Source organism: Streptomyces radicis (assembly GCF_003626575.1).
Classification (GTDB): domain Bacteria; phylum Actinomycetota; class Actinomycetes; order Streptomycetales; family Streptomycetaceae; genus Streptomyces; species Streptomyces radicis.
The window spans coordinates 55568-111013 of sequence record NZ_RBDY01000012.1 but is presented as its reverse complement, the minus strand read 5'-3'; the positions used below and the strand labels follow the sequence as shown (position 1 = coordinate 111013).

Sequence of the window (55446 nt, the reverse complement as noted above, 5' to 3'; positions counted from 1 at the left end):
GAGCTGTCCAAACAACTCGGCGTCAACCGAACGGTCGTCTACCGGCTGCTCGCCACGCTCGAGCAGCACTCGCTGGTCCGCAGGGACGCGGGGGGCAGGGCCAGGGTCGGCGTCGGGGTGCTCGGCCTCGGCCGCCAGGTCCACCCGCTGGTGCGGGAGGCGGCGCTGCCCGCGCTGCGCTCGCTCGCCGAGGACGTGGGCGCCACGGCCCATCTCACCGTGGTGGACGGCAACGACGCCCTGGCGGTCGCGGTCGTCGAGCCGAGCTGGACCGACTACCACGTTGCCTATCGCACGGGTTTCCGGCACCCGCTCGACCGGGGCGCCGCGGGCCGGGCCATCCTCACCGGGCGCTGCAAGGACATCACCGACGAGGACGGATACGTGCTGACGCACGGGGAGTTGGAGGCGGGCGCGAGCGGCGCCGCGGCCCCGCTGCCCGCCGAGTGCGGCATCGAGGGCAGCGTGGGCGTGGTCATGCTCAGCGAGGCCGTGCCCGACGAGGTCGGCCCCCGCGTCGTACGGGCCGCCCAGGAGATCGCGGTCGTGCTGCGTTAGATTCCCTCCATGTCCGCAGCCCCGACCGCGCCCCAGGCCAAGGGCGGGCCGACCCCGCCGTCCGGCGGCCGCCGGACCCTGCTGCTCACCGTCTGCTCGCTGCTCGTGGGCGCGTTGCTCGCGGTGGCCGCGCTGGCGCCGCTGCCGTTCTCGGTGACCCACCCCGGGCTCACCGCCGATGTGCTGGGCGAGCACGAGGGGCGGCCCGTCATCACCGTCACCGGCGCGCCGGTCCGCGCGCCCGAGGGCGAGCTGCGGATGACGACGATCACCGCGACCTCGCCCGACGCCACCGTGCGCCTCGCCGACGTGGTGAGCGGCTACTTCGCGAGCGACCGCGCCGTCATGCCGCGCGAGTCGGTCTACCCGGTGGGCGAGAGCACCGAGGAGATCCGCGAGCACAACGCCGACCAGATGGTCGAGTCCCAGGACGCCGCCGTCACCGCCGCGTTGGGCTTCCTCGGCCTCGACGCCTCGGATGTCTCGGTCGAGTTGCACCTCGCGGACATCGGGGGGCCGAGCGCCGGGCTGCTGTTCTCGCTCGGCATCGTCGACCTGCTCGACGGCGACGGCGAGGGCGGCGACCTCACCGGCGGGGAGGTCGTCGCGGGGACCGGCACGATCGACGCGGCGGGGCGGGTCGGCGCGGTCGGCGGCGTTCCCCTCAAGACCCAGGCCGCGCGGCGGGACGGCGCCACCGTCTTCCTGGTGCCGCGCGACGAGTGCGGCGACGCGACGGCCGACACCCCCGAAGGGCTGCGGCTGCTCCCGGTCACCACGCTCGAGGGCGCGGTGAACGACCTGCGCGCGCTGGCCGCGGGCGAGTCCGTGCCGTCCTGCTGATCCCCCGGGGCGCACAGAGGACCGCCCCCGCGAGTGCAGGTCGCGGGGGCGGCTGTGGGGGGTGGTGCTCTTAGAGATTCCCCCGTCGGGCCTGTTCACGCTCGATTGCCTCGAAGAGTGCCTTGAAGTTCCCTTTTCCGAATCCCTGCGAGCCATGCCGTTCGATCAACTCGAAGAAGACCGTGGGCCGGTCCTGCACGGGCTTGGTGAAGATCTGGAGCAGGTAGCCGTCCTCGTCGCGGTCGGCGAGGATCTTCAGCTCCCGCAGCGTGTCCACGGGGACGCGGGTCTCGCCGACCCACTCGCCCAACGTGTCGTAGTACGAGCCCGGCACGTCGAGGAACGAGACACCCGCGTCCCGCATCGCGCGCACCGTGCGGATGATGTCGTCGGTGGCCAGGGCGATGTGCTGGACGCCAGGGCCCCCGTAGAACTCCAGGTACTCGTCGATCTGCGACTTCTTCTTGCCGGGGGCGGGCTCGTTGATCGGGAACTTCACCTTGCGCGTGCCGTCCGCCACGACCTTGGACATCAGCGCGGAGTACTCGGTGGCGATGTCGTCGCCGACGAACTCCTTCATGTTGGTGAAGCCCATGACGCGCTGGTAGAACGCCACCCACTCGTCCATCCGGCCGAGCTCCACGTTGCCCACGCAGTGGTCGACCGACTGGAACGTCCGCTCGACCCGCGGCTCGGTCAGCGGCTCGGCGGCGACGTAGCCGGGCAGGTGGACGCCCTTGTAGTCGCCGCGTTCGACCAGGGTGTGCCGGGTCTCCCCATAGGTGGCCACGGCGGCGAGCACCACCGTGCCGTCCTCGTCGGAGACCTCGGCGGGCTCGGACAGGCCGCGCGCGCCCTGCGCCACGGCGTGCGCGTACGCGGCGCGCGCGTCGGGCACCTCGATGGCCAGGTCGACCACGCCGTCGCCGTGCTCGGCGACATGGCGGGCCAACGCGTGGCCCTCGGGCGTGACCGGCCGGATGACCGAGGTGAGGACGAAGCGGGCGCTCCCCGACTCGAGGACGTAGGAGGCGCTCTCGCGATGGCCGTTCTCGGGGCCCCGGTAGGCGACGAGGGTCATCCCGAACGCCGTGGAGTAGTAGTGCGCGGCCTGTCTGGCGTTGCCTACGGCGAAGACGACCGCGTCCATGCCCCGGACGGGGAACGGGTCGTCCGATGTGATCTCAGTCATGGAGACCAGCGTGCGGTGGTTCGGCAGAGTGCGCAATAGTTTGCGTTTGTGCTGGTCAATCTGTAGAGAGTGACGCGCGTAGCCGTCTAGGGTCTGTACAGGATGCCCAGGAGGTGCGCGGTGACCATCGACGCGTTGGACGCACGTTTGATCGAGCTGCTCGCGCGCGAGCCGAGGATCGGGGTGCTCGAGGCGTCCCGGCGGCTCGGCGTCGCGCGCGGCACCGCCCAGGCGCGGCTCGAGAAGCTGCGCGTGGGCGGGGTGATCCGCGGCTTCGGGCCCGAGGTGGACCCGGCGGCCCTCGGCTTCCCCGTGACCGCCTTCGCCACCCTGGAGATCAAGCAGGGCCAGGGCGACGAGGTCCGCCGTCACCTCGCCGGGGTGCCCGAGGTGCTCGAGTTGCACACCATCACCGGCGAGGGCGACATGCTGTGCCGCCTGGTGGCGCGTTCCAACGCCGACCTCCAGCGGGTCATCGACCGGGTGGTCGGCCTCGACGGGATCGTCAGGTCGTCCACCGCGATCGTCATGGAGAACCCCGTGCCGCTGCGCACCCTCCCGCTGGTGCGGCACGCGGCCGCCCCTTAGGGCCAGGCCCTAGCTAGGCCGCGGCCTCGTCCGAGCCGTCGGGGGCGCCGAGCAGCGCGCACAGGGTGTCGCCGACGATCAGCCGGACGCTCTCGGTGCCGAACGGGACGAGCCGCAGCGTGCGTTGGAGCCAGGCGGCCACCGTGGGGGCGGGGGCGTGCAGCAGCGCGTCGCCGTCGGGGGAGTGCAGCGCGAGGCACAGCACGGGGCCCTCGTCCTGGATCACGGGCCAGAGCCGTACGTCGCCCTGTCCCGATGGCCTGACCAGGCCCTCGACCAGCAGCTCGCGGGAGAAGGCCCAGTCCACCGGGGTGTCGGAGTTGATGTGGAAGCTCATGTGCACCGCGTAGGGGTCGGACGCGCGGTAGCGCAGCCGCGCGGGTACCGGGACGCTGCGGTCACCCGAGAGCACCAGCTTCAGGGCGAGTTCCCGCTCGATCGTGGTGTGCATGCGATGCGACCTCTCCTGTCGTGCCGTTCTGTCGTGCCGAAGGGGGAGAGGGGGAGGGGCGCCATTCCTTACACGACTTCGGCGACTTTTTCGAAGGGCAGCTCCGAGGGGCAGCTCCGAAGGCCGCTTTCCCGGTGGGGCGCCTTCTCGGAGGGCCGTTGTCAGTGGGGCCGCGTAGCGTCGGTGGCATGGACGGAGGAGCGGCGCGTGTGCGGCTCGTGCCCTGGCACGAGGGCGGTCTCGACCTGCTCCGGCGGGCGAACGCCCCGGAGATGATGATCCACCTCGGGGGCCCGGAGTCCGAGGAGAAGCTCCAGGACCGGCATCTGCGGTATCTGGGCCTCGGCGGCACGGGCCCGGGGCGGATGTTCATCGTGGAGGACGCCGAGGGCGGCGGCTCGGTGGGCACCATCGGGTTCTGGGAGCGGGAGTGGCGCGGCGGCGCCGCGTGGGAGACGGGGTGGAGCACGTTGCCCGAGTTCCAGGGGCGCGGCCTGGCGACGGCGGCGGCGCTCGCCGTGGCGGCCGTGGCCGCCGAGGAGGGGACCCACCGCTTCATACACGCGTTCCCGTCCGTGGAGAATCCCGCGTCCAACGCGATCTGCCGCAAGGCGGGCTTCACGCTGCTCGGCGTGTGCGACATGGAGTACCCCAGGGGTCGCCCGCTGCGCTGCCACGACTGGCGCCTGGATCTGACCCCCTGGGGAACCGGGAGGACGCCCCTGGAGTCTCACGACGGACCGGGAGTTGGCTAAGGTCCCTCACAGGGAACGCAGGACCGGCGCCGCCCGCGCGGCGACGTACCATGCTTACCCGGCAAGAGACTCGAAGGACTGCACGGACGAGGAGATTCGGCCCCCATGAGCTCCCCACCCGCAGGGCCCAACTGGTACCCGGACCCGTCCATTCCCGGCTACATCCGGTACTGGAACGGCACCTCCTGGGTGCCCGGCAGCAGCCGGCCCGAGCCGCGGGAGGGCGAGCCCGTGCCCTCGCCCCCGTCCGGAGGGGCGGCGCCCGCGCCACCCGCCGCGACGGGCAGGCCCGTTCCGGCGGCGCGCGAGGGCGAGACGCAGCCGTTCTTCTTCGACGAGGACCCGCCGTCGGCGCCCGCGTCGTCCTCGTCCTCGCCCTCGGGAGGGGCGTCGGGCCCTTCCCAGGCCGCGGACGATCCGCCGCCGTCGGCGGGCAGCGCGCTGCCCGAGCCGCGGCGGCGCGGCGAGGTCGAGCCATCGGGGCAGCGGCAGGGCGGCCCCTGGGGCGGTGACGCGGGCCCGCAGCAGGGCGGGCGCGGCGAGCAGCGGGTGACCTGGGGCTCCGACGAGGACGTCAGCACGTCGCCCGTGGTGGCCGCGGGCCGCGGCGTCGATCCCCGCGGGCAGTTCCGCAGGACCCCGTCCGAGGGCTCGGAGACCCCGGCGCGGCGGCCGGAGCCGCCCGCCGAGGACCCCAAGGAGCAGACGACCACGCTGCGCCGCGCGGACATCGCCGCGGGCGGGTCGTGGGAGCGTCAGGTGCGCGACCTCGCGCAGCAGTCCCCGCCCGGGGGCTCGCCGCAGGCGCCGCCCGCGGCGCAGGGCGGGCAGTCGGCGCCGCCCCAGCAGGCGCAGCCGCTGCCGCCCGCCATCGGTCAACCGCCCGTCCCGCCCCAGCAGTCGGCGCCCCCGCAGCAGGCGGCCGCGCCGCCGCAGGCCGCGCTCCCGCAGGCCGCGCCCCAACAGGCCGCGCCGCCGCAGCAGCCGCAGCCTCAGGCGGCCCAGCCGCAGCCCGCGCCCGGCTATGGATATCCGCCGCAGCAGGGCCCCGCGGCTGGTGGCTACGGCTACCCCCAGCAGCAGGGCGGCCAGCAGCCGGGGCCTTCGGGCGGCGGCTACGGCTATCCGCAGCAGGGCGGCCAGCCCGCCCCGCAGCAGTCGCCGTTCCTCCAGTCGCACCAGGGCGACGCCCTGACGATGGTGCGCCGCTTCGACACGCGGCAGGCGTATCCGGCGAAGCTCGGCAAGCGGCTCGTGGCCCGCGTCGTGGACTCGCTCCTGCCGGGCGCCGCCGCCGCGGTGATCGCCGCCCCGCTGGTGGGCGACGCCAGGGACCACATCCAGGACCAGGTGGACGCGGCCGAGCGGGCCGGGGTCACCGAGACGATCTGGCTGATCGACGGCACGACGGGCGGCTATCTCGCCCTGGTGCTCGGGGTGTTCCTCGGCGTGAGCCTCCTGCTCGAGGCGCTGCCGGTCGCGCTGTGGGGCACCACGCTCGGCAAGGCGATCGTCAAGCTCCGCGTGCTCGACGTCGGCAGCCAGGAGAAGCCGGGGTTCGGCGCTGCGCTGCTGCGCTGGCTGCTGTACAACGTCCTCGCGGTGTTCGTCGTCGGGATCGTCAGCCTCATCATGGGCGCGAGGGACAGGCCGTGGCGCCAGGCGTGGCACGACAAGGCCGCACAGACGTTCGTGGGTGAGTTCAGGGCCGAGGGCCAGCAGCCGCGGTCGAGCTGAGCGCCCCCGCCGACCCGGTCGGCGGTACGCGCCCCCCGATCGTCGCCGCCGGGATGCGGGGTGCGCCCCGGCGGGCTTGACTGGCGATCATGAGCAACGATCAGCCGCGGCCAGGGCCCGGCGACGAGCCGGGCCCCGCCCCTCCCGAGGAGCAGGGCCTGCCGAAGGCGCCCCGCGCGGGGAACACCGACCTGGGCGGCGCCTTCGGCGAGAGCCCCTTCGGCGGCCCCGCGGGCGCGAAGGATCCGCTGGCCGGGATGCCGTCGTTGGCCTCCCTCGGCCGCCGCCTGCTCGCCCGCATCATCGACGCGCTGATCGTCGGCATCCCGGTGACGTTCGCCCTCTGGCCCCTGATGGGCGCCTACAACGGCAACGACGACGGCGGCGCCGCCTACGGCCAGCAGGCCATCGTGCTGCTGGTCTACTTCCTCTACGAGGGCCTCATGCTGAGCGCCCGCGGCCAGACCGTGGGCAAGATGCTGATGCGCATCCGTGTCGCCATGCTGGACAACGGCGCGGTGCCGCACGGGAATCCGGCCTGGTACCGCGCGGCGGTCTACTCCCTGCCGCAGCTGCTGCCGTGCATCGGCTTCATCTTCTGGCTGGTCAACGTGCTCACCTGCACATGGGATCGCCCCTACCGGCAGTGCCTCCACGACAAGGCGGCGGGGACCGTGGTCGTCTCCGCCGCCTGACGCGTGCCCGGTCAGGCCCGCACGCTCGGGCGCGGGGCCGCCGCGGGGGCCGGCTCGGCCCGCGTGGCGCTCGCGGTGACCGCGACGGCGGGGCGCCGCGCCGCGGGCCTGCGCCACGGGGCGAGCGCGGTGAACGCCCCGATCAGCAGCGCCACCACGGCGATCGCCGCGGTCGCGGGGACCGAGGGCTCATCGACCACGAACAGCGAGACAAGGGTGATGGAGATGACCGTGGCCGAACCGTAGGCGATCTGCACGGGGGTCGGGTGCGGCATGTCGGTGTCCGTCCTCGGAAGGGGTGCTCTCGAACGGTTCTACGGGCCGTGAATGCCCGGGAGCGCGAGAGCGTAAGCCTGGCCTCGACCGGCGGACGGGAGCACAGGGGGCGCACGGAATCATCGCCCGGCAGAGCGGACAAGACGCTATCCGTACCGGGGTGTTGAGACAAGGTCTGTCTTTTTCTGTTCTACTCATGTCAAATGCGTCCCGTCACATCACTGCGTGCGCAGGGGAGGACAGGCAACACGTGAATACAGGTAAACGATCGAGGAGATCGGCCACCACCGCCGCCGCGACGGCAGTCGTCGCCCTGGGGGCGGCGGTGCTCATTCCGGTGGGCACGGCCTCGGCCCAGCCCCCGGCCGAGTCGGTCGAAGGGCCGCGCGACGCCAGGGCGTTCGCGGCCGGGCCGCACCTCGAGAACCCGCTGGCCGAGAAGCGTGAGGCGCAGAAGCAGCAGGCGCAGCAGGAGTTGCTCAGCGGCACGGCGAGCGCCCGCACGCGGGCCGACTCCGAGGTCGTGGAGCTGAGCGACGGCGAGTTCGTCGAGGTGGCCACCACGGGCACGGACCAGATCTTCACCGTGCTGGTCGAGTTCGGCGACGAGACCCACCCGGACTTCGGCGGCGACCCGGGCCCCCGGGTCAACGAGATCGCCGAGCCCGACCGTTCCGATGACAACACCACCATCTGGCAGGAGGACTTCGACCGGCAGTACTACGAGGACATCTACTACTCGGAGGACCCCGAGGTCCCCTCCGTCAAGCAGTACTTCGAGAGCCAGTCGTCGGGGCGTTACACCGTCGACGGCGAGGTCACCGACTGGGTGCTCGTGGACTACAACGAGGCCAGGTACGGCAACAACGCCTGTGGCTCCAACGTCTGCGAGTCCGTCTGGGAGATCGTCACCGACGGCGTCAACGCCTGGTACGAGCAGCAGCTCGCCGCCGGGGCCACGCCCGAGGAGCTGCGCGAGCGGCTGGCGCGGTACGACACGCAGGACCGTTACGACTACGACGGCGACGGCGACTTCAACGAGCCCGACGGCTACCTGGACCACTTCCAGATAGTCCACGCCGGCGAGGACGAGTCGGCCGGCGGCGGCGCGCAGGGCGAGGACGCGATCTGGGCGCACCGCTGGTACGCGTTCGCGGACCGGGTGGGCAGCACGGGCCCCGAGTTCAACCCGGCGGGCGGCACCCAGATCGCCGACACGGGCCTGTGGGTGGGCGACTACACGATCCAGCCGGAGAACGGCGGAGTCGGCGTGTTCGCCCACGAGTTCGCCCACGACCTCGGCCTGCCCGACCTGTACGACACGCAGGGCGGCGAGAACGGCACCGGCTTCTGGTCGGCGATGTCGTCCGGCTCGTGGCTCGGCCGCGGCGACGGCTCGATCGGCGGCCTGCCCAACGACATGGGCCCCTGGGAGAAGCTGCAACTGGGCTGGCTGGATTACGAGACCGCGCAGGCGGCCACGCGTTCCCAGCACGACCTCGGCCCCTCCGCCCTCACCTACCCCGAGGGCGAGGAACGCGACGAGGCCCAGGCGCTGATCGTCGAGCTGCCCGAGAAGACCGTCACCACCGACATCCACCCGCCCGCCGAGGGCGAGGCCCAGTGGTGGAGCGGCTCGGGCGACGACCTGAGCAACACCCTGGCCCGCACGGTCGACCTGACCGGCGCGTCGGAGGCGTCGCTCGACCTCACGGGCTGGTGGTCGATCGAGGAGGACTACGACTACCTCTACGTCGAGGCGTCGGCGGACGGCGGGGAGACCTGGACGGCCATCGACGGCACGGCGGACGGCGAGGCCCTGCCGCGCGACGGCGCCGACCGGCCCACGCTGACCGGTGAGTCGGGCGGCGACGTGGCCCTGTCGTTCCCGCTCGACGCGTACGCGGGCGCCCCCGTCGACCTGCGGTTCCGCTACCAGACGGACGGCTCGCTCGCGCTGACCGGCTTCACGGCCGACGCGATCACGGTCACCGCCGACGGCGAGCCGGTGTTCTCCGACGGCGCCGAGGAGGGCGAGGGCGACTGGACCACCGACGGCTTCTCCGTCGTGGGCGCCTCGGTGACGGACGACTACGCGCAGTACTACGTGGTGGAGAACCGGCAGTACGTCGGGTACGACGAGACGCTGGAGACCGGCCCGTACAACTTCGGCGACCTCACGGAGCGTCCCGACTGGGTCGAGCACTTCCCGTACCAGAACGGCCTCCTGGTGTGGCTGTGGGACACCTCACAGCTGAACAACAACACCAGCCAGCACCCGGGCGAGGGCCTGATCCTGCCGGTCGACGCCCACGCGTCGGCCGAGTACTGGGCGGACGGCACGGTCATGCGCAACCGCCTCCAGACGCGGGACGCGACCTTCAGCCGGGCGCGCACCCAGGAGCTGACCGTGCACCTGAACGGCGAGCCGACGACGCTGCCTTCGCAGCGCGGCGCGTCGTTCTTCGACGACCGCACGGGCACGTACTGGGACGAGGCGAACCCCGGGAACAGTGTTCAGGTCCCGGACACCAACACCAGGATCACGATCATCAGGCAGCCGGGCGACGCGTCCGAGCCCCTGCGGGTCCGGGTGGGCGCGAGCCAGCGGTGATCCCCGCCCCGCGTTAGGAAAGCGCAGGTCAACGCAGTGATCGGCCGCCGCCCCTCGACGGGCGGCGGCCGTTCGCGTAAGGATGGCCTGGTCAGCTTTCGCGCACGGAGCGAGCCGAGGAGAGGGTGACCCATGGCCGACGGAGGCTTTGTCCAGCTGCCGGACGGGAGCGTCGTCGTGGCGCTCGCGCTGCCCCGCCCCGGGGCGCCTTCGTCGGCCGTCCGGGTGCTGGTCCACGCCGCGACGCGGCAGCGCGCGCTGACCCGCCTGCGGAACCTCGGGCTGCGTCCGTTCTACCTCAGGGGCAACGGCGCCCCGCCCACGCCCGACGAGGTCTCGGCCGTGCTGCACCACCCCGAGGGCGTGGTGTGGCGCCCCACGCCCGCGATCCCGACCGAGAGCTGGCACCCGATGACCCATCTGCTGCGCGGCCGGGTCTCCTGAGGGCTCGCCGGGGGCCCGCCGGGGGCCCGCCGAGCCCCCGCGGGCGGGCGGGGCTCAGGCGACGGCCGGGGTGCCGGTCAGGGTGATGTCCGCCTGCCGCAGCTGCTCGAGCGCGGTGTCCACCGTCGGGCGGGCCACGCCCGCCGTCAGACTCAGCAGGACGCGCGTGTCGAAGCCCGCGCGGGCCGCGTCGAGGGCGGTGGCCTTCACACAGAAGTCCGTCGCGATCCCGACCACGTCCACCGCGGTCACCTCGCGGGCCCGCAGCCAGTCGCCCAGGGGCGTCCCCGACTCGTCGACGCCCTCGAAGCCGCTGTAGGCGGCCGCGTAGGCGCCCTTGTCGAAGCACGCGTCCACGGCGCCCGAGGTGACGGCCGGGGCGAAGCTCGGGTGGAAGCCGACGCCCTCCGTGCCCGCGACGCAGTGCGGCGGCCATGAGTGGAGGAAGTCGGGATGTGCCGAGAAGTGATCACCCGGTGCGATGTGGTGATCGCGCGTGGCCACCACATGTCGGTACACGGGCGTGGCCGCGCCGATCACATCCGTGATGGCGGCGGCGACATCCGCGCCCCCCGCGACGGCCAGGCTGCCTCCCTCGCAGAAGTCGTTCTGCACGTCGACGACGATCAGCGCACGGTGCATGAGGTCACCTTTCTCAACGGGCCACGGCCCTTTGCGATCGACAGTAGTCAGGCTGGGGCGTCCGTGTAGCGCGTCGGCAGGACCGGCTCGCCCTTCGACAGCTGGGACGCCGAGAGCGGCAGCGCCTCGCGCGCCGCCACGTGCCGGTCGCGCGCGGCCTCGAGCGGCTCCCTGGCCACGGCCTTGCCGCCGCGCATCAGCTCGACCTGGAGCAGCCGGTCGGCCAGCTCGTCGGGAACGGGCCCGGTGCCGACGACCTCCGCGTCCGCGACGCCGTGCGCGTCCACGGCGCGGGCGGCCCACTTGGCGCCGCCGATCGACAGCTTGCCGCCCGTGGACCTCTTGGCCACCGGGATCAGCGGCGCGTCGGGCTCGTCGCCCGCGGCGCGCGCCACCAGCTTGTAGACCATCGAGGCCGTCGGGTGCCCGCTGCCGGTGACCAGCTGGGTGCCCACGCCGTAGGCGTCCACCGGGGCGGCGGCGAGCGACGCGATGGCGTACTCGTCGAGGTCGCTGGTGACCACGATCCGCGCGTCGCGCGCGCCCAGGTCGTCCAGCTGCCCGCGCACCCGGTGGGCGGCGACCAGCAGGTCGCCCGAGTCGATGCGGACCGCGCCGAGCCCTGGCCCCGCGACCTCGACCGCGACGCGCACGGCCTCCTCGACGTCGTAGGTGTCGACCAGCAGGGTCGTTCCCGCGCCGAGCGACTCGACCTGCGCGGTGAACGCCTCACGCTCGGAGTCGTGCAGCAGCGTGAAGGCGTGCGCGCTCGTGCCCACGGTGGGGATGCCGTACCTGAACCCGGCCGCGAGCACCGACGTGGAGGAGAAGCCACCGACGAACGCCGCACGCGACGCGGCGACCGCGCCCAGCTCGTGGGTGCGGCGGGCGCCCATCTCCATGAGCGGGCGGCCCGCGGCGGCCACCGCCATGCGGGAGGCGGCCGCGGCGACCGCCGAGTCGTGGTTGAGGATCGACAGGACCACCGTCTCGAGCAGCACGCACTCGGCGAAGCTGCCCTCGACCGCGAGCACAGGGGAGCCGGGGAAGTAGACCTCGCCCTCGGGGTAGCCCCTGATGTCGCCGGTGAAGCGGTAGTCGGCGAGCCAGTCGAGCGTCGGGGCGTCCACGATCCCCCCCTCGCGCAGGAAGTCGAGGATCGCGGGCTCGAACCTGAAGTTCTCCACCGCGTCGAGTACCCGGCCCGTGCCCGCCACGACGCCGTATCTGCGGCCCTCGGGCAGCCGCCGGGTGAAGACCTCGAACACCGATCTGCGGTGTGCCGTCCCCGAGCGCAGCGCCGCCTGGAGCATGGTCAGCTCGTACTGGTCCGTGAAGAGCGCGGTCGAGGGCACCGTCATCCGCGGCCCGGTCCACGCCTCGCCGCCGATGCCCGCGTCGGCGTCCGCGCTCATGTCCGCCCTGGTGTCCACACGTTCGCTACCGTCCATGGATCCCAGCCTACCCTCAATCTCGTCAGATTGACGATATCCGGTCGGCGTGGCCCCGCTCACCCCCTCCCGCCGGGCCGTTTGGGCCAGGGGGTGGGGTAGGTGGCAGCATGGACCGGGTGAGTGCGATGCCCGTGGAGATCGAGCGCACGGAATCCGACGAGGCCCGGGCGGTGGACCCCGTCCCCGATGTCCCCTGGATCACGATCGTGCACAACGACCCGGTGAACCTCATGAGTTATGTGACATACGTCTTCCAGAGCTACTTCGGCTACTCCAAGGAGAAGGCCAAGAAGCTCATGCTCGACGTGCATCACAAGGGGCGGGCGGTCGTGTCGAGGGGGAGCCGAGAGGAGATGGAGCGGGACGTGCAGGCGATGCATGGGTACGGCCTGTGGGCGACGCTCCGGAAGGAGCGCTGATGGCCGGGTACTTCGAGCCGCTGAGCGGCGGCGACGGGGGCGCGGCGATCGCTCTTGACCATGTCGAGATCTCGATCCTTCGCAGCCTGGCCACCCAGCTGATCGAGCTGATCGGGATCGATCACGCCGCCGAGGGTGACCCGGGCGAGGTCGATCCGCTGAGCGCGCTGTTCGTCGAGGGGCCGACCGAGCCGCCGAGCGATCCCGCGCTGGCCCGGCTCTTCCCCGACGCCTACGGCGAGCCGGGGCGGCCCGAGGACGACGAGAGCACGCGCCTGTCGGCGGAGTTCCGCCGGTTCACCGAGAGCGACCTGCGCACGCGCAAGCGCGAGGACCTGCTCGCGCTCGTCCGCTCCCTCGACTCGATCGCCTCGGAGGCGAAGGCGGCGGGCGAGAGCGGCGCGGTGCTGACGCTCAAGGCCGAGGAGGCGCGGCAGTGGCTCGGCGCGCTCAACGATCTGCGCCTCGCCATCGGGACGCGCCTCGACGTCAGGGACGACGAGGGCTCCGAGCGGCTGTTCGAGCTGCCGGAGAGCGACCCGAAGAAGCCGCTGGTGATGGCGTTCTTCTGGCTGGGCGGGCTCCAGGAGTCCCTCGTCGAGACGCTGATGCCCTGAGCCGCGCTCGCCGTGCGCCCCGGCGCCGCGTTCCCCCCAAAGGGTGATAACTCAGCAGATCATGTGATCAATACCACGATCGGTGGTACCTCTCTTGGCATCCTGTCCCTGCGGCCAAGGGCGACGGTATGGCGAGCGAAGGGTCCTGGACCGATCGGATCGACGAAGCGGTCAACAACGTCTTCGAGCCGGTCAGCGACGTCCTCTCCGACGTCGTTTTCCATGAGGTCACGATCCTCGGCGGTGACATACCGCTCATCGTGGGCTGGCTCGTGGTGGCCGGGCTCGCCTTCACGCTCTACTTCGGCTTCGTCCAGCTCCGGCACTTCGGGCTCGCCCTGCGCCTGGTGCGCGGCAGGTACGAGCAGCCGGACGCGCCGGGGGAGGTCAGCCACTTCCAGGCGCTGACCTCGGCCGTCGCGGGAACGGTCGGGCTCGGGAACATCGCGGGCGTCGCCATCGCCGTCTCCCTCGGCGGCCCGGGCGCGACGTTCTGGATGATCGTGTGCGGCCTGCTCGGCATGGCGTCCAAGTTCGTCGAGTGCACCCTGGGCGTCCGCTACCGCGAGATCGACGAGCGGGGCCGGGTCTCCGGCGGCCCGATGCACTATCTGCGCCGCGGCCTCGCCGAGCGAGGGCTGCCACGCCTCGGCGCGGTCCTCTCGGTGCTCGCCTCGGTGATGATCCTCTTCTTCGCGTTCTTCGGCGGGAACTTCTTCCAGGTCAACCAGAGCCTCGAGCAGCTGGCCACCGCCACCCGCGACCACACCGACTTCTTCGCCGGCTCGGGCGGCGCGCTGCTGTTCGGCGCGATCGTCGCCGTGCTCGCCGCGGCCGTGCTGCTCGGCGGCATCCGCGCGATCGGCCGGGTCACCAGCCGCCTGGTGCCCGCGATGGCGGTGCTCTACGTGAGCGCGTGCCTGGTGGTGATCGCGTTCAACGTCCACGAGGTCCCCGACGCGCTGGTCACCATCGTCACCGAGGCGTTCCGCCCCGAGGGGGTCGCGGGCGGCGTGGTCGGCGCGCTGGTCATGGGCTTCCAGCGGGCGGCGTTCTCCAACGAGGCGGGCGTCGGCTCCGCGCCCATCGCGCACTCCGCGGTGCGCACCAAGCGGCCCGCGACGGAGGGCCTGGTGGCGCTGCTCGAGCCGTTCCTCGACACGGTCGTCATCTGCACCATGACCGCGCTCACGATCGTGGTGGCGGGCGGCCCGCTCTACCGCGAGGCGCGGGAGGCCGCGGCCTCGGGCGAGGGCGTGGACGGCGGAACGGTCGGCATCTCGATCACGTCGGACGCGTTCGAGACCGCGCTGCCGTGGTTCCCCGCGGTGCTGACGATCGCGGTCTTCCTCTTCGCCTTCGCCACGATCATCACGTGGGGCTACTACGGACAGAAGGCGTGGGCCCACCTCTTCGGCGGGGCCAAGGGGAGCGAGACCGCGTACAAGGTGCTGTTCTGCTTCATGATCATGGCGGGCGCGCTGCTGTCGCTCGGCACGCTGGTCGAGCTCGCCGACGCGTTCCTGTTCTCCGCCGCGGTCTGCAACATCGTCGGGCTCTATCTGCTCGCGCCGCTGGTCAAGCGGGAGTTGGGCCGCGTCATCGAGTATGTGCGGCGCCGCGACGCGGGGGAGTCCGACGCCGCGATCGAGGCGGACGAGCGGCTTGCCGCGGTCCCCCCGGTCGTGCTCGAGGCGCCGCGCGCGCCCCACGCCCCCGACGCCGTCCCCGACTTCGCCGACAGGGCCGACAGGGCCGACAGGGCCGACAGGGCCGACCTGTCCGACAGGGCCGACCGGTCCGACGAGGAGGACGGGCCCGCGGACGGCCTCCCCGTGGCCAACTGAGCGGCCCGGCTTACGCTGGGCCGCATGCTGACCCTTTCGAACGCCCTGCGCGACCAGATCGTCGCGCACGCCCGAGCCGACCACCCGGACGAGGCGTGCGGCGTGATCGCGGGCCCCGCGGGCAGCGACCGGCCCGAGCGGTTCATCCCCATGCTCAACGCGGCGCGCTCGCCGACGTTCTACGAGTTCGACTCGGGCGATCTGCTGCGGCTCTACAAGGAGATGGACGCGCGCGACGAGGAGCCGGTGGTCATCTACCACTCGCACACCGCCACCGAGGCCTACCCCTCGCGCACCGACGTCTCCTACGCGAACGAGCCGAACGCGCACTATGTCCTGGTCTCCACCGCCGAGTCGGGCAACGGCGAAGGGCCCGTGTCGTTCCGCTCCTTCCGCATCGTGGCGGGCGAGATCACCGAGGAGGAGGTCAGATTCGTGCCATGAGACGGCCGGGTCCGGATGATGGGCGGAACCCGGGGCCGTTCACCGGGAATCGTTACGATGACTTCCTGGTTCCCCACGGCGTGACCGCTCCGCGGTCGGCCACCCGGCACCCTCGGCACGCTTGGCAGACCCGCAGACCCGCAGACCCGCAGACAAGATCCCTGGAGCTTTGATGGCCATCGAGGTCCGCATCCCGACCATCCTCCGCAGCTACACCGGTGGCGAGAAGGCCGTGCAGGGCGGCGGCGAGACGATCGCCGAGCTGTTCGGGGACCTGGACGCCCGGTATCCGGGCATCAAGGACCGGCTGGTGGACGGCGAGGAGCTGCGGCGCTTCGTCAACGTCTACCTGAACGACGAGGACGTCCGCTTCCTCGAGGGCATCGCGACCAAGCTCGCCGACGGCGACAGCGTCACCATCCTGCCCGCGGTCGCCGGGGGCGCTGGCTGATGCGGTTCGACTCACCGCTCGCGGCGGTCGGCAACACGCCGCTGGTGCGGCTGCCCCGGCTGTCGCCCGCCGAGTCGGTGCGCGTCTGGGCCAAGCTGGAGGACCGGAATCCAACGGGTTCGGTCAAGGACCGTCCCGCGTTGTTCATGATCGAGCAGGCGGAGAAGGACGGCCGCCTCACGCCCGGCTGCACGATCCTCGAGCCCACGTCGGGGAACACCGGGATCTCCCTGGCGATGGCCGCCCGCCTCAAGGGCTACCGCATCGTGTGCGTCATGCCCGAGAACACCTCGTCCGAGCGGCGCGAGCTGCTGGCCATGTGGGGCGCGGAGATCATCTCCTCACCCGCGGCCGGGGGTTCCAACACGGCGGTCCGCGTCGCCAAGGAGCTGGCCGCCGAGCACCCCGACTGGGTGATGCTCTACCAGTACGGCAACCCCCACAACGCGGGCGCCCACTACGCCACCACGGGCCCCGAGATCCTGGCCGACCTGCCTTCGATCACCCACTTCGTCGCGGGCCTCGGCACCACCGGCACGCTCATGGGCGTGGGCCGTTACCTGCGCGAGCACCGCCCCGGCATCCAGGTCGTCGCCGCCGAGCCGCGCTACGACGACCTGGTCTACGGCCTGCGGAACCTGGACGAGGGCTTCGTCCCCGAGCTGTACGACGAGTCCGTGCTGACCTCGCGCTTCTCCGTCGGCTCGACCGACGCGGTCGTCCGCACCCGCGAACTCCTCGCTCAGGAGGGCATCTTCGCCGGGGTCTCCACGGGCGCCGCGCTGCACGCCGCGATCGGCGTGGGCCGCAAGGCGCTCAGGGCGGGCGAGGACGCGGACATCGTCTTCGTCGTCGCGGACGGCGGCTGGAAGTACCTGTCCACCGGCATCTACACCGCGGACAGCACCGAGGAGGCCGTGGCCCGGCTGCACGGCCAGCTCTGGGCGTGACGCCGGGGCACACCGCCGCCCGACTCACGGTGTGTGGCATGCCGGGCACGTAGAGTCCTCGGCGTGATCGTTCCCAGCTACTCCCGCGCCCGGCCTGCCGCCGAGCAGACCGTCTGGACCAGGATGACCGCCAGGGACTCCCTGGCGCGGCGTCTTGACTGGGCGCTGCTCGGGGCGGCGGTGAGCCTCTCCGTCCTCGGCACCCTGCTGGTGTACTCGGCGACCAAGGCGCGGACCGATCTCAACAACGGCGAGCCCGGCTTCTTCCTGGTCCGTCATGTCCTCAACATCTCGATCGGCCTCGGACTCGCCGCCCTCATGGTGTGGCTCGGCCACACCAGGCTGCGCACCGCGGTGCCCGTCCTGTACGCGGTCTCCGTCGTGCTCTCGCTCGCGGTGCTCACCCCGCTCGGCTCCTCGATCAACGGCTCGCGCAGCTGGATCCAGCTGCCGGGCGGCTTCGTGTTCCAGCCGTCCGAGCTGGTCAAGGTCGGGGTGATCCTGGGCCTCGCGACGCTGCTCTCCGCGCCCATGGAGAGCGAGGGCCGGGACACCCCCGACACCCGCTCGGTGCTCCAGTCGCTCCTGCTGGTCGCGATCCCCGCCGTGCTGATCATGCTCACGCCCGATGTGGGGCAGACGATGGTGATCGCCGCGATCGCGCTTGGCGCGCTGCTGGTCTCGGGCACCGGGCGGCGCTGGATCCTGGGCCTGCTCGGGCTCGGCGTGGTGGGGGCGTTGGCCGTGTGGCAGCTGGGGCTGCTCGACGAGTACCAGATCAACCGGTTCGCGGCGTTCGCCAATCCCGCGCTCGACCCCTCGGGGGTGGGCTACAACACCAACCAGGCGCGGATCGCGATCGGTTCGGGAGGGCTGACGGGTCAGGGGCTCTTCCACGGCAGCCAGACGGCGGGGCAGTTCGTGCCCGAGCAGCACACCGACTTCATCTACACCGTGGTGGGGGAGGAGCTGGGCTTCGCGGGCGCCGGGTCCGTGATCGTGCTGATCGGGATCGTGCTGTGGCGCGGCTGCCGGATCGCCGCGCACGCGCCCGATCTGTACGGGACGCTCGTGGCGGCGGGGATCGTGGCGTGGCTCGCGTTCCAGTCGTTCCAGAACATGGGGATGGCGCTGGGGATCATGCCGGTCACGGGGCTTCCGCTGCCGTTCCTGTCCTATGGCGGTTCCGCGATGTTTGCCACCTGGATCGCCGTTGGACTGCTGCTTGCGATTCGTGTTCGGTCACGCAGCCGAATGTGACCGACCATGATCGAACGCCATCGCGCGGGACCGAGCAGGGCAGGTGAGCGGCCCGTGGGCGACCGTCCCCCGCCCTGGTGATTCCGCCCACACCCCGGGCCGCACAAGGAGCATGGCGGGCCGTTGCGACTTAGAGTCGTTCGAACCCCACTACGGAGGTTCCCCGTTCCATGAAGCTCACCGTCGTCGGCTGCTCGGGGTCTTTCCCGTCCGCGGACTCGGCCTGTTCCAGCTACCTCATCGAGGCCGAGGGCTACCGACTGCTCCTGGACCTGGGCAATGGCGCCCTGGGCGAGCTACAGAAGTACTGCGGCCTGTACGACGTCGACGCGATCGCCATCAGCCACCTGCACGCGGACCACTGCATCGACATGTGCGGCTATTTCGTGGCCCGTTACTACCGCTTCGAGGGCGGGCGCTGTGAGCCGATCCCCGTCTACGGGCCATCGGGGACCGAGCAGCGGCTGATCACGGCCTACCACGACACCCCGTCCGACGACTCGATGCGCGAGGTCTTCGACTTCCGCACGCTGGCGTCGGGCGCGACGTACGAGGTGGGCCCGCTGCGGCTGACGGCGCTGCGGATGACGCACCCGGTCGAGACGTTCGGCTTCCGGGTGGAGCACGCGGGGCGCGTGCTGAGCTACTCGGGGGACACCGGCAGGTGCGACGCGTTGACCGTGCTGGCCAAGGACGCGGACCTCTTCCTGTGCGAGGCGTCGTTCACCCACGGCAAGGAGGACATCGCCGATGTGCACCTCAACGGGCGGCAGGCCGGGGAGTGCGCGCGCGACGCGTCGGCCGAGCGGCTCGTGCTGACGCACATCCCGCCGTGGACGGACGCCCAGGTCAACCTCTGCGACGCCAAGGCCGTCTTCGGCGGCCCCGTCGAACTCGCCCGCCCCGGCGCGGTGTACGACGTCTGACCGGTGTACGACGTCCGACCGGTGAACGCGGGAGGGCGGGCGGGCGCGTGGGGCGAACGGGTTAGGCTCGCCCCCATGTCACGCATCGACGGCCGCGCGGCCGACCAGCTCCGTCCCGTCACGATCGAACGCGGCTGGAGCAAGCACGCGGAGGGCTCGGTCCTGGTGTCCTTCGGCGACACCCGGGTGCTGTGCACGGCCAGCGTCACCGAGGGCGTGCCCCGCTGGCGGCGCGGCGGTGGCGAGGGCTGGGTGACCGGCGAGTACGCGATGCTGCCCCGGGCGACCAACACCCGCGGCGACCGCGAGTCGGTCCGCGGCAGGATCGGCGGCCGCACCCATGAGATCTCCCGGCTGATCGGCAGGTCGCTGCGCGCGGTGATCGACTTCAAGGCCCTTGGCGAGAACACCGTCGTGCTCGACTGCGACGTCCTCCAGGCCGACGGCGGCACCAGGACGGCGGCGATCACGGGGGCGTTCGTCGCGCTGGCCGACGCCGTCGCGTGGGGGCGGCGGCAGAAGCTGATCAAGGCCAAGGCCCAGCCGCTGACCGGCACGGTCTCCGCGGTGAGCGTCGGGATCGTGGCGGGCGTTCCGCTGCTCGACCTCGCCTACGAGGAGGACGTGCGCGCCGAGACCGACATGAACGTCGTGTGCACGGGGGACGGGCGCTTCGTCGAGGTGCAGGGTACGGCGGAGGGGCAGCCGTTCGACCGGGCGGAGCTCGACGCGCTGCTCGACCTCGGCGTCGCGGGCTGTGGGCGGCTGGCCGCGGCCCAGCGCGAGGCGCTCGGCGAAGGCTGAACCGGCGTCCGGTATCCCGGACGCGTCACACGATCTCGAACACACCCCTTGACTCCCGCGGAAGCGGCTCCTTAGCGTGTCCGCACTCCGGCTGACTGCGTAGTCAGCCGGCCGTGCTGGCAAGGGAGCTGGTAGTGACGGGTCGGGTCTCGATGGCGGACGTCGCCAGGAGCGCGGGGGTCTCGCAGAAGACCGTCTCCCGCGTCGTCAACGGCGAACCGCACGTCAGCCCCGCCGTCAGGCGGCGCGTGCTGCGCGAGATCGAACGGCTCGGCTTCCTCCCCAACGAGTCGGCGCGCGCCCTGGTCACCCGACGCTCGCGGCGCATCGGCATCGTCACCGCGCGCACGTCCTACTTCGGCCCCGCATCGGTGCTGCGCGACCTCGAGCACGCGGCGCGCGCCGCCGGGTACTTCGTCAGCGTCGTGCACGCCGACGAGCAGGACGGCGACGAGGCGGCGCGCGCCGTCGCGCACCTGGTCAGCCAGGGCGTGGACGCCATCGCGGTGTGCGCCCCCTGCGGGCCCGTCGACCCCGCGGCCCTTGTCCCGGCGTCGCTGCCCGTCCTCGTGCTGCGCTGCCCCGAGGACCAGGGCCCCGACGCGGCTCCGCAGAGCGTCGAACGGCGCCGGATCACCGTCGGCAACGACGACATCGGCGGCGCCGCCCAGGCCACCGAGTACCTGCTGAGCCTGGGCCACCGCACCGTTCACCACATCGCGGGCCCCCTCGCCTGGGCCTCGTCGGGCCACCGGCTGCGCGGCTGGCGCTCCGCCCTGCGCGCCGCGGGCGCGGACGAGCCGCCGCCCGCGCACGGCGACTGGAGCCCCGCGTCCGGCTACCACGCCGCCCGCGAACTCCTCGGCCGCACGGGCCCGTTCGCGTTCACCGCGCTCTTCGCGGCCAACGACCAGATGGCCGTGGGCGCCATCCACGCCATCGAGCGGTCGGGGCGGCGCGTGCCGGACGACATCAGCGTCGTCGGCTTCGACGACATCCCGGAGGCCGCCTATCTGTCCGTGCCCCTCTCCACCATCCGCCAGGACTTCGCCGAGACGGCACGGCGGGCCATCCGGCGGCTGATCCCCGCCATCACCGGCGAGGGAACACCCGCCCCCGACGCGCGGACCCCGACCGAGCTCGTCGCCCGCGCGAGCACCGCACCGCCGCCGAGCACCCCGCCCCGCTCCACCTGAAAGGCAAGCGAGGGACGACCATGACCCCACCACCCCCCTCCCTCCCCCCGATACCGGGCGCCGCCCTCTCCCGGCGCCGCCTGCTGCGCCTCGGCGGCGGCCTGGGCGCGGCCGCCGTGTTCGGCGGCGCGCTCAGCGGCTGCGCCGGGCGCGCCGACGCCGAGCCGGTCACCTCGGGCCGGGTCAGGCTGGCGTTCTGGACCCACGACCAGGCGTATGTCGACTTCTTCCAGGCCGCGGCCGACACCGCGGCGGCCACGGGCGGCGGCCCCTTCGCATGGGAGCTCGACGCCACCCGCACCGGCGCCGCCGACATCGTCACCAAGACCATCGCCCAGACCATCGCGGGCCGCGGCACCCCCGACGTGGTGGGCCTCGAGATCGGCGCGTTCCCGCGGCTGCTCCGCGGCGACCTGGCCGCCGAGATCCTGGAGCCGCTCGAGTCGTACGTGACCGACGCCGAGGACGACCTGCTCACCGTGCGCACCGCGCCGTTCAGCCAGGACGGCCACCTGTACGCGCTCGACTCCGACGCCCCGCTGGTCGTCTACTACTACCGCGAGACCGAGTTCGAACGGGTCGGGCTGCCCACCGACGCGGGCAGCTGGGAGGAGCTGGCCGAGGCCGCGCTGCGCGTGCGCCGCCGCCACGACGTGTGCGTCGGCGCGGCGTGCGTGGGCAGCGAGCTGGGCCAGGTCGTCCAGAGCTTCGACCAGCTGCTGATGCAGCGCGGCGGACGGCTTTTCCAGGAGGACGGCACCCCTCTCGATCGAGACGCCCGAGGCGGAGGAGGTGCTGGCGTTCCTGGTCAGGGGCGTCCAGGAGGGCTATCTGGCCACCATCCCCGACCCGTTCGGGCCCGGCACGGCCGCGGCGTTCACCTCGGGCCAGCTCATCGGCCAGTACGCCGCGACCTGGTACAAGGTCTACGGCCTGATGCCCAACGCGCCCGACCAGGCGGGCGAGTGGCGCATCCGGGCGCTGCCGGGCTTCGAGGGCGGCGGCTCACGCGCGTCGTTCACCGGCGGCACCGGCTTCGCCGCGCTGCGCGGCAAGGAGAACACCCTCGCCGGCGTCGAGCTGATCAGGACCGCCTACCTCACCCCTGACGAGCAGGTGCGCCGCTATCTGGACCTGGGCTACCTGCCCACCAGGCGCTCGCTGTACGAGAACGAGGAACTGCTCGCCGTCGAGGACGAGTTCTGCGGCGGCCAGCGCATGTTCGAGGTGTACCGCGACGTCATCGACGAGGCGCCCGCCGTCCACCTCAGCGCGGACAAGCCGATCCTCGACACCGTCCTCAGCGGCTATCTGCTGCGCGCCTACCGCGGCGACCTCAGCCCGCGTGAGGCGCTGAGCGGCGCCACCGAGGACTTCCACGGCCAGACCCGCGCGTCCCGTTCGTAAGGAGCCGTCACCGATGACCGCACTCCAGGCTCCACCCCACGGAAGGCCCGACGGCGGGCCAGGGAAAAGGCCCGACGGCCCCCGGGGCGCCGGAAGGAAGCAGCGGCAGCTCGCGCCGTACCTCTTCATCGCGCCGTTCTACGTCCTGTACGGCCTGTTCATGATCATTCCGATCGGGGCCGGGATCTATCTCTCGATGACCGAGTGGGTCGGCCTCGGCACCCCCGAGTTCATCGGATTCGACAACTTCGCCAACCTCGCCCGCGACACCAGCTTCCACAAGGCGCTGGGCAACTCCCTGATCTACGTGCTGATCAGCGTCCTCGTCGTGGTCCCCGCGGCGCTGCTGATCGCCCAGGCGCTCAACACCAAGGGGCTGCGCGCCCGCGACCTCTTCCGGGTCACGTTCTTCATCCCGATGGTGCTCTCGCCCATCGTCATCGCCCTCGTCTACAGCCTGCTGCTCGACCGCAACAACGGCCTGGTCAACGCCCTGCTGCGGGCGCTGTTCGGCGCCGGGAACACCGACTGGCTCGGCGACCCCACGCTGGCCAGGCTGTCCGTGGGGTTCGTGCTGCTGTGGCGCTGGGTCGGCTATCTCACGATCTTCTTCCTCGCCGCGCTCCAGGCCGTGCCCAAGGAGCGCTACGAGGCCGCCGAGCTGGACGGCGCGGGCGTCTTCCGCACCTTCACGGCCGTCACGCTGCCCGGCATCCGCCCGGTGACGGCGTTCGTCGTGGTCACGTCGTTCATCGGCGCGGCCCAGCTGTTCGACGAGCCCTTCCTGATCACCGGCGGCGGTCCCGGCGAGGAGACGCTGTCCGTGGCGATGTTCGTCTACCGCGCGGCGTTCGACCGCCAGCAGTTCGGGTACGCCGCCGCCGCGGGGCTCGTGCTGTTCGTCATCGTCTTCGGGGTCAGCCAGATCCTGAACCGGCTGCTCTCCATCGGGAGGACCTCTTGACCGCGGCGACCCCCACTCCCGCCCGGACCGTGCGGCGGACCCCGAAGAAGGCCGGGGCGGCCCCGCCGGGCGGCCCGCGGCGGAACGGCAGCGTGCCGGGGCGGATCGCGCTCTACGCGACGCTCACCGTGCTGCTGCTCGCGTTCGTCGCGCCGATGGTGTGGGCGCTCAGCGCCTCGTTCAAGCCGCGCGCCGACATCTTCGAATACCCGCCCAACCTCATTCCGAGCCCGGCCACCCTGGAGAACTTCCGCAATCTGCTGAACGGCGAGCCCTTCTGGAACTGGTTCGCCATCAGCGTGGTCACCGCGCTGCTCGCCACCGTCATCGCGGTGTTCGTGTGCGCGCTCGCCGGATTCGCGTTCGCCAAATACCGCTTCGCGGGAAAGCGAATCCTCTTCTCGGTGATGTTCAGCTCGCTCTCCGTGCCGTTCGCGGTCATTCTCGTGCCGCTCTTCGTGCTGGTCGTGAAGTCGGGCCTGTCCAATCCCTGGTTCGCCCTCATCGTGCCCTGGGTGGCGCCCGCCTTCGGCATCTTCATGATGCAGCAGTACATCGTCCAGTCGATTCCCGACGAGATCCTCGAGGCCGCGAGAATCGACGGAGCCACCGAATTCGGCATTTTCCTCCGCGTCGTTCTCCCGCTGCTGCGGCCGCCGCTCGGCGCGCTCGCCGTGTGGCAGTTCCTGCACAGCTACAACAGCTTCCTTTGGCCGCTCGTCCTCATCTCGGAAACCGACCGCTACACCATTCCGCTCGGCCTCAACATCCTCTTCAAGGCCGAGAACCGTTCGTTCGACCTGGTCCTCCCCGGCGCCGTCCTCGCCTCCGTGCCGACGATCCTGGTCTTCCTGCTGCTGCGCAAACAGCTGCTCGAAGGGCTCTCCACCGGCGCGGTCAAGGGCTGAGTTCTCCGCACCCTCCGCACCATCCGTCAACGCAAGGGAGAAGCATGCCCACGCTGCCCGGCCGGGTCCTGTTCGGCGCGGCCTACTACCACGAGTACCAGCCGAGCCCGAGGCTGGAGAAGGACCTCGACCTGATGCGGGAGGCGCGTTTCAGCGTCATCCGCGTCGGCGAGTCCGTGTGGTCCACCTGGGAGCCAGAGGACGGCGTCTTCGCGCTCGAGTGGCTGCGCCCGGTGCTCGACGGCGCCCACGAGCGCGGCATCTCCGTCATCCTGGGCACCCCCACCTACGCCGTCCCCCCGTGGCTGGCCCGCCTGCACCCCGAGATCAACGCCGAGCGCCGCACCGGCCAGCCCATGGGCTGGGGCATCAGGCAGGAGATGGACTTCACGCACCCGGCGTTCCTCTTCCACGCCGAGCGCGTCATCCGCCGGATCGTCGCCCACTACGCCGACCACCCGGCCGTCATCGGGTACCAGGTCGACAACGAGCCCGGCATCGAGATCTTCCACAACCGCGCCGTCTTCCAGCGCTTCGTCGACCAGCTGCGCCGCGTCTACGGCTCCGTCGACGAGATCAACGAGCGCTGGGGGCTGACCTACTGGTCGCACCGCCTGTCCACGTGGGCCGACCTGTGGACGCCCGACGCCAACGGGCAGCCGCAGTACGACCTCGCGTGGCGCCGCTTCCAGGCCGGGCTGACGAGCGACTTCATCGGCTGGCAGGCGGACGTGGTGCGCGAGTACGCGCGCGAGGACCAGTTCGTCACCACATGCATCGCCTACTCGCGCCCCACGGTGCGCGACGACCACCTCACCGCGCGCCTCGACGTGACCGCGGGCAACCCGTACTACCGCATGCAGGACGGCCTGGCGCTGCCCAGCACGGAGCCGACGAGCGACAGTTGGGCGTCCACCGGGACATGGGCGCTCTACGCGGCGGCCGACCGCATGTTCGCGTCGCGGCAGGAGCCCTTCCTGGTCACCGAGACCGACGCGCAGGCCATCGGGCCCGCGTGGATCAACGAGCCCGCGTACGACGGGCAGTGGCGGCAGGCCGCCTGGGCGCTGGTGTCGCGCGGCGCCCGCATGATCGAGTACTGGCACTGGCACACGCTGCACCACGGCACCGAGACCTACTGGGGCGGCATCCTGCCGCACAGCGGGGCCCCTGGCCGGGTCTACCGCGAACTGGCCGCGCTGGGCGCCGAGTTCGAGAAGGCGGGCGAGCTGGTCGCCGGTCTCGAGCCGGACGCGGACGTGACGATGCTGTACTCGGCCGACACCAAGTGGGCCCTGGAGCACGCGCCCATGCTGCACGGTCCCGACGGTGGCCCCGACCGGCGCGCGTACCACGCGGTGTTCGACGCGTTCTACCGCGGCGCGTTCGACGCGGGGCTCCAGACGCGGATCGTTCACCCGTCGCAGCTGTTCGGGCGCGACCCGGCTGAGGTCGCGGCCGAGCGGCCGCTGCTGGTCGCGGCGGGGCTCCTCGTCGCCGCGGAGGACGAGCTGCGCTGGCTCGAACGGTACGCGGCGGCGGGCGGCCACCTGCTGCTCGGCATCCGCACCGGCTACGGCGACGAGGAGGTGCGGGCGCGCCAGGAGACCAAGCCCGCGTTCCTGACCGAGGCGGCGGGCGTGTGGTACGACGAGTTCTCGACGCTGTCCGACCCGCTGCCCGTGCTCGCGCCCGACGCCTCGCCGCTGCGGCTGCCCGGGGGGGCGCGTGGCACGCGCTGGGTGGACGGCCTGACGGTGGCCGACGGCGAGGTCCTCGCGCTCTACGAGCACCCGCACTTCTGCCGCTGGCCCGCGGTGACCACGCGGGCGCACGGGGCGGGGCGGGTGACGTATGTGGGCACGGTCCCTGACCAGGCGCTGGCCGCGGCGGTCCTGGCGTGGTGCGCGCCGCCGCGCGAGGAGGAGGGCTGGCGCCCGGCGGCCGACTCCCAGACGGTCACGGCGGCCACGGCCCCGAACGGCGCGCGGGTGCGCTTCCTGCACAACTGGTCGTGGCTGCCGAGCACGTTCCGCCTCCCGACCCCGTGCCGCGACGCACTGACGGGGGCGCCGCTCCCGGCGGAGAGCGAGCTGGAACTCGGTCCGTGGGATGTGCGGGTGCTGAGGGATGCGCTCCGCGCGGGGGAGCGGCGGGGTGGTGCGGCTGTGACCTGAGCGGGGTGCGCTCCGCGCGGGGAGCGGCGGGGTGGTGCGGTCTGGCGGCAGCCGGGTTGCGGCCGCGGGAACTCCCCCGCCCACCCGCCCCGTTCGCCCTGCGGGCGGCGTGCCCTGCGGGCGGCGTGCCCTGCGGGCGGCGTGCCCTGCGGGCGGCGTGCCCTGCGGGCGGCGTGCCCTGCGGGCGGCGTGCCCTGCGGGCGGCGTGCCCTGCGGGCGGCGTGCCCTGCGGGCGGCGTTGCGGGGTGCGCTCCGCGCGGGGAGGCGGCGGGGTGGTGCGGCTGTGACCTGGGCGGTCGGCGGCGGTGGGTGCCGAACACGGGTGCGCTCCGCGCCGGTTGCCCTGCGGGGGCGTTCCGTGCGGGGAAGCGGCGGCGCTGTGTGGTCCGGCGGCAGTGCCCACCTGCCCGGGTTTGCCCTGCGGGGCGCGCTTCGCGCGCGGGGTGGTGCGGGCTTTGCCGCCGGGCGGCGAAGGTCGTGGTCGGCGCCCGCGGGTCTGCGGCGGTCGCGTTGCCCGGCGCGTGGGCGGCGTGCGCTCCGCGCCGGTTGCCCTGCGGGGGAGCGGCTGCGCTGCGTGGCCTCGCCGTTCGCGTGGCCGGGCTGTGGGCATGGGAACTTCCCCGCCCACCCGCCCGGTTCGCCCCGTGGGCGCGTGGCACCCCGCGCGGAGCGCACTTTGCCGCGGCGATGCTCACCACGTGGTGCGGTCGGGCCGTTTCCCCGCGTGGAGCGCACTTTGCCGCAGGGATGCTCACCACGTGGCGGGGTCGGGCTGTTTCCCCGCGTGGAGCGCACTTCGCCACGTGGCGGCTTCCGGCTGCTTGCCCGCGCGGAGCGCATCCCGCGCGGAGCGCACCCCATGCGGGGGCGGGTGCCATCACCCGCGGCCCGGCCGCGGCGATGCTCGCCACCTGGCGGGTCCGGCTGCTTGCCCGCGCGGAGCGCACCCCGTGGGGGGGATAATGGTGGGATGCGTCTCGTTCTCGCCACGCGCAACGCGCACAAGATCTCCGAGCTGCGGGTCATCCTCTCCGAGGCCGGGGTGGGGGCCGAGTTGGTGGGGGCGGGGGAGTTTCCCGAGGTCGGGGACGTCAAGGAGACCGGCGTCACCTTCGCGGAGAACGCGCTGCTCAAGGCGCACGCCCTCGCGCGCGCCACCGGGCTGCCCGCCGTCGCCGACGACTCGGGGCTGTGCGTCGACGTGCTCGGCGGGGCGCCGGGGATCTTCTCCGCGCGCTGGGCCGGGGCCCACGGCGACGACGCCGCCAACCTCGGGCTGCTCCTCGCCCAGCTCGCCGACGTCCCCGACGCGCACCGCGGCGCGCACTTCGCGTGCGCCGCCGCGCTCGCCCTGCCCGACGGGACCGAGCGCGTCACCGAGGGGCGGCTGCGCGGCACGCTGCGCCATGTGCCCGCGGGGAGCGGGGGGTTCGGGTACGACCCGATCCTCCAGCCCGAGGGCGACACCCGCACGTGCGCCGAGCTGACGCCCGAGGAGAAGAACGCCATCAGCCACCGCGGCCTCGCCTTCCGCGCCCTCGCGCCCCTCGTGGGCGCGCTGCTCACGCCCGCCCCGTGAGGTACGCGGAGACGACGACGTTCGCGGAGTAGCCGCTGCTCTCCGGGTCGAACGTCCCGCCGCATGTGATCAGCCGCAGCTCCGCGGCCCCGGTGCGGCGCGGGCCGTAGACCCGCTCCGCGTCGAACGCCGCGCGTTCCACCAACTCCACGGCGCCCACCGTGAATTCCGCCACGCTCCCGTCCGCGCGCGCCACCAGGACCTCCGCGCCCGGCTCGACGCTCTCGAGCGCGTGGAAGACGGCGGGCTCGCGTTCGGTGTCGACGTGCCCCACCAGCACCGCCGCGCCCTCGGCGCCCGGCGTCGGGCCGCCCTCCCACCAGCCGACCAGCTCGGGCGACGAGAACGGCGGCGCCGCCACGCCCCCCTCGTCGTCGAGCCCGCGCGGCACGATGTCCGCGCGCAGGCCGATGTCGGCGATCTCCACCGCCGTGGGCGCCGGGTCACCGCCCAGCGGCAGCGCGCCCGCGGCGGCCGCGGGCGCGTCCCCGAACACCGGGCGCGCCAGGCCGCTCTCGGTCAGCTCGCGGCCCCACAGCCACAGGGCGAGCAGCAGCAGCGTCCAGACCAGCAGCGCGACCAGGCGGCCGCGGCGGGAGGAGCGGGGCTCGCCCGCCGTCAGCACTTCGACCGGATGTGCAGCCGACGGACCGCGAGCAGCGCGCCGCCCGCGAGCGCGCCCGAGAACAGCGTCAGCCCGGCCGTTCCGACGTCACCGCCCGACCAGCCGTCCTCGCGCCCGTCGCCCGCCGCGCCGCCGCCCCCGGCCCGCACCGGGCCCGTGGGGTGCGCGGGCTCGGGCTTGCCGTGCTCGCCGCCCTCGTGCTCGGAGACGACGAGCGTGCCGGTGACCTTCCCCTCACGGGTCGTGCAGTCCACGTCGATCGGGTGCTCGCCTGGCCGCGCCCCCGAGTCCACGCGCGCCTCCGCGAACAACTCCCCGCCAGAGCCTGGCGCCGGTCCCGGCGCGAGCCGCGCCTCGGCCACGAACGCCGTCGAGAGCGCCGTGCCCGAGCCGCCGAGGCAGCCGGTGACGCGCAGCTCCACCTCGTCCCCAGGGCGCGCGGAGGCCGGGGTGAGGCGCACCCCTGGCGCGCCCGCGCCCAGCGGCTCCTCCGACGGCGACGGCCCGTCGAGGGCGGCGGCCTGGCCCGCCCCCGCGATGACGACCAGCGCGGCGACCGCGCACCAACGGGTCAGCGGCGAACGCTTCATGGGCACCTCCCGGGTCGTTACCCGTCGAAGGTCTCCCGCGTGCCCGCTCCCCGCATCCGCTACGCCTCGCCGCTGGCCCGAACGGGGCGCGCGACCCCCCGCCCGGACCCCTAGGACCCCGGACCCCCGGACCTCCTCAGATCTTGTCGATCAGGTCCGCGATCGAGCTCACCACGGCCGAGGGCCGGAACGGGAAGCGGTCGATGTCCTCCGCCGCCGTCAGGCCCGTGAGCACCAGGAACGTCTCCATCCCGGCCTCGAGACCCGCCAGCACGTCCGTGTCCATCCGGTCGCCGACCATCGCGCTGGTCTCGGAGTGCCCGCCGATCAGGTTGAGCCCGGTGCGCATCATCAGGGGGTTGGGCTTGCCCACGAAGTACGGGTCGCGGCCCGTGGCCTTGGTGATCAACGCCGCGACCGAGCCCGTCGCGGGCAGCGCGCCCTCGGTGGAAGGCCCTGTGTGGTCGGGGTTGGTCGCGATGAACCGCGCGCCCGCGTTGATCAGCCGGATCGCCTTGGTCAGCGCCTCGAAGCTGTAGGTCCTCGTCTCGCCGAGGACCACATAGTCGGGCGTGACGTCGCTGAGCACATAGCCCACGTCGTGCAGCGCCGTCGTCAGCCCCGCCTCGCCGATGACATACGCCGAGCCGCCGGGGCGTTGGATGTCGAGGAACTGCGCGGTGGCGAGCGCCGACGTCCAGATGCTCTCCAGGGGGACGTCGAGGCCCATCCGCGCCAGCCGGGCCTGGAGGTCACGGCGGGTGTAGATCGAGTTGTTCGTCAGGACGAGGAACGGCTTGCCCGAATCCCGCAGCCGTGCCAGGAAGCGGTCGGCCCCTGGGACCGGGACGCCCTCGTGGATGAGGACCCCGTCCATGTCGGTCAGCCATGACTCGATCGGCTTGCGCTCTGCCACGTCGTCTCCGCCCCTCTACCCCAGATCCAGATCCCTGATCAGCTTCGCGACGTGCCCGGTGGCCCGCACGTTGTACATCGCCTGCGCCACCTTCCCCTCCTCGTCCACGATGAACGTGGAACGGATCACGCCCGTGACCTTCTTCCCGTACATCGTCTTCTCGCCGTAGGCGCCGTACGCCTCGAGCACCTTCTTGTCGGGGTCGCTTGCCAGGGTGACCCGCAGGTCCTCCTTGGTGCGGAACTTCGCCAGCTTCTCCGGTGAGTCGGGGGAGACGCCGATCACCTCGTACCCGGCGGTGGCGAGCACGTCGAGGCGGTCCGTGAAGTCGCACGCCTGCTTGGTGCACCCGGGGGTCATGGCCGCCGGGTAGAAGTACACGATGACCTTGCGCCCGGCGTGGTCCGCCAGCGAGACCGCCTTGCCGTCGGCGTCGGTCAGGGTGAAGGCGGGCGCCGGGTCACCCGGCTGCAAGCGGACGCTCATGGCGGCTCCTCATCGTTGATCGTGGTGCGCCACCCAGCCTAAAGGGGGGATCCGACAGGCGGCCTGTCCAGGGAGCTGACACACTGTGCCGTAACGACGACGAGGGAGGCCGGAGCGTGCCGGAAGCAGCCGAGACACCCGCGGAGATCCAGGCGCGGATCGCCATGCGGCGCGAGGAGCTCAGGGTCACGCTCGAGGAGATCGGCGCCCGCGTGCACCCCACGACGATCGCCGAGGACGCCAAGGCCCGCGTCGCCGCCACCCTCGATCACACCGCGGGGCGCGCGTTCGTCGCGGTGAACCGCGCGGTCACCGGCGTGCGCGCCCAGATCGTCTCCGCCGAGGGCGCCCCGCGCCTCGATCGCCTGGTCCCCGCGGCGCTGCTGACGGTGGGCGTCGTCGGGCTGCTCGTGCTGTCAACGCGCCGCAGGCGCCGCTGAGTACGCGGGCTCGCATCCCGGGCAACGGCCCCGGGGAACGGCCCGGCCACGGTCCCGAGGTTCCGTTCGCGAAATCCTGAGATACGGTCATCACGTGAGTTCGCACCCCACCCACGACAAGCTGCCCATCCGGATGCTGCACGACCGGGTGCTGGTCAGGGCCGACACCGCCGAGGGCGAGCGCCGCTCCTCCGGCGGCATCGTCATCCCGGCAACGGCCCAGGTGGGCCGCCGACTTGACTGGGCCGAGGTGGTCGCCGTCGGGCAGAACGTCCGCACCGTCGAGGCGGGCGACCGGGTGCTCTACGACCCCGAGGACCGCGCCGAGGTCGAGGTCCGCGGCGTCTCCTACCTCCTCATGCGCGAGCGTGACCTGCACGCCGTCGCCGCCGAGCGCCTCCAGGGCACCGACGACTCCACGGGCCTCTACCTGTAACGGTCGTACCGGTGACGGTCAGCCGTCCCGCGGTCCCCCGAGCCATGGGACGTTCCTCGGCTCCGCGGGCGGTGGCCCCGAGGGCCCGGGCCCGCCGCCGGGCCCGCCCGGCTCATCGGCGGGCGTCGATGGCTCGGGCCCCGGCGAGGTCTCGGGCTCGGGGACCGGCGAGGGCCCCGGCTCGTCCGATGCCTCCCGGCTCTCCTCGGCCTCCGGATCCCGCCGGGACTCCTCGCCGTCCTCCGCCCCGTCCGCCTCGTCGCCGTCCTCCCCTTCGCGGTCGCGCGCCGGCCCCTCGTCGCCGTCCTCCGAAGGCCCCCCGGGCGAGATCCTCGGCACCGAGCCCCCGCCCTCCAGGTCGAAGTCCCGCTCGGGCTCGCCCGCGAGCGCGTCGCCCGTGTACTGCCCCCAGATCTCCGCGGGGAAGCCGCCGCCGCTCACCCGCTCGAGGCCCGCGGCCCCGTACAGCTCCCGCTGCTCGCCGCTGACCGGGTCCTGCCCGAACAGCGCGACCACCGTGGCGAGTTCGGGCGTGTACCCGGCGAACCACGCCGCCCTGTCCTGCTCGGCCGTGCCCGTCTTGCCCGCCGCGGGGCGCCCGGCCGAGCGCGCCGCCGTGCCCGTGCCCTGCTCGACCACGCCCCGCAGCACGGCCGTCGTGCCGTCCGCCGCCGCCCGCGAGATCACCCGCCGCTCGCGTGTCTCCTCATCGGGCAGTGGCACGTTCTCGCCGTCCCTGCTGATCTCGTCGACCAGCCGCGCGGGCCTGTGCACCCCGTGCCTGGCCAGCGTCGCGTACGCCTCCGCCAGGTCGAGCGTGCTCGGCGTCGCGGTGCCGAGCGAGATCGAGCCCTGCGCCCCGTCGAGGCCGGGGGTGTCCTCGGGAACGCCGAGGGCGAGCGCCGTCTCCCGCACCCGCCCAGGGCCCACGTCCGCGCCCATCTGCGCGAACACCGCGTTGACCGACTTGTCCATCGCCTCGGTCACCGTGAGCGTTCCGTAGTCCTCGTCGCCCTCGTTCTCCGGCGCCCAGCCGCTGCCCTCGCCGTCGCGGTCGACCACCTCGCGGCCGCTCTCGCCGTCGTACCGCGTGCCGGGGCCGATCCGTTCGCCGTCGCGCGTCTCGGAGCGGTGCTCGAGGGCGGCGGCGTAGACGATCGGCTTGAACGTGGAGGCGGCCTGGTAGTCGCGGCGCGTGGCGTTGTTCACATACTGCTCGGTGTAGTCGCGGCCGCCGTACATCGCGACCACCCGGCCGCTGTCCGTCTCGACCGAGCTGGCGCCCGCGCGCACCCACGCGTCGACCTCGCGGCCCTCGTCGAGCCGGTCCATCAGCCGCCGGTCCACCGCGTCCCGCAGCATCTTCTGCCGGTCGGGCTCGATCGTCGTGGTGATGCGGAAGCCGCCGTCGGCCAGAGCGTCCTCGGTGGCGGCGCCGCTCTCGAGCAGGTACGCGTTGACCGCCTCGACCAGGTAGCCGCGCTCGCCCGCGAGGCCCTCGCCCGGCGTCACGGGGTCGGGCTCGGGGAACGCCATCCCCTTCCGCCGCTCCTCGCTCAGCCAGCCCTCCGACACCATGCCGTCGAGCACGTACTCCCAGCGGGCGACGGCCTGTTCGGCGTTCCGGGGGTTGGCGCGGACGTCGTAGGCGCCAGGGGCGTTGAGCAGCGCGGCCAGGTAGGCGCCCTCGGCGAGGGACAGGTCGGCCGCGTCCTTGCCGTAGTACGCCTGGGCGGCGGACTGGATGCCATAGGCGCTGCGGCCGAAGTAGCTGGTGTTGAGGTAGCCCTCGAGGATCTCGTCCTTGCTCACCTCGCGACCGAGCTTGACCGAGATGAATAGCTCCTTGACCTTACGGGTCACGGTCTGTCGCTGATCCAGATAGTAGTTCTTCACATATTGCTGCGTGATGGTCGATCCCGACTGCCGTCCGCCGCCGCGCAGCATGTTCCAGCCCGCCCGGACCATCGCGGTGACGTCCACGGCCGGGTCGTGGTAGAAGTCGCGGTCCTCGGCCGCGAGCACCGCGTGGCGCACCCGCACCGGGACCTGGTCGAGGGCGATCTTCTCGCGGTCGACCTCGCCGACGCGGGCCAGCTGGGAGCCGTCGGCGTAGAGGTAGACATTGCCCTGGGCCGCCGCGGCCGACTTGGGCTCGGGGATCTCCACCAGCACATAGCCCGCCACCAGCGCGCCGAGCAGCACGACGGAGAACGCCAGGAACGCGCCGCTCACCATGCGCCACGTCGGGAACGCGCGACGCCAGCCGGTGCGGCGCCGCCGCGGGCGCCGGGGGCGGCGGGTGCCTCGGGAAGACCACCCCGGCCACCTGGCGCCGCCGCGGGGAAGCTCGCTGTCGTCGGTCACGGTGCGGTGCCGTCCCCTCTGTCCGCGGTCGTGGACACTGTCGCACCGTGCGTAACGAGGGCCCCGCCGCCCGCACACCCCGGGCCCCGCGCCAGTCCCCCGGATGGGCGCGGCGGCTCACCCGTTGGAGGGGCCCAGCCCGTCCCTCGGCGTGGGCAGCAGGGCGCGCGGGTCGACCGCGTCGGCCATGGCGGCGTACCCGGCGTCGTTGGGGTGCAGGCCGTCGCCCGAGTCGTAGCGCGGCAGCAGGCGGGCGGGCGCGGCGGGGTCGCGCAGCGCGCGGTCGAAGTCGATGACCGCGTCGAACATGCCGCCGTCCCTGATCGCGGCGTTCACCCGCTGGCGGACCCGCTCGCGCCCCGGGTCGTCCTCCGCGTGGCCGCCGAACGGGCCGAGCGTGGCGCCCACCACCCGCAGACCCGCCGCGTGCCCCCGCTCGGCGGCGGTGCGAAGACCGGCGATCACGGCGTCGGGGTCGTCGCGCGGCTCGAACAGGATGTCGTTGATCCCCAGCTGGATCACCAGCGTCCCGGCGCCCGGTGCGGCCAGGGCGTCGTCGGGGAGCCTGCGCAGCCCGGCGGCGCCGTTGAACGAGCGGTCGGGCAGGGCGTCGCGCAGCAGGCGGTTCCCGCTGATCCCGAGGTTGAGGACGCCGAGCGCCGGCGCGCCCGGCTCGTCGCGCAGGCGGGTGGCGAGCGCGTCGGTCCAGCGGCGGTTCGCGCCGGGGGTGGACAGCGCGCCGTCGGTGAGCGAGTCGCCGAGCACGACGACGGCCCCTTCGGCGACATCGGTGAGCACGTGCACGCCGGTCACATAGCGCCAGGAGGCGAACGGCTCGGTGAACGCCGCCCCCGAGGCCGACGCCGCGTGGTTCCCCGCCGCGGCCCAGCTGGTCTGCTGCGCGAGCCGGTGGTGGGTCACGGGCCCGGACGGGTCGGGTGTGTGGAACGACACCAGCAGGTCGGCCGCCGGGGGCACCGCGAGGGCCGCGGGGTCGCTGACGACCGAGCCGCCTGGCGGCACGGTGACCGAGCCGCGCCCGTCGAACGTCAGCGCTCGAAGCGTTTCGGGGCGCGCGTCGGGGCCGCCGCGCGCCGAGAGCGCGACGGTGGCGTCGGTGAAGGTGACGGGCGCGGTGCCGTAGCGGTTCGACAGCTCCACGCGCGTCCGCTCGCCGCCGATGGAGGTGCGGACGACGTTCCGCAGCGAGTGGCCTGGGAGGCCGTCGCGCGTGCCGGGCTCGGGGCCGCTCGGCGCGGCCGACCACGTGCCCACCCACACGGGGCGCGCCGGGGTGTCGTCGGCCTGGCTGGCCTCACCGGGCGCGTCGGTGTCGCCCGCCTCGTTCCCCTCGTCGCCCTCGCTCGCCTCGTGCGCAGGCGAGGGCGGCGGGGGCGTCGGCTCGCGCCGCGCCTCCCGCCCCGTCCCGATCCCGACCGCCACCCCGAGCAGCACGGCCAGCACGCCCGCCAGCAGGGCGAACGCCCGCCGGTGGCTCACCACTCCCACCAGCTCATGATCCCACGATCGGGACCAGCGGGGCTCACCCGCCCGGCTCAGCCGGGGACCGCCGCGGGAACCGGGACAATGGACCCATGGCAGAAGCGACGCGGACGGCCGAGCCGGGCCTGCTCACCGAGGCCGACGCGGACAAGCTCCGCGGCTTGACGCGGATGAAGGCGCTGGCGACCGGGCTGCTGGTGTTCGTGGCGGTGGTGTACGCGCTGGCCACCTGGGCGGAGCACGCGGGCGCGGGCGCCTGGGCGGGGTATGTGGCGGCGGCGGCCGAGGCGGGCATGGTGGGCGCGCTCGCCGACTGGTTCGCGGTCACGGCGCTGTTCCGCCGCCCGCTCGGCCTGCCCATCCCGCACACCGCGATCATTCCCACCAAGAAGGACCAACTGGGCCGGTCGCTCGGCGACTTCGTGGGCGAGAACTTCCTGGCCGAGGACGTCGTGCGCCAGAAGCTGCGCTCGATCGGCCTCGGCGACCGCCTGGGCGCGTGGCTCTCGCGCCCCGAGAGCGCCGAACGCGTCACCGCCGAGCTGGCCACGGCCCTGCGCGGCGGGCTGACCGTGCTGCGGGACGCGGACGTGCAGGCCGTGCTCGCCGAGGCGATCACGCGCAGGGCCGAGGCGCAGGAGATCTCACCGGCCCTCGGCAGGCTGCTGGAGAAGACGGTCGCGGACGACGGGCACCGCCGTTTCGTCGACCTGATGTGCGCGCAGGCCGCCGAGTGGCTGGGCAAGCACAGGGACGCCGTGCTGACCGCCGTCGAGGGCGGGGCGCCGGGGTGGACGCCGCGCTTCGTGGACCGCAGGGTCGGCGACCGGGTCCACCGCGAGCTGCTGCGTTTCGTCACCGAGATGCGCGACGCCCCCGATCACCCGGCGCGGGCCGCGCTCGACCGCTTCCTCACCGACTTCGCCGCCAAGCTCCAGGGCGACGAGGAGACCCGCGCCCGCGTGGAGAAGCTCAAGACCGACTTCATCGGCCGCCCCGAGGTGCAGGAGCTGATCGCCTCCGCGTGGGGCGCGCTGCGGTCGATGATCGTCACCGCGGCCGAGGACGAGCGCAGCGCGCTGCGCCGCCGCGCGACCGAAGCGGTGCTCACGCTGGGCGCGCGCCTGTCGTCCGACGAGCGGCTGCGGGACAAGCTGGACGGCTGGGTCGCCGACGCGACCGTGCACGTCGTCTCGGGGTACCGCGCGGAGATCACGTCGGTGATCACGGACACGGTCGCCTCGTGGGACGCCCGCACGACGTCGCGGAAGATCGAGCTGCACATCGGGCGCGACCTCCAGTTCATCCGCCTCAACGGCACGGTGATCGGCTCCCTCGCGGGCCTGGTGATCCACGCCGTCACGACGGCGGCGGGCGGCTGAGCCCCGGCCGTTCGAGCCCCGGCCGGTAGACTCGTACGGCGAGCGGCCGTGATGGAATTGGCAGTCATGCTGGGTTTAGGTCCCAGTGCGTTCACGCGCGTGAGGGTTCGAATCCCTCCGGCCGCACCCGGATCCGCGACGGTCACGCACCGCGCGCAGCGATAGCGTGTAGGCGTACGGCCCGTAAGACCCGTACGTGACCTGCTGTTCAGGTTCCTTCCAGGAGGATCGACCACATGGCAACCACACGCATCGCGACGACGAACTGGGAAGGCTCCCTCATGGAGGGCGCCGGGAACGTCTCCCTTGACTCCTCCGGGGTGGGCAAGTTCGACGTCACCTGGGCCTCACGGGCCGAGGACCCCAACGGGCGGACCAGCCCCGAGGAGCTCATCGCCGCGGCGCACTCGTCCTGCTTCTCCATGGCGCTCTCGCACGGCCTCGCGGGCGCGGGGACGCCGCCGGAGTCGGTGCAGACGCAGGCCAGCGTGACGTTCCAGCCGGGGCAGGGCATCACCGGCATCGTGCTGAGCGTGAAGGCGCGCGTGCCGGGGATCTCGTCGGAGGACTTCGCCGCCGCCGCGCAGACCGCCAAGGAGAACTGCCCGGTCAGCAAGGCCCTCGCCGGCGCGCCCATCTCGCTCGAGGCCGAGCTGCTCGACTGAGCCCGCCCAGCGCTTCCGGCCCCGTCGCACCGGCGGGGCCGGACGCGTTCAACGGGCTTGTGCCGAAGGGGTGTTGACCGACGGGGTGTTGACGGCCGCCGCGTCGTCCGTTGTCCTGGGTGCCATGTCGTCCCCCCAGCGTCCCGGCGGCCCCCGCCCGCCCCGCATGTCCCGTTCCGCGTTCCTGCGCACCGCCGCCGGTGCCGCCCTCGGGGGCGGCCTCGCCGTGGGCGGCGCGACCGGCGCGCGGGCCGAGGAGAGCCGGGCCGCCGCGCTCGGCGTCACCAAGGTCCGCGACCTGACGGGCCCTGGGCTCACCACGGCGTTCCGGATGGAGGCCACCGACCTCGGCATACCGGTGCGCACGCCCGACGGGCGGCTGTTGTTCGTGTTCGGCGACACCTTCGAGGGCGCGGCCGCGTACGAGCCGTGGGGCTGGCGCGACGGGGTGTGGGCGTGGGGCCAGGGCCGTTCAGAGGGTCAGCGACAGCAGCGCGGGCGCCGCGCGGCGGCCCAGGGACTCGGCGGTGCGGCGCAGCCGGTGCGCCTCGCTGATCGGCAGCGAGAGCCCGAGCGCGCCCGCCGTCGAGCCCGCGGTCAGCGGCACCGCCGCGCACAGCGTGCCGACGGCGTACTCCTGGAGGTCGAGCACCGGCATGGTGGCGGGCTGCCGGTCCAACGCGCCGAGCAGCGCCTGCTGGTCGGTGATCGTCCGCGACGTGAGCCGCGCGGCCCGGTGCCGGGTGAGGTGGTCGTGGCGTCCGTCGTGGTCGAGTTGGGACAGCAGGCACTTGCCGAGCGCGGTGGCGTGGGCGGCGGACCTGAAGTCCACCCACTCGTTGACCAGCGGGGTGCCGGGGGCGTCGGACGTGTGCGTCAGCTCCAACTCCCCCTCGGTGTAACGCGCCAGGTAGACGGCGGCGCCGAGCGCGTCGCGCAGCGCGTCGAGCGCCTCCTGGAGCTTGGAGTGCCGCAGCCGCCGCCGGTCGGCGTCCGAGCCGAGCACCAGGAGCGTCTCGCCCGCCGTGTACGCGCCGTCGGGCAGCCGCCGCAGATAGCCCTCGCGGCACAACATCCGCAGCAGCGGCGGGAGATGCAGTGGCGGCAGCCCCGTCCTGCGCGCGAGGTCGACCTCGCGCAGCCCCTCCGGGTGCCCGGCGACCGTCTCCAGCACGCGCAGGGCCTGACGCACGGACTGGTAGGGGGCGGTCCTCCCTGATGTGGTGGCCACGTGATCCTCCTGCGGGAGCGGATGGCATCAGCCTAGCGAGGAACGCGGCGCCGGCGCGGGCGGTCGACGTGGGGCTTGACGGGGCCCGGTGGGTTCGGCTATCCGAACCCACCGGGCCCCGCGTCACGGCCTGAAGGCCTCACAGCACGGTGCTCAGGAACTCCCTCGTGCGCTCGTGCTCCGGCTCGCTGAACATCTTGTCCGGCGGCCCGAATTCGACGACCCGCCCCTGGTCGAACATCATGACGCAGTCGGAGATGTCGCGCGCGAAGCCCATCTCGTGGGTGACGCACAGCATGGTGATGTCCGTGGTGTGGGCGATGTCCCGCAGCACGTCGAGCACCCCGGCGACCAGCTCGGGGTCGAGGGCCGAGGTGACCTCGTCGAGCAGGAGCACCTGGGGGCGCATGGCCAGCGCGCGGGCGATCGCCACGCGCTGCTGCTGGCCGCCGGAGAGCTGGCTGGGGTACTTGTCGAGGTGCTCGGACAGCCCGACCAGCTCGATCAGGCCCTTGGCGCGCTCGACCGCCTCGTCCTTGGAGAGGCCGAGCACATGGACCGGCGCCTCGGTGACGTTGCGGAGCACCTTCATGTTGGGGAAGAGGTTGAACTGCTGGAAGACCATGCCGATCTTCTTGCGGACCTCGCGGACGTGCTTCTCGCCGGCCTTGACCAGCTTACCGTCGCGCTCCTCGTGGTTGAGGTGGTCACCGTCGACGGTGATGGTGCCCTCGTCCGGGGTGAGCAGCGTCATGAGCAGCCGCAGGATCGTGGTCTTGCCGGATCCGGACGGGCCGATCAGGGTGACGTGCTTCCCGGTCTCCACATGGAAGTCGAGCCGGTCGAGCACGGTCACGTCGCCGAAGCGTTTGGTGACGTTCGTGAAGCGGACCAGCTCCGAGCCGTTGGCCCGGCTCTCGCCGTTGCCGCCGTTCTCTCTCGGGCTGTCGGTGGTCTCGGGTGTCTGCGGGGTGTCAGCTGGTGAGGACAAGGCGACGCTCCAGGAGGCGAATCAGCAGAGAGGCGGGATAGGCGATGACGATGAAGGCGACGCCGACGATCGTGTAGGCCTCGGTCGTGAACGTTTCGTTGCTGAAGCCCTCGGCCTCTCCGAACATTTCCAGTGCCCCGATGACCGCGATCATCGGGGAGTCCTTCAGCATCGCGATGACGTAGTTCCCCAGGGCGGGCACCACCCTGCGGATGGCCTGCGGCAGGATCACGGCCGTCCAGGTGCGCACGCGCGGCAGGTTGAGGGCGGTCGCCGCCTCCCACTGCCCCTGCGGGACGCCGCCGATCCCGGCCCGGTACACCTCGGCGGTGTACGTCGAGTAGTGCAGGCCGAGCCCGATGATGCCGGTGGTGAGGGGCGACATCGAGGGCCCCCACTCCGGCACCACGTAGAACAGGAAGAACAGCTGGACCAGCAGCGGGGTGTTCCTGACGAACTCGGTGAACGCGGTCACCGGCCAGCGGATCGCCCTGAGGTCCGAGCGCTGCGCCATGGCCCACACCAGGCCGAGGGCGAACGCGATCAGGCTGCCGAGCACGAGCGCCTGGAGGGTCAGGGCGAGCCCGTCCCAGAAGCGCGGCATGAAGTCGTCGACGACCTCCCAGTCCCAGTTCATCGGGCCGCACCCCCCGCCGTCAGGGCACCGGAGCCCTCACCCGCGCTCTCGCGGAGCGCGAGCCGCGACCACAGCCCGCCACGCGGTGGCGCCTGGCCGACCCCGGCCTTGGCGTGGCGCTCCAGCACGCGCATGCCGCGCGTCAGGACGAAGGCCATCACGAAGTAGAGCACCAGCAGCAGCGTGTAGACGGGCGCGCTCTCGTTGCTGCCGATGCGCACCAGGTTCCCGGCGTAGGTCATGTCCGCGACCATGATCGTGGAGACCAGCGCGGTGCCCTTGAGCAGCTCGATCAGCAGATTGTTGAACGGTGGGACCATCTCGGGCCAGGCCTGCGGGAGTTCGATCCTCCGCAGCCGCTGGAACCGGGTGAAGCCCAGTGCGACCCCCGCCTCGCGCTGAGCCACCGGCACGGCGGCGAGCGCGCCGCGCACCACCTCGGAGCCATAGGCGCCGTAGGTCAGCCCCAGCGCGAGCACGCCCGCGTACATCGGGGCGAACTGCCACCTGAACATCAGCGGCACCGCGAACACCAGCCAGAACATCAGGATCAGCGCGGACGTCCCGCGGAACAGCTCGAAGTAGACCCCCGAGAGGAAGCGGACGATCCACAGCCGCGACGCGCGCAGCGTGCCGACGATCAGCGCGACCACCGCGGCGAGCGCCGCGCTGAAGAGGGTGACCTGGACGGTGACCCAGACGCCGGGCAGGAAGTAGTTCTCGAACATCCCCTGCGTCATCATCAGCACAGCTCCTCTGCCGTCAGGTCCGTCATCTCCGTCTCGGTGAACCCGTACGGAGCGACGATCTCCAGCAGCTCCCCGCTGTCCTTGAGCTTGTGCAGCTCCGCGTTGAAGGCGTCCCTGAAGTTCTGCTCGGAGAGCCGGAAGGCGAAGCCGCCCGCGCCGTACGCGGGCTCGCCCGCGAGCGTCGGCTGGAACGCCTCGATGGCCTCGACGCGGTCGTTGCCCTCGACGGCGGTCTTGACGGTGACGTTGGTCCCGGCGAACGCGTCGGCGCGGCCCTGCTGCACCGCCTCGAGCCCGGCCACCTGGTCGGGCAGGATCAGCAGTCCCGTGACCCCGGCGTCCTCGGCGTAGGCGATCTCCGCGTACGCCTGGCCCGTGGCCAGCCGCAGGCCCTGCTCCGCTATCTGCTGGTAGGGGTTGACGCCCTCCTCGGTGCCGAGGCCGTGGGGGTTGCCGCTGGGGACGATGAACGAGTCGAGCATGAGGTAGTCGGGGTCGGCGAAGAGGACCTGGGCGCACCGGTCGGGGTTGATGAACATCCCGGCCGAGACGACGTCGAACTGCCGCGCCTTGAGCCCGGGGATCAGCGCGCTGAACTCCACGGGCACGGGCGTGATCTCGTCGATGCCCAGCTCCCTGAAGATCACCTTGGCGATCGCGGGGGCCTGCCCGTCGGGCTCGCCCTCGTCGTTGATGTAGCCGAACGGGATCTCGCTCGCGATGCCGATCTTGACGGAGCCGCTGTCCCTGAGCCGGTCGAGCAGGTCACCGCCCTCGACCTGTCCCTCGGCCGCGACCCGGCTGCACCCGGCCGCGCCGAGCGCGCCCAGCGCGGCGGCTCCGGCGAGGAGCGAGCGCCGGCTGATCCCTCCCGTACCCCTGCTGAATGTCGCGTGTCTTCTCTGTGGTGGAGCCATGGGCGCGCGGCTACCCAGACTCGTCGGATCCACACCTCCCCCGTGCCCCGACCGCAACCCTCCCGTGCCGGTCCCGTGACCGGATCGCGCCGTGTCATACAACCATCGCGGTGTGTCGCGGGTCTGGTGTGGGTGAGGGGGGCGCGAAGGGGGGCGAAGGGCCCGCGGGGGGCGGGCCCTTCGGCACGCGCGCCGGTGCGCGCCGCCGGGGCCGAACGCCCTGCCGGGCGCGGTGACCGATGCCGGGGCCGAACGCCGTGTCCAACGTCCGTGCCCGCCCATGCCGTTCGCCCTGTCGGCGCCTGGCGCTACGGTCGGACGCATGACGCAGCCCGCGGTGCTCGAAGCCGTTCTGGAGCGGATCACCTACGCCAACGCGGAGACCGGATACACCGTCGCCCGGGTGGACGCCGGTCGGGGCGGCGAGCTGCTGACGGTGGTGGGCGCGCTGCTCGGCGCGCAGGTGGGGGAGTCGGTGCGGATGACGGGCCGGTGGGGCTCGCACCCGCAGTACGGCCGCCAGTTCACCGTGGAGAACTACACGACCGTGCTGCCCGCCACCGTGCAGGGCATCCGCCGCTATCTGGGCTCGGGCCTGATCAAGGGCATCGGCCCGAAGACCGCCGAGCGCATCGTGGACCACTTCGGGGTGGAGACGCTCGACGTCATCGAGGCCGACCCGAAGCAGCTGATCAAGGTCCCGGGGCTCGGCCCCAAGCGCACCGCGCTCATCGCGGGCGCGTGGGAGGAGCAGAAGGCCATCAAGGAGGTGATGGTCTTCCTCCAGGGCGTCGAGGTCTCCACGTCCATCGCCGTGCGGATCTACAAGAAGTACGGCGACGCGTCGATCTCCGTCGTGAAGAACGAGCCCTACCGGCTGGCCGCCGAGGTGTGGGGCATCGGCTTCCTGACCGCCGACCGGATCGCGCGGGCCGTGGGCATCCCGCACGACAGCCCCGAGCGGGTCATGGCCGGGCTCCAGTACGCCCTGTCGCAGGCCACGGACCAGGGCCACTGCTATCTGCCCGAGGAGCGGCTGATCTCCGACGCGGTCAAGCTGCTCCAGGTGGACACGGGCCTGGTCATCGACTGCCTGGGCGAGCTGGCCGCGCGGCCCGAGGGCGTCGTGCGCGAGTCGGTGCCCGACCCCGAGGCCGCGCCAGGCTCGGGGGAGCGGGTGATGGCCGTCTACCTGGTGCCGTTCCACCGGGCGGAGCTGTCGCTGGCCGGGCAGGTGCGGCGGCTGCTGGACGGGCCCGATGACCGGCTGGCCGCGTTCGCCGACGTGGACTGGGACAGGGCGCTCGCGTGGCTGGCCCGGCGCACGGGTGCCGAGCTCGCGCCCGAGCAGCGCGAGGCGGTGCGGCTCGCGCTGACGTCCAAGGTGGCGGTGCTGACGGGCGGCCCAGGCTGCGGCAAGTCGTTCACCGTGCGCTCGGTGGTCGAGCTGGCGCGGGCCAAGGGCGCGGCGGTCGTGCTGGCCGCGCCGACCGGGCGCGCGGCCAAGCGGCTGGCCGAGCTGACCGGGGCCGAGGCGTCCACGGTGCACCGGCTGCTCGAGCTCAAGCCTGGCGGCGACGCGGCCTATGACCGCGACCGCCCGCTGAAGGCCGACCTCGTGGTGGTCGACGAGGCGTCGATGCTCGACCTGCTGCTGGCGAACAAGCTGGTCAAGGCCGTCGCGCCCGGCGCGCACCTGCTGCTGGTCGGCGACGTGGACCAGCTGCCATCGGTGGGCGCGGGCGAGGTGCTGCGCGACCTGCTCGCGCCGGGGGGCCCGGTGCCGGCGGTGCGGCTGACCAAGATCTTCCGGCAGGCGCAGCAGTCGGGCGTGGTGACCAACGCGCACCGGATCAACGCCGGGGCGCCGCCGATCACCCAGGGCCTCGACGACTTCTTCCTCTTCGTCGAGGACGACACGGAGGAGGCGGGCCGCCTGACCGTCGATGTCGCGGCACGGCGCATTCCGGCCAGATTCGGTCTCGATCCGCGCCGGGATGTCCAGGTGTTGACCCCGATGCACCGGGGACCGGCGGGCGCCGGGGTGCTCAACGGGCTGCTCCAGCAGGCGGTCACGCCCGCGCGGCCCGGTCTCGCGGAGAAGCGGTTCGGCGGAAGGGTCTTCCGGGTGGGTGACAAGGTCACCCAGATCCGTAACAACTATGACAAGGGAGCGAATGGAGTCTTTAACGGAACGGTCGGCGTCGTGACCGCCCTTGACCCGGTCGATCAGCGGCTCACCGTGCTGACCGACGAGGACGAGGAGGTCGCCTACGACTTCGCGGAGCTGGACGAGCTGGCCCACGCGTACGCGGTCACCATCCACCGCTCGCAGGGCAGCGAGTACCCGTGCGTGGTCGTCCCGGTCACCACGAGCGCCTGGATGATGCTTCAGCGAAACCTCCTGTACACGGCCGTGACACGGGCGAAACGGCTGGTGGTGCTCGTCGGCTCGCGGCGCGCGCTCGGCCAGGCGGTGCGCAGCGTCTCGGCGGGCCGCCGCTGCACCGCGCTGGACGCCAGGCTCGCCGGGGCGATAGCTCCCTGATGTCCGAAAAGGGGCGGCACCCGGTGCCAGAAAATGGCCCAATGGCCGACCCCGAGTGCACATTGTGGCCCCGGATGGGGGACAGTGGAGGGAGTCAGGGCACCTCGAAGAAGAGGCACAACCGTCGGTGAGGGATCACGTGAGCGAAAACCGCTACGGCGACAGCGCGGACAACAACGCAGACAACGCGGTGGTCGTGCGTTACGGCGACGACGAATACCGCTACCCCCTGGTCAACAGCACGGTCGGGGACCGGGGTTTCGACATCGGCAAGCTGAGGGCCCAGACCGGGCTGATCACCCTGGACTCGGGCTTCGGCAACACCGCGTCCACGACCTCGGCCGTCACCTACCTGGACGGCGAGAAGGGCATCCTCCGCTACCGGGGCTACCCCATCGAACAGCTCGCGGAGCGCGGCTCGTTCCTCGAGACGGCGTATCTGCTGATCAACGGTGAGTTGCCCACCGTGGACGAGCTGGCCGGCTTCCGGCAGGAGATCTCCCAGCACACCCTGCTGCACGAGGACGTCAAGCGCTTCTTCGACGGGTTCCCCACGGACGCCCACCCGATGGCCATGCTGACGTCGGTCGTCAGCGCGCTCTCGACGTTCTACCAGGACAGCCACAACCCCTTCGACGAGCGCCAGCGGCACATCTCCACGATCCGCCTGCTCGCCAAGCTCCCCACGATCGCGGCCTACGCGTACAAGAAGGCGATGGGGCACCCGATCGTCTACCCGCGCAACGACCTGGGGTACGTGGAGAACTTCCTGCGGATGACGTTCTCCGTGCCCGCCGCCGACTACGAGGTCGACCCCGTGGTGGCGAGCGCCCTGGACAAGCTGCTGATCCTGCACGCCGACCACGAGCAGAACTGTTCGGCGGCCACGGTCAGGATCGTCGGCTCCTCCCAGGCCAACCTGTTCGTCTCCATCTCCGCCGGTATCAACGCCCTGTGGGGCCCCCTGCACGGTGGCGCCAACGCGGCGGTGCTCGAGATGCTCGAGGCGATCCAGCGCGACGGCGGCGATGTCGACGCGTTCATCCGCCGGGTGAAGAACAAGGAGCAGGGCGTCCGGCTCATGGGCTTCGGGCACCGCGTCTACAAGAGCTTCGACCCCCGGGCGAAGATCATCAAGGCGGCGGCCCACGACGTGCTCTCCGCGCTCGGCAAGTCCGACGAGCTGCTCGACATCGCCCTGCGCCTTGAGGAGCACGCGCTCAGCGACGACTACTTCGTCTCGCGGAACCTCTACCCCAACGTCGACTTCTACACCGGCCTGATCTACCGGGCCATGGGCTTCCCGACCAGCATGTTCACCGTGCTGTTCGCGCTCGGCAGGCTCCCGGGCTGGATCGCCCAGTGGCACGAGATGATCACCGACCCCACCACCAGGATCGGCCGCCCCCGGCAGGTCTACACCGGCGTGGTCGAGCGGGAGTACCTCCCGGTCGAGCAGCGGTGACGACACGCCGCACAGTGTGACGCAGGTCACACCACGACGTGTGCAACCTTTGATGATCCCGTGGGTCTAACCGGTCGACGTTGGCGCGGATTCGGCTGGATCCACGCCGACGGCCGTCCGGCCGGGGTCCCGTGGGGGGACGCTCTGAGCGGACGGCAGGAAGCGCCCCGCGCCGGGCCCTGTGGGGGGACCCGCCGGCGGGGCGCTTTTCCGTGTCCTGGGTGTTCTTGCTCGGGCGGTGCTCTTCTTCGGGCGCCCGAGCGTGGTCGACGCTCGGTCAACGCTCAGGCGCGGCCGACCAGTTCGTAGCCCGCCTCGTCCACCGCCGCGCGCACGGCCGCGTCGTCGGGCTGGGCCTCGGCCACCACGGTCACAAGACCCGTCGCCGCCACGGCCTTCACCTCGGTGACGCCGGGGATCGCGCCGATCTCGGACTTCACCGCGCCTTCGCAGTGCCCGCAGGTCATGCCCGTGACCTGGTAGGTGATCGTGCTCATACTGCTCTCCTTCCCTGGGGTGCGCCCCCGCGTCAGCAGCATACCCCATGGGGGTATGGGTATCGCGTATCGGCACCCGGCGTGTCCGGTGGCCGGGAATCGCGGGGCGCGGCGTTCCGTTGTCACCCCTAGGGGGAACCCGGGCGCGTCCCGGGAATGCTCCTGACGCCCTTTTCCGCCGGGCCTTCAACATGTCAGGTTTGACTGACGGGTTGGGCTGACCGCGGGGTCTCGGCCCCGGGACGAAATGGATACGGCATGGACGGCGCACTGTGGATGTACGCCCTGCTGGCCCTGACCACCGCTCCCCCGCTGGTGCCCAACGCCGCCCTCATCGCCTCGGCGGGCGCCCTCGCCGAGCGCGGCGAGCTGAGCCTGCCCCTCGTCCTGCTGGTGATCGCGGGGAGCGCCCTCGCCGGGGACGCCGCGATCTACGGCATCGGCCGCATGGCCAGCGGGCGCGCCGTCCACTGGCTCTCCCGCACCACCCGGCGCAAGGCCGCCCTCGCCTGGACCGGCGACCGCATGCACACCCATGGCCTGCCGTTCGTCGTCGGCGTCCGCTTCCTGCCGAGCGGGCGGCTGATCGGGGGCCTGACCGCCGCCATCGTCCGCTACGGCTCGGGGCGTTACCTCCTGGGCGCGGGTATCGCCGAGACCGTGTGGGCCTCCTACAGCGTCGCCCTCGGATACTGGGGCGGCTCCGCGCTCGACGGCATGTGGGGCGCCCTGGTGATCGGCACCGCGGTCTCGCTCGTGGTCGCCGCCGTCGCCCAGGTGCTCAGCCGCTCGGGCCCCCAGGGCCCGCGCACGGCGCTCGGCCCCGGCGCGCGCGACGCCCAGGGCGCCGAGCCGCCCGCCGCCGCGTGAACGCGCCCGCCGAACGCGCCCGCGCGCGGGGCGTTCAGCCGTGGTGCGGGAAGCCCAGGTCCACGCCCCGGTCGGCCGGGTCGGGCCAGCGCGTGGTGACGACCTTGCCGCGTGTGCAGAAGCGCACGCCGTCGGTGCCGTAGACGTGGTGGTCGCCGAAGAGCGAGTCCTTCCAGCCGCCGAACGAGTGATACCCCACCGGGACCGGGATGGGCACGTTGACCCCCACCATCCCCGCGGCGACCTCGAGTTGGAAGCGGCGGGCCGCGCCGCCGTCCCGCGTGAAGACGGCGGCGCCGTTGCCCCAGGGCGAGGCGTTGATCAGCGCGAGCGCCTCGTCGTACGAGTCGGCGCGCACGACGCACAGCACCGGGCCGAAGATCTCGTCGCGGTAGGCGGCCATCCCCGGCGTCACGCGGTCGAGCAGCGAGACGCCGAGGAAGAAGCCGCCCTCGTGGCCCGCCACCGTGTACCCGGTGCCGTCCACCCGCACGTCGGCGCCCTGCTCGCGCGCGCCGCGCACATACCCCGCGACCGAGTCCCGGTGCTCCGCGGTGATCAACGGGCCCATCTCGGACGTCGGATCGGTCCCCGGACCCACGCGCACCGCGGCCGCGCGCTCGGCAAGCCGCGCCACCAGCGCGTCGCCGGTCTCCTCGCCGATCGCGACCACGACCGAGACGGCCATGCACCGCTCGCCCGCCGAGCCATAGGCGGCGCTGATCGCGGCGTCGGCGGCCACGTCGAGGTCGGCGTCGGGCAGCACCAGCATGTGGTTCTTGGCGCCGCCGAGCGCCTGCACGCGCTTGCCGTGCTCGACCGCGGCCCGCTGGACCGCGCGCGCCACGGGCGTCGACCCGACAAAGCTCACCGCGGCCACGTCGGGGTGGGCGAGCAGCCGGTCGACGGCCTCGCGGTCGCCGTTGACGACGTTGAGCACGCCGTCGGGGAACCCGGCCTCGGCCGCGAGCTCGCCCAGGCGAAGACCGGCCGACGGGTCCTTCTCGCTCGGCTTGAGCACGAACGCGTTCCCGCACGCGAGCGCCACGGGGAACATCCACAGCGGCACCATCGCGGGGAAGTTGAACGGCGTGATGCCCGCGACCACGCCGAGCGGCTGCCGGATCGAGGCCACGTCCACGCCCGTGGACACCTCGGTCGACAGCTCGCCCTTGAGCTTCTCCGGGATGGCGCAGGCGAGTTCGACGATCTCGAGGCCGCGCGCCACCTCGCCGAGCGCGTCGCCGTGCACCTTGCCGTGCTCCGCGGTGATCAACGCCGCCAGCTCGTCCCGGTGCGCGAGCAGCAGCTCGCGATAGCGGAACAGCAGCGCGGTGCGGCGCGCGAGCGACGCGCGCGCCCAGGTCCGCGCCGCCTCCTTCGCCGCCGCGACCGCGCGGTCCACCTCGGCGGCGTCGGCCAGCGCCACGCGCGAGCGCTGCTCGCCGGTCGCCGGGTCCCACACCGGGCCGAACCGCCCCGAGGCGCCCTCGACGGCCTTGTTGTCGATGAAGTGGCCGATGGTCCTCATGGTGACCTCTCTCGCGGTGGTGTGCTCGCGGTGTCGAACGCGGGCTTGCGGCCCGGTCACAGGTGGCGGCGGCGGCCCGCCGCGGCCCGCTCGTAGGCCGCGCGGGCCGTGCGCGCCGCCGGGCGGGTGGCGGTCTCGGCCACCGGCACGTCCCACCACGCGTGCGCGGGCGGGGCGGTCGGCGCCGGGTCGGTCTCAACGTAGACGCAACTGGGCCGTTCCTCCGCGCGCGCCGCCTCCAGCGCGGCGCGCAGGTCCGCCCAGGTGTCGGCCCGGTGGACGGAGAGCCCGAGCGAGGCGGCGTTGGCGGCCAGGTCGACCGGGAGCGGGTCACCCGTGTAGGTGCCGTCGGGCGCCCTGAACCGGTACGCGGTGCCGAAGCCCTCCGCGCCCGTCTCGCGCGAAAGACCGCCGATGGACGCGTAACCATGGTTCTGGATCAGAACCAGATTGATGTTGATCCCTTCCTGAACGGCCGTGACCAGTTCGGTGGGCATCATGAGATAGGTGCCATCCCCGACGAGCGCCCACACGGGCCGGTCGGGCGCGGCCAGGCGTACGCCGATCGCGGCGGGGATCTCATAGCCCATGCACGAGTAGCCGTACTCCAGGTGGTACTGGCGCCGGGAGCGGGCGCGCCACAGCTTGTGCAGGTCGCCCGGCATCGACCCCGCGGCGTTGATCACCACGTCCTCGTCGCCCACGACCGCGTCGAGCGCGCCGATCACCTGCGTCTGGGTGGGCCGCGCCGTCGTGTCGCCGGGGACGAACGCGGCCGTGGTGACGCGTTCCCAGCTCTCCTTGCCCGCCAGGTAGCGCGCGGCGTACGCGTCGGCGACCCGGTGCCCGGCCAGCGTGTCCGCCAGCGCGTCGAGGCCCGCGCGGGCGTCGCAGAGCAGGGGCAGGGCGCCCATCTTGTGCGCGTCGCGCGCGGCGATCGACAGGCTGACGAACCGCACGCGCGGGTCGGCGAAGAGCGTGCCGGAGGCCGTGGTGAAGTCCGTGAACCGCGTGCCCACGCCGATCACCAGGTCCGCCTCGCGGGCAAGATCGTCGGCCACGGCCGTCCCGGTGTGGCCGATGCCGCCGACCTCGCACGGGTGGTCGTGGCGCAGCGCGCCCTTGCCCGCCTGGGTGCAGGCGACCGGGATGCCGGTGGCCTCGGCGAGCGCGCGCAGCGACTCCTCCGCCTCGCTGTGGTGCACCCCGCCGCCCGCGACGATCAACGGGCGGCGCGCGGCCCGCACCGCGTCGGCCGCCTCGGCGAGCGCGGCGGCGTCGGGGACGGGGCGCGGCACGCGCCACACGCGGGGCGCGAGGAACGCGGCGGGCCAGTCGAACGCCTCGGCCTGCACGTCCTGCGGCAGCGCCAGGGTCACCGCGCCCGTCTCGGCGGGGTCGGCGAGCACGCGCATCGCCTCGAGCGCCGCGGGGATCAGCGCCTCGGGCCGTGTGACGCGGTCGAACCAGCGGCTCACCGGGCGCAGCGCGTCGTTGACCGACACATCGCCCGCGCCCGGGTGTTCGAGCTGCTGGAGCACGGGGTCGGCGGGGCGGGTGGCGAACGTGTCGCCGGGCAGCAGCAGGACGGGCAGCCGGTTGACGGTGGCGAGCGCGGCTCCGGTGACCAGGTTGGTCGCGCCGGGGCCGATGGAGGTGGTGACGGCCTGGGCGCTCAGCCGGTCGCGCTGGCGCGCGAATCCGACGGCGGCGTGCACCATGGCCTGCTCGTTGCGGCCCTGGAGGAACGGCAGCTCGGCGCCGGGGCCCTGGCCGGACTCGACCAGGGCCTGGCCGATCCCGGCGACGTTGCCGTGCCCGAAGACGCCCCAGCAGGCCTGGATCAGCCGGTGCCGCCGCCCGTCGCGCTCGGTGTACTGGCGGGCGAGGAAGCGGACGAGGGCCTGGGCGACGGTGAGGCGGGTGGTGGGCTGGCTCTGGCTCTGGGGCGGAGTGGTCAACGCGGCACCTCCGGCGGGGAGTTGTACAGCGGAAGTCTGGGGTCGGGGCGTTCGTCGTCCCAACGGGCCCTGATCCAGGCGTGGTCGGGGTGGTCGGTGATGAGCCAGGCCCGGTCGGCGCCGGGCCCCGCCATCACATTGAGGTAGTACATGTCGTGCCCTGGCGCGGCGATCGACGGGCCGTGCCAGCCGTCGGGGATCAACACGGCGTCCCCCGTGCGGACTTCGGCGAGCAGCCCGTCACCCGCGCGCGCCCGCGACGGGGTGACGCGTTGGTAACCGACGCCGTCCGCCGCGGGGTTGGCCTCGGCGCCCGCGATCTCGTAGTAGTAGATCTCCTCGAGGTCCGACTCCTCGCCGGGCCGCGCCTCGTCGTGCTTGTGCGGGGGATAGGAGGACCAGTTGCCGCCGGGCGTGAGCACCTCGACCGCGATGAGGCGGTCGGCGTCGAACGCGTCGGCCGCGGCGAAGTTGTTGACCTGGCGCGAGCACGAGCCCGCGCCGCGCAGCTCGACGCCGACGCCCGAGGCCGGGCCGTGGCGGGCCGCGAGGCGGGTCGCGCAGCGGGCGCCGCACAGCGCGAACCGCCCGCCGTCGTCCGACGCCACGGTGACCGTGGCGTCCCTTGGCGCGTAGGCGAAGTCGGTCACGCCGGAGAACACGTCGGCGCGCCCGGCGAGGTGGAGCGTCGCCCCGTCCACGGTCACCGCGCACGCCCCCGCGAGCGGCAGCACGATCCACTCGCTCCCGCCCGTGGCGAACGTGTGCCGCCCGCCAGGCGACAGCGGCAGCACGCGCAGCGACGCATGGGCCAAGGGGGCGCGTTCGGGCGTGATGTCCAGCGTGTAGGGGCCGTTGCCCGCGGTCCCCGCGGGGAGATGGGTGCTCACGATGCCTGCCCTTCAGCGGTCCTGGATCAGTCCGACGGCCGTGTCCACGGCCTTCCTGACGTCGCCGTCCGCCGGATAGAGCAGCGAGCGGCCCACCACCAGGCCCTGCACGGTGGGGAGTCGGAGGGCGCGCCGCCAGCGGGCATAGGCGGCGTCCTGGTCGCCGCGCACGTCGCCGCCGAGCAGCACGACGGGCAACGTCGTCGCGGCCAGGGCGCGTTCCATCGCGTCGGGGTCGGCGGTGACGGGCACCTTGAGCCACGTGTACGCGGACGTGCCGCCGAGGCCGGAGGCGATGGCGAGCGAGGTGGCGACCGCCTCCGGGCTCAGGTCGTTGACCAGCCGCCCGTCCACCCGGTGGCACAGGAACGGCTCGACGAAGACCGGGAGTTGGCGCGCGGCCATGTCGTCGATCGCGCGGGCGGCGGCGTGCAGCGTGGTGAGCGATCCCGGGTCGGAGCGGTCGATCCGCAGCAGCAGCTTGCCCGCGTCGAGGCCCCACCGCTCGATGTCCTGGGCGCGATGGCCCGTGAAGCGGTCGTCGAGCTCGAACGCCGCTCCCGCGAGGCCGCCCCTGTTCATCGACCCGACCGCGACCCGGTTCTCCAACGCGCCGAGCAGCAGCAGGTCTTCGAGGATGTCCGCGGTGCCGAGCACCCCGTCGACGCCGGGCCGGGAGAGCGCGAGGGTGAGCCGTTCGAGCAGGTCGGCCCTGTCGCCCATGGCGAGGGGGTCGCCGCCCACGGCGAGCGCGCCGCGCGCGGGGTGGTCGGCCGCGATGATCAGCACCCGGCCGCCCGCGCCCACCAGGGGCCTGCGCCGCCGCCGCGCCGCCGCCTCGGCGATGGCCTGGGGGCGCCGGGCGCGCGTCCCGGCGAGCTCCTTCACGTCTATGCTCAACGCGCCACCTCCGCACCGTCGTCGGGGCCGCCCCGCGCGGCGAGCAGGGCCTCGACCTCGTCCGGGTAGGGCATCGCTGACGAGCAGGCGAGGCGGCCCGCGACCAGCGCGCCCGCGGCGTTGGCGTACCGCATCGTGCGCTCGGGCGGCCAGCCCGCGAGCAGCCCGTGGACCAGCGCGCCGCCGAACGCGTCGCCCGCGCCAAGACCGTTGACCACCTCGACCGGGTGTGGCGGGACCTCGGCCGCGGTGCCGTCGCGGCGCAGCGCGAGCACGCCGTCCCCGCCCCTCTTGACGACGGCGAGGTCGACCCCGGCGGCGAGCAACGCCTCGGCGCACGCCAGGGGTTCGCGTTCCCCGGTGGCGACGGCGCACTCCTCGACGTTCCCGACCGCGACCGTGGCGTGGGCCAGCGCCGCCGCGTAGTGCGGGCGGGCCGCCTCGGGGGAGCCATCGGGCCAGAACATCGGCCGCCAGTCCAGGTCGAAGACCGTCACCGCGCCGCCGCCCCTCGGCCGCGCCGCGAGCGCGGCCAGCGTCGCGCTGCGGCTGGGCTCCTGGCACAGACCCGTCCCCGTCACCCAGAAGACGCGCGAGGCCGCGATCGCGGCCAGGTCCAACTCCTCGGCGTGGATGACCAGATCGGGCGCGGTGGGCAGCCGGTAGAAGTACAGCGGGAAGTGGTCGGGCGGGAACACCTCGCAGAAGGTGACGGGCGTCGGATACGCGGGCACGTCGCTCACCCAGCGGTCGTCCACGCCGAACTCCCGCAGCGCGTCATGGCAGTACACGCCGAACGGGTCGGCCCCTGTCCGGCTGATGACGGCCGCGCTGCGGCCCAACCGGGCGGCGGCGACGGCCACGTTGGTGGGCGAGCCACCGAGGAATTTCCCGAACGTCTCCACGCGCGGCAGTGGCACACCGGTCTGGAGCGGGTAGATGTCAACGCCGATGCGTCCCATGGTGATCAGGTCCAGTGGTCCGGCCATGCCTCCCAGGTGTAGGCCCGGAGGGATCACCTGTCAATATATTGTCCTGACAAAGTATTGACACGTCGCGCGCCCGGGAGTTTGCTGCCGATCAGCAACGTCGCCCGGAACGTCCCCCGATTCCCCCGATTCCCCGATCCCTCCGCTCTCTCACAGCGAAGTGAGGTACCCCGATGAAACGCGCCCACCGCTCCGCCCTCGCGGCCCTCGTGGCCGCGGGCGCCCTGCTCGCCGCGGGCTGCTCAAGCGACTCCGGCGGCAAGGCAGCCCAGGACCGCGCGGAGGAGGGCGAGGTCGGACAGGCCGACACCCCCCGGATGACGGTCGCGTTGATCACCCACGGGGCGCCGGGCGACACGTTCTGGGACACCGTCCGCGAGGGCGCCGAGACGGCCGCGCACAAGAGCAACGCCGAGCTGATCTACTCGAGCGACCCCAGCGTCTCGGGCCAGGCCAACCTGATCCAGAACGCCATCGACCAGGACGTGGACGGCATAGCCGTCTCGCTGGCCAACCCCGAGGGGCTCTCGGGCGCGATAGCGCAGGCCCGCGAGGCCGGGATCCCGGTCGTGGGCCTCAACTCCGGCATGGACGCCTGGCGCGACCTCGACCTACTGTCCTTCTTCGGCCAGGACGAGATCGTCTCGGGCCGGGCGTTCGGCGAGCGGCTCGACGAGATCGGCGCCGAGCACACCGTGTGCGTCATCCACGAGCAGGGCAACGTCGGGCACGAGGCCCGCTGCGCGGGCGTCGCCGAGGCGTTCGACGGCGAGACCGAGGTGCTGTACGTGGAGGGCGCCGACATGCCGTCGGTCCGCTCCACGATCGAGGCCAAGCTGCGCCAGGACGACTCGATCGACTATGTCGTGGCGCTCGGCGCGCCGTTCGCGCTCACCGCCGTCGACTCGGTGGCGGACGCGGGGAGCGACGCGGAGATCGCCACGTTCGACCTCAACACCGAGCTGGTCACCTCCATCGAGGAGGGCGACATCCAGTTCGCCGTCGACCAGCAGCCGTATCTCCAGGGGTACTTGGCGATCGACTGCCTGTGGCTCTACCACACCAACGGGAACTTCAGCGGGGGCGGCGAGCAACCCGTGCTCACCGGGCCCGCGTTCGTCGACGGCGAGAACATCGACACCATCGCCGACTTCGCCAGGAACGGCACCCGATGACGACGACCACCCAGCGGGTCCGCCGCGTGCTGGCCAGGCCCGAGACGGGGGCGCTGATCGGGGCGCTCGCCGTCTATGCGTTCTTCTTCGCCGTCGCGCCGACGTTCCGGCAGTTCGACTCGCTCGCCACCGTGCTCTACCAGTCGTCGACGCTCGGCATCATGGGCCTGTCCGTCGCGCTGCTGATGATCGGCGGGGAGTTCGACCTGTCGGCGGGCGTGGCGGTGACGACGTCGTCGCTGACGGCCAGCATGTTCGCGTTCCAGCTCACGCTCAACGTGTGGATGGGCGTCCTCGTGGCGCTCGTCCTGGCGCTCGCCATCGGGGCGTTCAACGGGATCATGCTCGTCAAGACCGGACTGCCCAGCTTTCTGATCACTCTGGGCACGTTCCTGATGCTCCAGGGCCTCAACCTTGCCGTCACCAAGGCCATCACGGGCCATGTCGCGACCGATTCGATCCGCGACATGGACGGATTCGACCAGGC

General features: G+C 72.7%; 54 protein-coding genes and 1 tRNA gene (2 of these 55 only partly in view). 33 read left to right on the top strand and 22 right to left on the bottom strand.

The window, feature by feature from the left end; translation table 11 throughout:
* Both D7318_RS17650 and D7318_RS17645 read left to right on the top strand, forming a co-directional pair.
* Positions 1-558: the 3' portion of an IclR family transcriptional regulator gene (locus tag D7318_RS17650; RefSeq protein ID WP_120698070.1), read on the top strand. Its footprint begins 87 nt before the window's first position; the window shows 558 of its 645 coding nt (coding positions 88-645); its start codon lies beyond the left edge, outside the window; its stop codon occupies positions 556-558.
* A gap of 9 nt (positions 559-567) precedes the next feature.
* On the top strand, positions 568-1401 hold the full coding sequence (locus D7318_RS17645) for a S16 family serine protease (RefSeq protein WP_120698069.1): 834 nt from the start codon (positions 568-570) through the stop codon (positions 1399-1401).
* A gap of 70 nt (positions 1402-1471) precedes the next feature.
* On the opposite strand, the gene hppD is transcribed toward D7318_RS17645, so the two are convergent.
* A complete protein-coding gene (gene hppD / locus D7318_RS17640) occupies positions 1472-2593 on the bottom strand; it encodes a 4-hydroxyphenylpyruvate dioxygenase (RefSeq protein WP_120698136.1) in 1122 nt (373 codons plus the stop codon).
* A 120-nt stretch (positions 2594-2713) separates the two neighbouring features.
* Between hppD and D7318_RS17635 the strand changes: the two genes are divergently transcribed.
* Complete coding sequence (locus D7318_RS17635) at positions 2714-3181, top strand: Lrp/AsnC family transcriptional regulator (RefSeq protein ID WP_120698068.1); 468 nt, start codon at positions 2714-2716, stop codon at positions 3179-3181.
* 13 nt (positions 3182-3194) lie between these two features.
* Here D7318_RS17635 and D7318_RS17630 read toward each other — a convergent pair whose 3' ends face one another.
* Positions 3195-3632, bottom strand: coding sequence for an SsgA family sporulation/cell division regulator (locus D7318_RS17630; protein ID WP_120698067.1), 438 nt, complete (start codon positions 3630-3632; stop codon positions 3195-3197).
* Positions 3633-3820: 188 nt separating this feature from the next.
* Here D7318_RS17630 and D7318_RS17625 point away from each other — a divergent pair, with 188 nt between their 5' ends.
* The 3 genes from D7318_RS17625 (at position 3821) to D7318_RS17615 (ending at position 6819) form a co-directional block, all read left to right on the top strand.
* Positions 3821-4387 (top strand): GNAT family N-acetyltransferase, encoded by a 567-nt coding sequence (locus tag D7318_RS17625; RefSeq protein WP_120698066.1) that lies wholly within the window; start codon positions 3821-3823, stop codon positions 4385-4387.
* Positions 4388-4492: 105 nt separating this feature from the next.
* Positions 4493-6124, top strand: coding sequence for an RDD family protein (locus D7318_RS17620; protein ID WP_120698065.1), 1632 nt, complete (start codon positions 4493-4495; stop codon positions 6122-6124).
* A gap of 89 nt (positions 6125-6213) precedes the next feature.
* Positions 6214-6819, top strand: a complete 606-nt coding sequence (locus D7318_RS17615) for an RDD family protein (RefSeq protein WP_120698064.1) — start codon at positions 6214-6216, stop codon at positions 6817-6819.
* Positions 6820-6830: 11 nt separating this feature from the next.
* Here the strand turns inward: D7318_RS17615 and D7318_RS17610 are convergent, their stop codons facing one another.
* Positions 6831-7094 carry a hypothetical protein gene (locus D7318_RS17610; protein ID WP_120698063.1) on the bottom strand — a complete coding sequence of 88 codons (264 nt, stop codon included), beginning with the start codon at positions 7092-7094 and terminating at the stop codon, positions 6831-6833.
* 476 nt (positions 7095-7570) lie between these two features.
* Here D7318_RS17610 and D7318_RS17605 point away from each other — a divergent pair, with 476 nt between their 5' ends.
* Together D7318_RS17605 and D7318_RS17600 are read left to right on the top strand one after the other, a co-directional pair.
* Entirely contained in the window at positions 7571-9709 is a 2139-nt protein-coding gene (locus D7318_RS17605; RefSeq protein WP_120698135.1) for an immune inhibitor A domain-containing protein, read from the top strand.
* Between the two features lie 132 nt (positions 9710-9841).
* Entirely contained in the window at positions 9842-10153 is a 312-nt protein-coding gene (locus D7318_RS17600; protein WP_113685809.1) for a hypothetical protein, read from the top strand.
* 54 nt (positions 10154-10207) lie between these two features.
* Here the strand turns inward: D7318_RS17600 and D7318_RS17595 are convergent, their stop codons facing one another.
* Positions 10208-10795 (bottom strand): isochorismatase family protein, encoded by a 588-nt coding sequence (locus D7318_RS17595; protein WP_120698062.1) that lies wholly within the window; start codon positions 10793-10795, stop codon positions 10208-10210.
* A 47-nt stretch (positions 10796-10842) separates the two neighbouring features.
* The gene (locus D7318_RS17590; protein WP_120698134.1) at positions 10843-12156 is read right to left on the bottom strand and encodes a nicotinate phosphoribosyltransferase; all 1314 of its coding nucleotides are present in this window, start codon (positions 12154-12156) and stop codon (positions 10843-10845) included.
* Between the two features lie 200 nt (positions 12157-12356).
* On the opposite strand from D7318_RS17590, the gene clpS reads away from it, so the two are divergent.
* From clpS to rdgB, 15 genes are all read left to right on the top strand, one after another.
* Entirely contained in the window at positions 12357-12668 is a 312-nt protein-coding gene (clpS, locus tag D7318_RS17585) for an ATP-dependent Clp protease adapter ClpS (protein ID WP_120698061.1), read from the top strand.
* Entirely contained in the window at positions 12668-13285 is a 618-nt protein-coding gene (locus D7318_RS17580; protein ID WP_120698060.1) for a DUF2017 domain-containing protein, read from the top strand. The genes clpS and D7318_RS17580 overlap by 1 nt, the downstream gene beginning before the upstream one ends.
* A gap of 128 nt (positions 13286-13413) precedes the next feature.
* A complete protein-coding gene (locus D7318_RS17575; RefSeq protein WP_147437748.1) occupies positions 13414-15132 on the top strand; it encodes an alanine/glycine:cation symporter family protein in 1719 nt (572 codons plus the stop codon).
* A 24-nt stretch (positions 15133-15156) separates the two neighbouring features.
* Positions 15157-15576, top strand: coding sequence for a Mov34/MPN/PAD-1 family protein (locus D7318_RS17565; RefSeq protein WP_120698059.1), 420 nt, complete (start codon positions 15157-15159; stop codon positions 15574-15576).
* A gap of 172 nt (positions 15577-15748) precedes the next feature.
* Positions 15749-16027, top strand: coding sequence for a MoaD family protein (locus D7318_RS17560; protein ID WP_120698058.1), 279 nt, complete (start codon positions 15749-15751; stop codon positions 16025-16027).
* On the top strand, positions 16027-16977 hold the full coding sequence (locus D7318_RS17555) for a PLP-dependent cysteine synthase family protein (RefSeq protein ID WP_120698057.1): 951 nt from the start codon (positions 16027-16029) through the stop codon (positions 16975-16977). The genes D7318_RS17560 and D7318_RS17555 overlap by 1 nt, the downstream gene beginning before the upstream one ends.
* A gap of 123 nt (positions 16978-17100) precedes the next feature.
* Complete coding sequence (gene rodA / locus D7318_RS17550; protein WP_120698133.1) at positions 17101-18237, top strand: rod shape-determining protein RodA; 1137 nt, start codon at positions 17101-17103, stop codon at positions 18235-18237.
* Between the two features lie 170 nt (positions 18238-18407).
* Positions 18408-19163 carry an MBL fold metallo-hydrolase gene (locus D7318_RS17545; RefSeq protein ID WP_120698056.1) on the top strand — a complete coding sequence of 252 codons (756 nt, stop codon included), beginning with the start codon at positions 18408-18410 and terminating at the stop codon, positions 19161-19163.
* Positions 19164-19238: 75 nt separating this feature from the next.
* A complete protein-coding gene (gene rph / locus D7318_RS17540) occupies positions 19239-19967 on the top strand; it encodes a ribonuclease PH (RefSeq protein ID WP_120698055.1) in 729 nt (242 codons plus the stop codon).
* 134 nt (positions 19968-20101) lie between these two features.
* Entirely contained in the window at positions 20102-21163 is a 1062-nt protein-coding gene (locus D7318_RS17535) for a LacI family DNA-binding transcriptional regulator (RefSeq protein WP_230423834.1), read from the top strand.
* A 20-nt stretch (positions 21164-21183) separates the two neighbouring features.
* Positions 21184-22272, top strand: coding sequence for an extracellular solute-binding protein (locus D7318_RS17530; RefSeq protein ID WP_230423832.1), 1089 nt, complete (start codon positions 21184-21186; stop codon positions 22270-22272).
* Between the two features lie 311 nt (positions 22273-22583).
* Positions 22584-23534 carry a carbohydrate ABC transporter permease gene (locus D7318_RS17525; protein WP_120698053.1) on the top strand — a complete coding sequence of 317 codons (951 nt, stop codon included), beginning with the start codon at positions 22584-22586 and terminating at the stop codon, positions 23532-23534.
* Positions 23531-24442 (top strand): carbohydrate ABC transporter permease, encoded by a 912-nt coding sequence (locus D7318_RS17520; protein WP_230423830.1) that lies wholly within the window; start codon positions 23531-23533, stop codon positions 24440-24442. Before D7318_RS17525 ends, D7318_RS17520 begins: the two co-directional genes overlap by 4 nt.
* Before the next feature lie 44 nt (positions 24443-24486).
* On the top strand, positions 24487-26619 hold the full coding sequence (locus tag D7318_RS17515) for a beta-galactosidase (protein WP_120698052.1): 2133 nt from the start codon (positions 24487-24489) through the stop codon (positions 26617-26619).
* Between the two features lie 970 nt (positions 26620-27589).
* Positions 27590-28198 (top strand): RdgB/HAM1 family non-canonical purine NTP pyrophosphatase, encoded by a 609-nt coding sequence (gene rdgB, locus D7318_RS17510; RefSeq protein WP_120698051.1) that lies wholly within the window; start codon positions 27590-27592, stop codon positions 28196-28198.
* Here rdgB and D7318_RS17505 read toward each other — a convergent pair.
* The 4 genes from D7318_RS17505 to bcp all read right to left on the bottom strand — a co-directional run bounded on the left by D7318_RS17505 (position 28182) and on the right by bcp (position 30815).
* Complete coding sequence (locus D7318_RS17505) at positions 28182-28823, bottom strand: class F sortase (protein WP_329604584.1); 642 nt, start codon at positions 28821-28823, stop codon at positions 28182-28184. The two genes, rdgB and D7318_RS17505, sit on opposite strands and share 17 nt — an antisense overlap.
* The gene (locus tag D7318_RS17500; protein ID WP_120698050.1) at positions 28817-29413 is read right to left on the bottom strand and encodes a hypothetical protein; all 597 of its coding nucleotides are present in this window, start codon (positions 29411-29413) and stop codon (positions 28817-28819) included. Before D7318_RS17500 ends, D7318_RS17505 begins: the two co-directional genes overlap by 7 nt.
* A 136-nt stretch (positions 29414-29549) precedes the next feature.
* Positions 29550-30329, bottom strand: coding sequence for an HAD-IIA family hydrolase (locus tag D7318_RS17495; RefSeq protein ID WP_120698049.1), 780 nt, complete (start codon positions 30327-30329; stop codon positions 29550-29552).
* Between the two features lie 15 nt (positions 30330-30344).
* A complete protein-coding gene (gene bcp, locus D7318_RS17490; protein ID WP_120698048.1) occupies positions 30345-30815 on the bottom strand; it encodes a thioredoxin-dependent thiol peroxidase in 471 nt (156 codons plus the stop codon).
* A gap of 116 nt (positions 30816-30931) precedes the next feature.
* Here bcp and D7318_RS17485 point away from each other — a divergent pair, with 116 nt between their 5' ends.
* Positions 30932-31255 (top strand): DUF3618 domain-containing protein, encoded by a 324-nt coding sequence (locus D7318_RS17485; protein ID WP_268987348.1) that lies wholly within the window; start codon positions 30932-30934, stop codon positions 31253-31255.
* 133 nt (positions 31256-31388) lie between these two features.
* Positions 31389-31691, top strand: coding sequence for a GroES family chaperonin (locus D7318_RS17480; protein WP_120698129.1), 303 nt, complete (start codon positions 31389-31391; stop codon positions 31689-31691).
* Between the two features lie 18 nt (positions 31692-31709).
* On the opposite strand, the gene D7318_RS17475 is transcribed toward D7318_RS17480, so the two are convergent.
* Together D7318_RS17475 and D7318_RS17470 are read right to left on the bottom strand one after the other, a co-directional pair.
* Entirely contained in the window at positions 31710-34058 is a 2349-nt protein-coding gene (locus tag D7318_RS17475) for a transglycosylase domain-containing protein (protein WP_329604585.1), read from the bottom strand.
* A gap of 117 nt (positions 34059-34175) precedes the next feature.
* Positions 34176-35567: an SGNH/GDSL hydrolase family protein gene (locus D7318_RS17470; protein WP_230423828.1), complete on the bottom strand. Its 1392-nt coding sequence runs from the start codon at positions 35565-35567 to the stop codon at positions 34176-34178.
* Positions 35568-35584: 17 nt separating this feature from the next.
* Here D7318_RS17470 and D7318_RS17465 point away from each other — a divergent pair, with 17 nt between their 5' ends.
* The 3 genes from D7318_RS17465 (at position 35585) to D7318_RS17455 (ending at position 37608) form a co-directional block, all read left to right on the top strand.
* Entirely contained in the window at positions 35585-36943 is a 1359-nt protein-coding gene (locus D7318_RS17465) for a DUF445 domain-containing protein (protein ID WP_408055502.1), read from the top strand.
* Positions 36944-36985: 42 nt separating this feature from the next.
* Positions 36986-37069: transfer RNA gene (locus tag D7318_RS17460), tRNA-Leu, on the top strand.
* A gap of 110 nt (positions 37070-37179) precedes the next feature.
* Positions 37180-37608: an OsmC family protein gene (locus D7318_RS17455; protein WP_120698045.1), complete on the top strand. Its 429-nt coding sequence runs from the start codon at positions 37180-37182 to the stop codon at positions 37606-37608.
* 472 nt (positions 37609-38080) lie between these two features.
* Here the strand turns inward: D7318_RS17455 and D7318_RS17445 are convergent, their stop codons facing one another.
* The 5 genes from D7318_RS17445 to ehuB form a co-directional block, all read right to left on the bottom strand.
* Entirely contained in the window at positions 38081-38839 is a 759-nt protein-coding gene (locus tag D7318_RS17445; RefSeq protein ID WP_120698044.1) for an IclR family transcriptional regulator, read from the bottom strand.
* Between the two features lie 139 nt (positions 38840-38978).
* Positions 38979-39734: an ectoine/hydroxyectoine ABC transporter ATP-binding protein EhuA gene (gene ehuA / locus D7318_RS17440; protein ID WP_230423846.1), complete on the bottom strand. Its 756-nt coding sequence runs from the start codon at positions 39732-39734 to the stop codon at positions 38979-38981.
* A gap of 79 nt (positions 39735-39813) precedes the next feature.
* Positions 39814-40467, bottom strand: a complete 654-nt coding sequence (gene ehuD, locus D7318_RS17435) for an ectoine/hydroxyectoine ABC transporter permease subunit EhuD (RefSeq protein WP_120698042.1) — start codon at positions 40465-40467, stop codon at positions 39814-39816.
* Positions 40464-41210, bottom strand: a complete 747-nt coding sequence (ehuC, locus tag D7318_RS17430) for an ectoine/hydroxyectoine ABC transporter permease subunit EhuC (RefSeq protein WP_120698127.1) — start codon at positions 41208-41210, stop codon at positions 40464-40466. The genes ehuD and ehuC overlap by 4 nt, the downstream gene beginning before the upstream one ends.
* Positions 41210-42133, bottom strand: coding sequence for an ectoine/hydroxyectoine ABC transporter substrate-binding protein EhuB (ehuB, locus tag D7318_RS17425; protein ID WP_120698041.1), 924 nt, complete (start codon positions 42131-42133; stop codon positions 41210-41212). Before ehuB ends, ehuC begins: the two co-directional genes overlap by 1 nt.
* A gap of 322 nt (positions 42134-42455) precedes the next feature.
* Between ehuB and recD2 the strand changes: the two genes are divergently transcribed.
* Positions 42456-44681: an SF1B family DNA helicase RecD2 gene (recD2, locus tag D7318_RS17420; protein ID WP_120698040.1), complete on the top strand. Its 2226-nt coding sequence runs from the start codon at positions 42456-42458 to the stop codon at positions 44679-44681.
* A gap of 139 nt (positions 44682-44820) precedes the next feature.
* Positions 44821-46146 carry a citrate synthase gene (locus D7318_RS17415; protein ID WP_120698039.1) on the top strand — a complete coding sequence of 442 codons (1326 nt, stop codon included), beginning with the start codon at positions 44821-44823 and terminating at the stop codon, positions 46144-46146.
* A gap of 284 nt (positions 46147-46430) precedes the next feature.
* On the opposite strand, the gene D7318_RS17410 is transcribed toward D7318_RS17415, so the two are convergent.
* Positions 46431-46643 (bottom strand): heavy-metal-associated domain-containing protein, encoded by a 213-nt coding sequence (locus D7318_RS17410; RefSeq protein ID WP_329604586.1) that lies wholly within the window; start codon positions 46641-46643, stop codon positions 46431-46433.
* 258 nt (positions 46644-46901) lie between these two features.
* Here D7318_RS17410 and D7318_RS17405 point away from each other — a divergent pair, with 258 nt between their 5' ends.
* On the top strand, positions 46902-47513 hold the full coding sequence (locus D7318_RS17405) for a DedA family protein (RefSeq protein WP_120698037.1): 612 nt from the start codon (positions 46902-46904) through the stop codon (positions 47511-47513).
* A gap of 34 nt (positions 47514-47547) precedes the next feature.
* Here D7318_RS17405 and D7318_RS17400 read toward each other — a convergent pair whose 3' ends face one another.
* Genes D7318_RS17400 through iolC form a run of 5 tightly spaced genes read right to left on the bottom strand, consistent with a single transcriptional unit; the run spans position 47548 to position 53784 of the window.
* A complete protein-coding gene (locus tag D7318_RS17400) occupies positions 47548-49044 on the bottom strand; it encodes a CoA-acylating methylmalonate-semialdehyde dehydrogenase (protein WP_120698036.1) in 1497 nt (498 codons plus the stop codon).
* Positions 49045-49100: 56 nt separating this feature from the next.
* Positions 49101-51005: a 3D-(3,5/4)-trihydroxycyclohexane-1,2-dione acylhydrolase (decyclizing) gene (gene iolD, locus D7318_RS17395; RefSeq protein WP_120698035.1), complete on the bottom strand. Its 1905-nt coding sequence runs from the start codon at positions 51003-51005 to the stop codon at positions 49101-49103.
* Positions 51002-51898: a 5-deoxy-glucuronate isomerase gene (iolB, locus tag D7318_RS17390; protein ID WP_408055501.1), complete on the bottom strand. Its 897-nt coding sequence runs from the start codon at positions 51896-51898 to the stop codon at positions 51002-51004. The genes iolD and iolB overlap by 4 nt, the downstream gene beginning before the upstream one ends.
* A gap of 9 nt (positions 51899-51907) precedes the next feature.
* Positions 51908-52795, bottom strand: coding sequence for a Cgl0159 family (beta/alpha)8-fold protein (locus D7318_RS17385; RefSeq protein ID WP_120698033.1), 888 nt, complete (start codon positions 52793-52795; stop codon positions 51908-51910).
* A complete protein-coding gene (gene iolC, locus D7318_RS17380) occupies positions 52792-53784 on the bottom strand; it encodes a 5-dehydro-2-deoxygluconokinase (RefSeq protein WP_120698032.1) in 993 nt (330 codons plus the stop codon). The genes D7318_RS17385 and iolC overlap by 4 nt, the downstream gene beginning before the upstream one ends.
* A 173-nt stretch (positions 53785-53957) precedes the next feature.
* On the opposite strand from iolC, the gene D7318_RS17375 reads away from it, so the two are divergent.
* Complete coding sequence (locus tag D7318_RS17375; RefSeq protein WP_120698031.1) at positions 53958-54959, top strand: substrate-binding domain-containing protein; 1002 nt, start codon at positions 53958-53960, stop codon at positions 54957-54959.
* A protein-coding gene (locus D7318_RS17370) for an ABC transporter permease (RefSeq protein WP_120698030.1) crosses the window boundary here: on the top strand, positions 54956-55446 show its beginning. Its footprint extends 523 nt past the window's final position; 491 of the gene's 1014 nt are visible here — the first part of the coding sequence; its start codon is at positions 54956-54958; its stop codon lies beyond the right edge, outside the window. The genes D7318_RS17375 and D7318_RS17370 overlap by 4 nt, the downstream gene beginning before the upstream one ends.

What these genes read in the sequence shown, in the direction of transcription:
- D7318_RS17645 (WP_120698069.1), top strand. Translation starts at nt 568, where the DNA reads ATGTCCGCAGCCCCGACCGCGCCCCAGGCCAAGGGCGGGCCGACCCCG.
- hppD (WP_120698136.1), bottom strand. Translation starts at nt 2,593, where the DNA reads ATGACTGAGATCACATCGGACGACCCGTTCCCCGTCCGGGGCATGGAC.
- D7318_RS17630 (WP_120698067.1), bottom strand. Translation starts at nt 3,632, where the DNA reads ATGCACACCACGATCGAGCGGGAACTCGCCCTGAAGCTGGTGCTCTCG.
- D7318_RS17625 (WP_120698066.1), top strand. Translation starts at nt 3,821, where the DNA reads ATGGACGGAGGAGCGGCGCGTGTGCGGCTCGTGCCCTGGCACGAGGGC.
- D7318_RS17620 (WP_120698065.1), top strand. Translation starts at nt 4,493, where the DNA reads ATGAGCTCCCCACCCGCAGGGCCCAACTGGTACCCGGACCCGTCCATT.
- D7318_RS17615 (WP_120698064.1), top strand. Translation starts at nt 6,214, where the DNA reads ATGAGCAACGATCAGCCGCGGCCAGGGCCCGGCGACGAGCCGGGCCCC.
- D7318_RS17610 (WP_120698063.1), bottom strand. Translation starts at nt 7,094, where the DNA reads ATGCCGCACCCGACCCCCGTGCAGATCGCCTACGGTTCGGCCACGGTC.
- D7318_RS17600 (WP_113685809.1), top strand. Translation starts at nt 9,842, where the DNA reads ATGGCCGACGGAGGCTTTGTCCAGCTGCCGGACGGGAGCGTCGTCGTG.
- D7318_RS17595 (WP_120698062.1), bottom strand. Translation starts at nt 10,795, where the DNA reads ATGCACCGTGCGCTGATCGTCGTCGACGTGCAGAACGACTTCTGCGAG.
- D7318_RS17590 (WP_120698134.1), bottom strand. Translation starts at nt 12,156, where the DNA reads ATGACGGTGCCCTCGACCGCGCTCTTCACGGACCAGTACGAGCTGACC.
- clpS (WP_120698061.1), top strand. Translation starts at nt 12,357, where the DNA reads ATGGACCGGGTGAGTGCGATGCCCGTGGAGATCGAGCGCACGGAATCC.
- D7318_RS17580 (WP_120698060.1), top strand. Translation starts at nt 12,668, where the DNA reads ATGGCCGGGTACTTCGAGCCGCTGAGCGGCGGCGACGGGGGCGCGGCG.
- D7318_RS17575 (WP_147437748.1), top strand. Translation starts at nt 13,414, where the DNA reads ATGGCGAGCGAAGGGTCCTGGACCGATCGGATCGACGAAGCGGTCAAC.
- D7318_RS17565 (WP_120698059.1), top strand. Translation starts at nt 15,157, where the DNA reads ATGCTGACCCTTTCGAACGCCCTGCGCGACCAGATCGTCGCGCACGCC.
- D7318_RS17560 (WP_120698058.1), top strand. Translation starts at nt 15,749, where the DNA reads ATGGCCATCGAGGTCCGCATCCCGACCATCCTCCGCAGCTACACCGGT.
- D7318_RS17555 (WP_120698057.1), top strand. Translation starts at nt 16,027, where the DNA reads ATGCGGTTCGACTCACCGCTCGCGGCGGTCGGCAACACGCCGCTGGTG.
- rodA (WP_120698133.1), top strand. Translation starts at nt 17,101, where the DNA reads ATGACCGCCAGGGACTCCCTGGCGCGGCGTCTTGACTGGGCGCTGCTC.
- D7318_RS17545 (WP_120698056.1), top strand. Translation starts at nt 18,408, where the DNA reads ATGAAGCTCACCGTCGTCGGCTGCTCGGGGTCTTTCCCGTCCGCGGAC.
- rph (WP_120698055.1), top strand. Translation starts at nt 19,239, where the DNA reads ATGTCACGCATCGACGGCCGCGCGGCCGACCAGCTCCGTCCCGTCACG.
- D7318_RS17530 (WP_230423832.1), top strand. Translation starts at nt 21,184, where the DNA reads ATGACCCCACCACCCCCCTCCCTCCCCCCGATACCGGGCGCCGCCCTC.
- D7318_RS17525 (WP_120698053.1), top strand. Translation starts at nt 22,584, where the DNA reads ATGACCGCACTCCAGGCTCCACCCCACGGAAGGCCCGACGGCGGGCCA.
- D7318_RS17515 (WP_120698052.1), top strand. Translation starts at nt 24,487, where the DNA reads ATGCCCACGCTGCCCGGCCGGGTCCTGTTCGGCGCGGCCTACTACCAC.
- rdgB (WP_120698051.1), top strand. Translation starts at nt 27,590, where the DNA reads ATGCGTCTCGTTCTCGCCACGCGCAACGCGCACAAGATCTCCGAGCTG.
- D7318_RS17500 (WP_120698050.1), bottom strand. Translation starts at nt 29,413, where the DNA reads ATGAAGCGTTCGCCGCTGACCCGTTGGTGCGCGGTCGCCGCGCTGGTC.
- bcp (WP_120698048.1), bottom strand. Translation starts at nt 30,815, where the DNA reads ATGAGCGTCCGCTTGCAGCCGGGTGACCCGGCGCCCGCCTTCACCCTG.
- D7318_RS17480 (WP_120698129.1), top strand. Translation starts at nt 31,389, where the DNA reads ATGCTGCACGACCGGGTGCTGGTCAGGGCCGACACCGCCGAGGGCGAG.
- D7318_RS17455 (WP_120698045.1), top strand. Translation starts at nt 37,180, where the DNA reads ATGGCAACCACACGCATCGCGACGACGAACTGGGAAGGCTCCCTCATG.
- ehuD (WP_120698042.1), bottom strand. Translation starts at nt 40,467, where the DNA reads ATGAACTGGGACTGGGAGGTCGTCGACGACTTCATGCCGCGCTTCTGG.
- ehuC (WP_120698127.1), bottom strand. Translation starts at nt 41,210, where the DNA reads ATGATGACGCAGGGGATGTTCGAGAACTACTTCCTGCCCGGCGTCTGG.
- ehuB (WP_120698041.1), bottom strand. Translation starts at nt 42,133, where the DNA reads ATGGCTCCACCACAGAGAAGACACGCGACATTCAGCAGGGGTACGGGA.
- recD2 (WP_120698040.1), top strand. Translation starts at nt 42,456, where the DNA reads ATGACGCAGCCCGCGGTGCTCGAAGCCGTTCTGGAGCGGATCACCTAC.
- D7318_RS17410 (WP_329604586.1), bottom strand. Translation starts at nt 46,643, where the DNA reads ATGAGCACGATCACCTACCAGGTCACGGGCATGACCTGCGGGCACTGC.
- D7318_RS17405 (WP_120698037.1), top strand. Translation starts at nt 46,902, where the DNA reads ATGGACGGCGCACTGTGGATGTACGCCCTGCTGGCCCTGACCACCGCT.
- D7318_RS17400 (WP_120698036.1), bottom strand. Translation starts at nt 49,044, where the DNA reads ATGAGGACCATCGGCCACTTCATCGACAACAAGGCCGTCGAGGGCGCC.
- iolC (WP_120698032.1), bottom strand. Translation starts at nt 53,784, where the DNA reads ATGGCCGGACCACTGGACCTGATCACCATGGGACGCATCGGCGTTGAC.
- D7318_RS17375 (WP_120698031.1), top strand. Translation starts at nt 53,958, where the DNA reads ATGAAACGCGCCCACCGCTCCGCCCTCGCGGCCCTCGTGGCCGCGGGC.